General features: G+C 61.0%; 44 protein-coding genes, 2 tRNA genes and 2 pseudogenes. 21 read left to right on the top strand and 27 right to left on the bottom strand.

Features of this window, described 5'->3' with window-relative positions; translation table 11 throughout:
* From ACR0P8_RS01480 to rph, 10 genes and pseudogenes are all read right to left on the bottom strand, one after another.
* Positions 1–88, bottom strand: a pseudogene (locus ACR0P8_RS01480) (50S ribosomal protein L19); the annotation flags it as partial.
* Between the two features lie 389 nt (positions 89–477).
* Positions 478–2,175 carry a glucose-6-phosphate isomerase gene (gene pgi / locus ACR0P8_RS01475; protein ID WP_432622998.1) on the bottom strand — a complete coding sequence of 566 codons (1,698 nt, stop codon included), beginning with the start codon at positions 2,173–2,175 and terminating at the stop codon, positions 478–480.
* Positions 2,176–2,414: 239 nt separating this feature from the next.
* On the bottom strand, positions 2,415–3,770 hold the full coding sequence (locus tag ACR0P8_RS01470) for an acyltransferase family protein (protein ID WP_432622996.1): 1,356 nt from the start codon (positions 3,768–3,770) through the stop codon (positions 2,415–2,417).
* 29 nt (positions 3,771–3,799) lie between these two features.
* Positions 3,800–4,807, bottom strand: a complete 1,008-nt coding sequence (locus tag ACR0P8_RS01465) for an AEC family transporter (protein WP_432622994.1) — start codon at positions 4,805–4,807, stop codon at positions 3,800–3,802.
* Position 4,808: 1 nt separating this feature from the next.
* Positions 4,809–4,889 (bottom strand) — tRNA-Leu (locus ACR0P8_RS01460).
* Positions 4,890–4,993: 104 nt separating this feature from the next.
* Positions 4,994–5,069, bottom strand: a tRNA-Thr gene (locus ACR0P8_RS01455).
* A 115-nt stretch (positions 5,070–5,184) separates the two neighbouring features.
* Positions 5,185–6,465 carry an aminoacyltransferase gene (locus tag ACR0P8_RS01450; RefSeq protein ID WP_432622992.1) on the bottom strand — a complete coding sequence of 427 codons (1,281 nt, stop codon included), beginning with the start codon at positions 6,463–6,465 and terminating at the stop codon, positions 5,185–5,187.
* Positions 6,466–6,599: 134 nt separating this feature from the next.
* Entirely contained in the window at positions 6,600–7,874 is a 1,275-nt protein-coding gene (locus tag ACR0P8_RS01445; RefSeq protein WP_432622990.1) for an aminoacyltransferase, read from the bottom strand.
* 176 nt (positions 7,875–8,050) lie between these two features.
* Entirely contained in the window at positions 8,051–8,725 is a 675-nt protein-coding gene (locus ACR0P8_RS01440; RefSeq protein ID WP_432622988.1) for a non-canonical purine NTP pyrophosphatase, read from the bottom strand.
* Positions 8,726–8,827: 102 nt separating this feature from the next.
* Entirely contained in the window at positions 8,828–9,592 is a 765-nt protein-coding gene (gene rph, locus ACR0P8_RS01435; protein WP_217063132.1) for a ribonuclease PH, read from the bottom strand.
* A 203-nt stretch (positions 9,593–9,795) separates the two neighbouring features.
* Here rph and ACR0P8_RS01430 point away from each other — a divergent pair, with 203 nt between their 5' ends.
* Positions 9,796–11,118: a nicotinate phosphoribosyltransferase gene (locus ACR0P8_RS01430; RefSeq protein WP_432622985.1), complete on the top strand. Its 1,323-nt coding sequence runs from the start codon at positions 9,796–9,798 to the stop codon at positions 11,116–11,118.
* A gap of 127 nt (positions 11,119–11,245) precedes the next feature.
* On the opposite strand, the gene ACR0P8_RS01425 is transcribed toward ACR0P8_RS01430, so the two are convergent.
* Positions 11,246–12,253 (bottom strand): aldo/keto reductase, encoded by a 1,008-nt coding sequence (locus ACR0P8_RS01425; RefSeq protein WP_432622983.1) that lies wholly within the window; start codon positions 12,251–12,253, stop codon positions 11,246–11,248.
* Positions 12,254–12,404: 151 nt separating this feature from the next.
* Here ACR0P8_RS01425 and ACR0P8_RS01420 point away from each other — a divergent pair, with 151 nt between their 5' ends.
* Positions 12,405–12,830 carry a MerR family transcriptional regulator gene (locus tag ACR0P8_RS01420; protein WP_432622981.1) on the top strand — a complete coding sequence of 142 codons (426 nt, stop codon included), beginning with the start codon at positions 12,405–12,407 and terminating at the stop codon, positions 12,828–12,830.
* A gap of 75 nt (positions 12,831–12,905) precedes the next feature.
* Here ACR0P8_RS01420 and ACR0P8_RS01415 read toward each other — a convergent pair whose 3' ends face one another.
* Complete coding sequence (locus tag ACR0P8_RS01415) at positions 12,906–13,223, bottom strand: DUF3039 domain-containing protein (RefSeq protein ID WP_432622979.1); 318 nt, start codon at positions 13,221–13,223, stop codon at positions 12,906–12,908.
* A gap of 147 nt (positions 13,224–13,370) precedes the next feature.
* Between ACR0P8_RS01415 and coaD the strand changes: the two genes are divergently transcribed.
* The 7 genes from coaD to ilvN all read left to right on the top strand — a co-directional run bounded on the left by coaD (position 13,371) and on the right by ilvN (position 19,532).
* Positions 13,371–13,865 (top strand): pantetheine-phosphate adenylyltransferase, encoded by a 495-nt coding sequence (gene coaD / locus ACR0P8_RS01410; RefSeq protein WP_432622977.1) that lies wholly within the window; start codon positions 13,371–13,373, stop codon positions 13,863–13,865.
* Positions 13,862–14,701, top strand: coding sequence for a cell division protein (locus ACR0P8_RS01405; protein ID WP_432622975.1), 840 nt, complete (start codon positions 13,862–13,864; stop codon positions 14,699–14,701). The genes coaD and ACR0P8_RS01405 overlap by 4 nt, the downstream gene beginning before the upstream one ends.
* Positions 14,702–14,749: 48 nt before the next feature.
* The gene (locus ACR0P8_RS01400; RefSeq protein WP_432622973.1) at positions 14,750–15,364 is read left to right on the top strand and encodes a YceD family protein; all 615 of its coding nucleotides are present in this window, start codon (positions 14,750–14,752) and stop codon (positions 15,362–15,364) included.
* Positions 15,365–15,491: 127 nt separating this feature from the next.
* Positions 15,492–15,686: a 50S ribosomal protein L32 gene (gene rpmF, locus ACR0P8_RS01395; protein ID WP_026646978.1), complete on the top strand. Its 195-nt coding sequence runs from the start codon at positions 15,492–15,494 to the stop codon at positions 15,684–15,686.
* Positions 15,687–16,064: 378 nt separating this feature from the next.
* Entirely contained in the window at positions 16,065–16,847 is a 783-nt protein-coding gene (rnc, locus tag ACR0P8_RS01390; RefSeq protein WP_432623003.1) for a ribonuclease III, read from the top strand.
* A 237-nt stretch (positions 16,848–17,084) separates the two neighbouring features.
* Positions 17,085–18,947 carry an acetolactate synthase large subunit gene (locus ACR0P8_RS01385; protein WP_432622970.1) on the top strand — a complete coding sequence of 621 codons (1,863 nt, stop codon included), beginning with the start codon at positions 17,085–17,087 and terminating at the stop codon, positions 18,945–18,947.
* Positions 18,948–18,977: 30 nt separating this feature from the next.
* The gene (gene ilvN / locus ACR0P8_RS01380) at positions 18,978–19,532 is read left to right on the top strand and encodes an acetolactate synthase small subunit (RefSeq protein WP_033499342.1); all 555 of its coding nucleotides are present in this window, start codon (positions 18,978–18,980) and stop codon (positions 19,530–19,532) included.
* Positions 19,533–19,618: 86 nt separating this feature from the next.
* On the opposite strand, the gene ACR0P8_RS01375 is transcribed toward ilvN, so the two are convergent.
* A complete protein-coding gene (locus tag ACR0P8_RS01375) occupies positions 19,619–20,878 on the bottom strand; it encodes an MFS transporter (RefSeq protein ID WP_432622967.1) in 1,260 nt (419 codons plus the stop codon).
* A gap of 102 nt (positions 20,879–20,980) precedes the next feature.
* A complete protein-coding gene (locus tag ACR0P8_RS01370) occupies positions 20,981–21,592 on the bottom strand; it encodes an ArsR/SmtB family transcription factor (RefSeq protein WP_432622965.1) in 612 nt (203 codons plus the stop codon).
* Between the two features lie 158 nt (positions 21,593–21,750).
* On the opposite strand from ACR0P8_RS01370, the gene ACR0P8_RS01365 reads away from it, so the two are divergent.
* A complete protein-coding gene (locus tag ACR0P8_RS01365; RefSeq protein WP_432622963.1) occupies positions 21,751–22,380 on the top strand; it encodes a response regulator transcription factor in 630 nt (209 codons plus the stop codon).
* 2 nt (positions 22,381–22,382) lie between these two features.
* Positions 22,383–23,534, top strand: a complete 1,152-nt coding sequence (locus tag ACR0P8_RS01360) for a sensor histidine kinase (protein ID WP_432622961.1) — start codon at positions 22,383–22,385, stop codon at positions 23,532–23,534.
* A 14-nt stretch (positions 23,535–23,548) separates the two neighbouring features.
* On the opposite strand, the gene ACR0P8_RS01355 is transcribed toward ACR0P8_RS01360, so the two are convergent.
* Entirely contained in the window at positions 23,549–24,088 is a 540-nt protein-coding gene (locus tag ACR0P8_RS01355) for a hypothetical protein (protein WP_432622959.1), read from the bottom strand.
* Between the two features lie 184 nt (positions 24,089–24,272).
* Here ACR0P8_RS01355 and ACR0P8_RS01350 point away from each other — a divergent pair, with 184 nt between their 5' ends.
* The 3 genes from ACR0P8_RS01350 to ACR0P8_RS01340 all read left to right on the top strand — a co-directional run bounded on the left by ACR0P8_RS01350 (position 24,273) and on the right by ACR0P8_RS01340 (position 25,811).
* On the top strand, positions 24,273–25,109 hold the full coding sequence (locus tag ACR0P8_RS01350) for a hypothetical protein (protein ID WP_432622957.1): 837 nt from the start codon (positions 24,273–24,275) through the stop codon (positions 25,107–25,109).
* A 130-nt stretch (positions 25,110–25,239) separates the two neighbouring features.
* Entirely contained in the window at positions 25,240–25,512 is a 273-nt protein-coding gene (locus ACR0P8_RS01345; protein WP_432622955.1) for a type II toxin-antitoxin system RelB/DinJ family antitoxin, read from the top strand.
* Positions 25,512–25,811, top strand: coding sequence for a type II toxin-antitoxin system RelE/ParE family toxin (locus ACR0P8_RS01340; RefSeq protein ID WP_432622953.1), 300 nt, complete (start codon positions 25,512–25,514; stop codon positions 25,809–25,811). The genes ACR0P8_RS01345 and ACR0P8_RS01340 overlap by 1 nt, the downstream gene beginning before the upstream one ends.
* Positions 25,812–25,960: 149 nt before the next feature.
* On the opposite strand, the gene ACR0P8_RS01335 is transcribed toward ACR0P8_RS01340, so the two are convergent.
* The 4 genes from ACR0P8_RS01335 to ACR0P8_RS01320 all read right to left on the bottom strand — a co-directional run bounded on the left by ACR0P8_RS01335 (position 25,961) and on the right by ACR0P8_RS01320 (position 32,049).
* Positions 25,961–28,150, bottom strand: coding sequence for an ABC-F family ATP-binding cassette domain-containing protein (locus tag ACR0P8_RS01335; RefSeq protein ID WP_432622951.1), 2,190 nt, complete (start codon positions 28,148–28,150; stop codon positions 25,961–25,963).
* A 522-nt stretch (positions 28,151–28,672) separates the two neighbouring features.
* Complete coding sequence (locus tag ACR0P8_RS01330; RefSeq protein WP_432622948.1) at positions 28,673–30,004, bottom strand: amidohydrolase family protein; 1,332 nt, start codon at positions 30,002–30,004, stop codon at positions 28,673–28,675.
* Between the two features lie 191 nt (positions 30,005–30,195).
* Entirely contained in the window at positions 30,196–31,230 is a 1,035-nt protein-coding gene (locus ACR0P8_RS01325) for an adenosine deaminase (protein ID WP_432622946.1), read from the bottom strand.
* Between the two features lie 93 nt (positions 31,231–31,323).
* Positions 31,324–32,049, bottom strand: a complete 726-nt coding sequence (locus ACR0P8_RS01320) for a type 1 glutamine amidotransferase (RefSeq protein ID WP_026646985.1) — start codon at positions 32,047–32,049, stop codon at positions 31,324–31,326.
* 100 nt (positions 32,050–32,149) lie between these two features.
* Here ACR0P8_RS01320 and cysS point away from each other — a divergent pair, with 100 nt between their 5' ends.
* Both cysS and ffh read left to right on the top strand, forming a co-directional pair.
* Positions 32,150–33,796 (top strand): cysteine--tRNA ligase, encoded by a 1,647-nt coding sequence (gene cysS / locus ACR0P8_RS01315; RefSeq protein WP_432622944.1) that lies wholly within the window; start codon positions 32,150–32,152, stop codon positions 33,794–33,796.
* Positions 33,797–34,016: 220 nt separating this feature from the next.
* On the top strand, positions 34,017–35,663 hold the full coding sequence (gene ffh / locus ACR0P8_RS01310; protein ID WP_432622942.1) for a signal recognition particle protein: 1,647 nt from the start codon (positions 34,017–34,019) through the stop codon (positions 35,661–35,663).
* Positions 35,664–35,768: 105 nt separating this feature from the next.
* On the opposite strand, the gene ACR0P8_RS01305 is transcribed toward ffh, so the two are convergent.
* Entirely contained in the window at positions 35,769–36,803 is a 1,035-nt protein-coding gene (locus ACR0P8_RS01305) for an endonuclease/exonuclease/phosphatase family protein (protein ID WP_432622940.1), read from the bottom strand.
* Positions 36,804–37,127: 324 nt separating this feature from the next.
* Here ACR0P8_RS01305 and rpsP point away from each other — a divergent pair, with 324 nt between their 5' ends.
* The 4 genes from rpsP to trmD all read left to right on the top strand — a co-directional run bounded on the left by rpsP (position 37,128) and on the right by trmD (position 39,431).
* A complete protein-coding gene (gene rpsP / locus ACR0P8_RS01300; protein ID WP_011742735.1) occupies positions 37,128–37,577 on the top strand; it encodes a 30S ribosomal protein S16 in 450 nt (149 codons plus the stop codon).
* A gap of 2 nt (positions 37,578–37,579) precedes the next feature.
* Positions 37,580–37,813: an RNA-binding protein gene (locus ACR0P8_RS01295; protein WP_152234576.1), complete on the top strand. Its 234-nt coding sequence runs from the start codon at positions 37,580–37,582 to the stop codon at positions 37,811–37,813.
* A 21-nt stretch (positions 37,814–37,834) separates the two neighbouring features.
* Positions 37,835–38,422, top strand: a complete 588-nt coding sequence (gene rimM, locus ACR0P8_RS01290; protein ID WP_432622937.1) for a ribosome maturation factor RimM — start codon at positions 37,835–37,837, stop codon at positions 38,420–38,422.
* Positions 38,423–38,534: 112 nt separating this feature from the next.
* Positions 38,535–39,431 carry a tRNA (guanosine(37)-N1)-methyltransferase TrmD gene (gene trmD / locus ACR0P8_RS01285; protein ID WP_432622935.1) on the top strand — a complete coding sequence of 299 codons (897 nt, stop codon included), beginning with the start codon at positions 38,535–38,537 and terminating at the stop codon, positions 39,429–39,431.
* A 39-nt stretch (positions 39,432–39,470) separates the two neighbouring features.
* Here trmD and rsmD read toward each other — a convergent pair whose 3' ends face one another.
* From rsmD to ACR0P8_RS01265, 4 genes are all read right to left on the bottom strand, one after another.
* The gene (gene rsmD / locus ACR0P8_RS01280) at positions 39,471–40,085 is read right to left on the bottom strand and encodes a 16S rRNA (guanine(966)-N(2))-methyltransferase RsmD (RefSeq protein ID WP_432622933.1); all 615 of its coding nucleotides are present in this window, start codon (positions 40,083–40,085) and stop codon (positions 39,471–39,473) included.
* Positions 40,086–40,096: 11 nt separating this feature from the next.
* Positions 40,097–42,766 carry an ATP-dependent DNA helicase RecG gene (locus ACR0P8_RS01275; protein ID WP_432622931.1) on the bottom strand — a complete coding sequence of 890 codons (2,670 nt, stop codon included), beginning with the start codon at positions 42,764–42,766 and terminating at the stop codon, positions 40,097–40,099.
* A gap of 179 nt (positions 42,767–42,945) precedes the next feature.
* Entirely contained in the window at positions 42,946–43,140 is a 195-nt protein-coding gene (rpmB, locus tag ACR0P8_RS01270) for a 50S ribosomal protein L28 (RefSeq protein ID WP_003807649.1), read from the bottom strand.
* A 167-nt stretch (positions 43,141–43,307) separates the two neighbouring features.
* Positions 43,308–45,272: a tetratricopeptide repeat protein gene (locus ACR0P8_RS01265; protein ID WP_432622927.1), complete on the bottom strand. Its 1,965-nt coding sequence runs from the start codon at positions 45,270–45,272 to the stop codon at positions 43,308–43,310.
* A 429-nt stretch (positions 45,273–45,701) separates the two neighbouring features.
* Here ACR0P8_RS01265 and ACR0P8_RS01260 point away from each other — a divergent pair, with 429 nt between their 5' ends.
* Positions 45,702–46,949, top strand: a complete 1,248-nt coding sequence (locus tag ACR0P8_RS01260; RefSeq protein ID WP_432623000.1) for an MFS transporter — start codon at positions 45,702–45,704, stop codon at positions 46,947–46,949.
* A gap of 164 nt (positions 46,950–47,113) precedes the next feature.
* On the opposite strand, the gene ACR0P8_RS01255 is transcribed toward ACR0P8_RS01260, so the two are convergent.
* The 3 genes and pseudogenes from ACR0P8_RS01255 to ACR0P8_RS01245 all read right to left on the bottom strand — a co-directional run.
* Positions 47,114–47,509 carry a type II toxin-antitoxin system PemK/MazF family toxin gene (locus tag ACR0P8_RS01255; RefSeq protein ID WP_432622925.1) on the bottom strand — a complete coding sequence of 132 codons (396 nt, stop codon included), beginning with the start codon at positions 47,507–47,509 and terminating at the stop codon, positions 47,114–47,116.
* Positions 47,496–47,771 carry a hypothetical protein gene (locus ACR0P8_RS01250; protein WP_432622923.1) on the bottom strand — a complete coding sequence of 92 codons (276 nt, stop codon included), beginning with the start codon at positions 47,769–47,771 and terminating at the stop codon, positions 47,496–47,498. The genes ACR0P8_RS01255 and ACR0P8_RS01250 overlap by 14 nt, the downstream gene beginning before the upstream one ends.
* 202 nt (positions 47,772–47,973) lie before the next feature.
* Positions 47,974–48,779: pseudogene (locus ACR0P8_RS01245) on the bottom strand (hypothetical protein); the annotation flags it as partial.

Below are 48,779 nucleotides of genomic sequence, written 5' to 3'. Positions count from 1 at the left end.
CTTCAACGGTGTCGCCAGGACGGAAAGCCGGGATTTCCTCGGCCGGCTTCATGTGCTTGGCGTCAAATGCCTCAATAGCGTTAACCATTGTGTTTCCTCGAGTCGCCGCCGCATATCAGCGCACAGGTAAGGGCTTCGTACAGCGTTCTTGCGATCGCCGTCTCGGCCTGTTCTTTCGCTCCGCAGGTCTGCCTGCGAAGGGTTGCCGATCCGCCGGAAATATTGCGATTGAAGCACGGCCGAAGTTGCCTGCGGTCGTTCCGGCTGGACCTAGAGAAAAACGGGATTATGCGGCGTCCCGCTTTCCGGCACAGCAATAATCAAAAATACCCCATCCGCAAGACACGGATGGGGTAGATCATGCACGCGCTAGACGTTGCGTTCCGATGGGGAAATCAGAACTCACGGCATGGACGGTCGCCAGACCGTCCATCAGATAACACCGTGCGACGCGCGCAACCGTGAGTTCTAATGAAATCAGAACTCCCTATTCGCGCGGTAGAACTTGATCAGGGACTGGGTGGAGGCGTCCTGGGCGGCCAGAGCGTCATCGTCCTTGGAGATGGCCGGGGTGATCTGCTTGGCAAGCTGCTTGCCGAGCTCGACGCCCCACTGGTCGTAGGAGTCCAGGCCCCACACGGTGCCCTCGACGAAGGTGATGTGCTCGTACAGGGCGATGAGCTCGCCGAGCGAGAACGGGGTCAGAGCCACACCGAAGATGGAGGTGGTCGGACGGTTGCCGGTGAACACGCGGGCCGGGACGATCTCCTCCGGGGTGCCCTCAGCGCGCACCTCATCGGCGGTCTTGCCGAAGGCCAGAGCCTTGGTCTGCGCAAGGTAGTTGCCCAGGAACAGCTCGTGCACGTCCTGGTCGCCGTCCTTGGTCGGGTTCGGGGTGTTCACGAACGCGATGAAGTCGGCCGGGATGAGCTGGGTGCCCTGGTGGATCAGCTGGTAGAAGGCGTGCTGGCCGTTGGTGCCCGGCTCGCCCCAGAAGATCTCGCCGGTCTCGGAGGTGACCGGGGTGCCGTCCCAACGCACGGACTTGCCGTTGGACTCCATGGTCAGCTGCTGCAGGTAAGCCGGGAAGCGGTGCAGGTACTGGTCGTACGGCAGCACGGCGTGAGAGGCGGCCTTGAAGAAGTTGCGGTACCACACGTTCAGCATGCCGAGCAGCACGACGACGTTCTTCTCGAACGGGGTGTTGGCGAAGTATTCGTCGATCTCGTGGAAGCCGTGCAGGAACTCCTCGAAGCGGGCCGGGCCGAAGACCACGGCGAGGGAGGTGCCGACGGCGGAGTCGACGGAGTAACGGCCGCCGACCCAGTTCCAGAAGCCGAAGGCGTTGGACGGATCGATACCGAACTCGGCGACCTTCTCCAGGTTGGTGGAGACAGCGACGAAGTGCTTCTTGATGGCTTCGGCGTTCTTCTCGTCGGAACCGTCGATGGCGCCCTTGGCCTTGAGCTCCTCGAGCAGCCAGGTACGGGCTTCACGGGCGTTGGTCAGGGTCTCCAGGGTGGTGAAGGTCTTGGAGACGATGATGAACAGCGTGGTCTCCGGGTCGAGGCCCTTGGTCTTCTCGGCCAGATCGTTCGGGTCGATGTTGGAGATGTAACGGGCGGAGATGCCGGCGTCCGCGTACGGCTTCAGAGCCTCGTACACCATGACGGGACCCAGGTCGGAACCACCGATGCCGATGTTGACCACGGTTTCGATCTTCTTGCCGGTCACGCCGGTCCACTCGCCAGAACGAACCTTGTCGGCGAAGGCGTAGATGCGGTCGAGGACCTCACGCACGTCCTTGACGGTGTCCTGGCCATCGACGATGAACTTGCCCTCGTCCTCGACCGGGCGGCGCAGCGCGGTGTGCAGCACGGCGCGATCCTCGGTGTTGTTGATGTGCACGCCGGTGTACATGGCCTTGGTGCGCTCGTCGAGCTTGACGGCCTTGGCCAGGTCGGCGAACAGCTGCAGGGTTTCCGGCTTGATCAGGTTCTTGGACAGATCGAAGTGCAGGTCGCCGGCGTCGAAGCTCAGCTTCTCGACGCGCTCGGCGTCATCGGCGAACCACTGCTTGAGGCTGATGCCCTCGGACTGCAGCTCGTCGTAGTGCTTCTGCAGAGCGGCCCACTCCGGGGTCTTGGTGGCGTCAACGGGAGGATTGATGGCCATATCGGTTAGGTCCTTTCATCATCACTGTGAAGCGGGACGCGGCGGTGGAATCTCGTTCGATTTCCAACGTCGCGAGCCGTTTTCTTCACATCACAAGATACTCACAAAAGCCGACAGAACAACACAAAAATGTTTCCTCAGTTAACACATTCGCTCGGAAGCGCGGCATACCGCGGTTCCGACCACCTTTCGATGGCGACATGCCGTTTCACGGCGATTACTGAAATCGTATGCAACGTTCAGCGGGAAAGCTTCAGCGCACGTAGCAGCGGCTGCCGTATGCAACGATCGCATACACAGACCACGACCACGAAACCGATGGAGAAGACTATGCCGACCGCGAACCAGGCCAGCAGCCAGCCGAAGCGTGCGACAGGAGCGCCCGCCAAAGCCGCGTCGGCGAGCGCCGGCGCCATCGCCCGATCGCACAGCGGCTTCCACAATTCGCCGGCAAGCGATTGCACCACGTAGAAGCCGAGGATGCCGGAAGCGAGAGCCTGCACGGCGGGGCGGAATGGCGATCGCGCGGCCGAAGCGTGCCTCGCCTCGGCATGTGCGACGGCGATCATCAGCGAACAGACGGCCAACACGAACGAGAACGCGGATGTCGACTTGAACGACAGGCGGTACATCAGTGAATAGTCGCCCTTGGCCACGGCCCATGCGACGACCACGGACAGCACGGCGAGCACCGCGACGAGCATCCACGCCCAGACGCCGGCGCGCATCCATAGCGGCCTGCCGGATTTTCCACGACCGGCTTCACGACCACGACCGGCTTCACGGCCATAACCGGCACCTCCACGACCATCGCCGGTAACGGTCCCACGCGCACGTCGCATCACATAACCAACCAATCCGGCCAGCACGAACGAGACTGCATAGCTCAACGCGCCCATCCATTTACGCCAGTCGAACAGGGCGAACGAGCCCGTGGAGGTGAACGCCACGTAAGCGTTGAGCACGTAGACCAGCACCGTCACGACGGTTGCCAATGCAATCAGCACGGCGGCGTTCCATCGCGCGATACGGGCCAGCAGCCAGGCGACGAACGGCGCGAACGCCACCACGAGCGTGTAGACCCAGACGAATTCGAGACCGAGCAGGAACCATTCCTTCCATCCGGCGGAGGCGACGGGCATGACGAAACGGTCGACGGCAAGCATGATCAGCGTGTAGAACGCCACCGTGGCCAGGACCTGCGCCACGCGGCGCACGGTGGCTCCAGCCTGCCGCCGCCAATAACCCGTCTCGAGCGAATCTCGCATCATGCGGGGAAGGAGGAAATATCCGGAGATCATGAAGAAGGCATGATTGCCCCACGCGCCCACGAATTTGATCATCATGACCAGCCAGACGGCCCACAGCGAGCCGGTCACCGCGCTGATGGGCGTATTCGGGTCGATCGGCCGTGGACCGTATCCCAGCACGCCTTCGAACGCGGGAAGGAACGTGTGGAAGATGGCGATGCCGACGATGGCCAGCAATCGCAGCATTTCAACGGCGAAGATACGGGGCGATTTCGACCGGGTCCGTGCCGGCGTCCGTCCCTTCCACGGCATCCGTCCTTCAGGCTGGGGCACAGGTTGGGGCATATGTTCCATTGGCTTCATTGGCATACCGGTTAGGCTATCGCAGCGATCAGGAAATGCGCTGCGGTCATCATGATCAGGCCGATGATCGCGGAAACGGACAACGAGAAGCCGGCAAGCTTCGCGTTGCCAAGCACTTCGTCGGTGAACAGCGTGGAGAACACGGCGATCGGCGCGAGGCAGCACATCACCACCGCCTCACGCACGTCGGCGCCGAACGGCAGCACAAGCCAGGCGCACAGCGCGAATATCAGGCCGAACGGCAATCGCAGGCCGATGATTTTCAGCAGCTTCGCCACATCGTCGCGGCCTGCGGGCAGATCCATGAGCATGCCGACCATCAGCATGGCGATGAACGAGTTGGCGTTGGCGAGCGGCGCAACGAACGTGGCCACGGCACTGGGAATCTTCACGTCGGCGAGCATCAGCACGATCATGACCAGGTAGGTGTCGAACGGCACCGAGCCGAAGAATCCCTTCGCCACATTGCGCAACAACGCGTGACGGGCGAGCCTGCGGGCGTCCTTGTCCTTGGGTTTCGCGTACGGCAACACCGGAGCGTTCCCTTGGTACTGCTCGCCCAGCGTCTTGCCTGGCTGAATATGCAGAAGGGTCTGCGTCATGACGTTCGTGCCGGCCGCCACCATCACGCAGTTGCCGATGTCGAACATGGCCGCCGGAACGATGGCGGCGGTGCCGAGGAACGCCTGTACCACGGGAAAGCAGAAGCAGCCGATGTTGAAGCCGGAACCGTTGAGCATGGTGAACGCGCGTTCCTGCACCGGTTTGTGTCGCGTGATGAGGAAGATGAGCACGGGCGGAATAAACGCCACCACGAAACCGAAGACGGAGATCCACAGCATGCTGGAATCGTGGGGATTCGTGGCGAACGAGTAGATGATCGCGCAGGGAAGGACCAAGTCGAACAGTGCTACCTGCAGGATTCGATAGTCGCGGTTTTTGAATTTGCCGGCACGTTTGAACAGATAACCGGTGAGGATGATGGCCAACAGCGCAATCGGCTGAATAAGCGTGGACATGTGCGCGAGATGGGACTTGAACCCACACGTCAAAGACACAGGAACCTAAATCCTGCGCGTCTACCAATTCCGCCACTCGCGCGCTATTCTTCATCGTGCATACCGCATGACGGAGCTGTAGCCCCGACCGAAACCACAATCCCGGCCGATATGCAAAACCCTAGATGCCTGACGCATCTAGGGCGATGGAGCCACTTGACAGAATCGAACTGTCGACCTGCTCATTACGAGTGAGCCGCTCTACCGACTGAGCTAAAGTGGCGTGCTGCCCGGCAAGCATATGCCGCCTGCGCACAAGACAACAAGCATAGCGGAAAAACCGGACGAGCACAAATCGAGCACGTCGGCCGTCGCGTGACGGCCACGTGACGGCCGTGTCAGTGCCGCAGGAGGTGCGCCAGACGCTTCAGGTCGTATCGGAAGCCATCAACCGGCAATGTGAATTCGCCCGGCAGCTCCTCGACGTATCCGTTGAAGCCCTGCTTGAATTCCAACACACCGCGGCCGGCCGAATTCGGATCATCGAAAATACCATCGATGCCGTAGAAGTTGTACCGGTTCACACCACGTTCCAGGCAACGGGACATCATCTCATGCTGCAGTGCGGTGGGCGCATAGAATTTCGCGTACCGCTCATCGGAGCCGCTGGAGAAGTAGACCAACTCGCGTTCATGCCACATGAACAGGCCCACGGCCGCGGGCACCACCTCACCGTCCCGTTCGATGCGGAGATGGGCGTCCTCGATGCGTTTGCGTGCGGCAAGCACGTTCTTCTCCGCATTGTTCAGCTTCTTCCGCACGTCATCCGGATATTTCGTAGTTTCGAGCGATGCCGCGAACTTCGCCCGATCCTTTTCGAATTTATCAAGCTTGGTCTGCCAATTGTTCAGATACTCATCAAGATGCACCTCGGCCACCATGAATTCGGCGGCGTCCCCGAACGCGTCGAACAGACGCTCGAAATACTCCACATCACGGTTGGCGAAATGCTGCTTGATGCTGCTCATCTCGCAAATGTCGTGAAACGTCCCCAGTTCATCGCGCTTCAGTCTGCGCACCTTCACTCCGCTGTTGCGCGCGATCTTCACATTGCGTCGCGTGTTTTTCGCATACGAGGCGAGCAACTGGTCCGCCGTGTCGAAACCGCTAAGGTCCTTGACGTAATTCCACCGGTTCACAATCGACGCGTATCCACGCGTGAATCCCGCATGACGCCATCCCAAAGAAACGTACGCGTCGATCAAGGCGTTATCCGGATTCTCCGTCGGCTCGCCATCGGAATCATGCAGCCGATAGACTTGCGCGGGCCAGCATGTGACGCTGATCGCGCCACGCTTGTGCGCCGCGGCACGCAAGGCGACCGTCAACGCGGTCAGCTGCTCTTTGTTGGCCGCATCGCATAGCGGGCCAAGCCAAATCGAGCCCTCAAGTCCGAACCGGCCTTTCGTATATGCCACCATCGCACCGGCCACCGGCGCCCCATGCTCATCGGTCAATCCCAGGAACTGCGTGTCCGCACCATCGGAAGCGGCCAGACGGGCCATCGCCGAAGTCTGCTGGAATCCGCCGAACGCGCTGTTCGCGGACAATTCGTCAAACTGCTTCCCCGTCAATTCGCGGACGGACCAACCGGCACTCATCTTTTCCTCGTGCTGCATGTCATACCTCTGCTTCGTCTACATACGTAACCAAAGACGCGAGTATAAACATTCACCCGGGAAAAACGCTGGACGAAAGCCATGTTTTAGCTATATTCCAGATATGTTTCACATAACGGCGGTGCGACCATCCGTCAACGCCTGAGCAGACGGCGCAGGGCCGTCTTGACACGGTAGACCACCGGACGCACGGGCAGCACGAACTCGCCTGCCAGCTCCTCCACGTACCCATTGAAGCCCTGCTTGAACTCCAGCACGCCACGGCCCTCGTCATCGGGATCATCGAAGACGCCATCGATGCCGTAGAAGTTGTAGCGGTTCACGCCACGTTCCAGGCACAGGTGCAGCATCGCGTAATGCTGGATCAGCGCGGATGCGTAGAACGGCTTGTATTCCTCGACGCTGCCGGAGAACAGGTAGATGGTTTCACGGGGATGTTCCACGAACAACGAGGCTGCGGCGGGCAGGATATCGCCCTTGCGCGCCAGCGTCTCGGCTTCGGCAAGACGTTTTTCGGCAGCGGCCAAGTTGCGGCTTTCCTCGCCCAGCTGCCTGACCAGCCTGGTGGTCTCGCGTTCGGCGATCTTCGCCTTCAGCGCATCGACCTTCGCTTTCAGAGAGTCGACCTTCGATTCCATGTCGGCCTTGTATTCGGCGATATGGATCTCCGCCACCATGAAATGGGCGCTGCTGCCGTACGCCTTCTTGAACCGATGGAAGTATTCCTCGCCGCGATATTCGAAGCTGCGCCGTTCGGCCGTGGCCTGTTCGATGTCGGCGAAGACCTTCAGCTCGCTGTCGTCCAGTTCGCGCACATGCACGCCCATGGACGCGGCACGTTTCACACTCCATTGCGTGCGCTTGTCATACGACTTGAGCAGCGCGCGCTCGTCGGCGATGCCGTCCAGATCCTTGACGTAGCGCCAGCGCGGAACCGCGGTGTATCCGATGGTGAATCCGCCGTGTTCGAAACCGCACGCGGTGAGGTTCTTCACGATGGCGTTGTCGGGCGCTCCTCCCTGTTCGTCGGGAATCGGCTTGCCTTCGCTGTCACGCAGACGATACGGCTTTTCCGGTGTGATCTCAAGCTGCGCCGCCTTGTTCTTCCTGGCGCGCTGCCTCAACTGTCCGATGAAAAACGTGGTCAGTTCGGCGTCTTCGAAGTCACATAGCGGCCCATCATGGACCGTACAGAACGTGGACACCCTGCTGCGATGCGTTTCCAGCAGCGCGGCGGCGACAAGCCCGCCGTTCTCTCGCACGCCGAGGTATTCGACCTGCACACCCTGCTCGGCGCGCAGCCGGCCGGCCGCCGAAGTCTGCTGGAAGTTGCCGTCCGGATGTCTGCCGGAGAAATCATCGAATTCCTCTTCCGTGAGAGTCTCCAGAGTGAACGAACGCGTACCCATCAATTCTCCATCCATATCATTGACGAACATTGCCGATCATTGCCGATTCCGCGGATCATGCAAATCGCGCGAATCGTGTCTGCCGTGCGCCGGAACAGCATGAGGCGGCCATATCTCGGTCCTCCGCATCGCCATATGCCGTTATTACACGGCTATCTGCATACGCACATACACGGCTATTTGACCAGCGATTCGATCGCACCTACCAGCGCGCGCAACGCCTTGCCGCGGTGGGAGATCGCGTTCTTCTCGTCGGGCTTCATCTCGGCGGATGTGAGCTTCACGCCGGCTTCGATTGCCCGTTGCGGCTGGTCGTCCGGCACGAACAGCGGATCGTAGCCAAAGCCGTTGGCGCCACGTGGGGCACGCAGCAGCACGCCCGGCATCTCGCCGACCTGCACGGTTTCGCTGGCGATGCCGTACGGCTTTTCGCCGTTTTCCGCCTGACGCTCACCCGGCACGACCAAGGCGGCGGCGCAGCGGAACCGCGCGGTGCGCTTGGCATCCGGAATGTCGGCCATCTGCTTGAGCAGCAGCGCGTTGTTGGCTTGGTCGTTGCCATGTTCGCCGGCCCAACGCGCGGACAGGATGCCCGGCGCGTTGCCCATCACGTCCACGATCAGGCCGGAATCGTCCGCGATCGCGGGGCATCCGGTACGTTCGGCCACATCGCGCGCCTTGATCAGCGCGTTCTCCTGGAAGGTCACGCCGTCCTCCACCGGATCGGGCAGGCCGAGCGAGCCTGCGGAGACCAGCTGGACGTCGGCGGCATCCGCTCCGAGCCGCTCCTCGAGAATGCGGCGGATCTCCACCAGCTTGCCTTCGTTATGCGTGGCGACGATGATCTTCATGCCTTGCGATTCCTTCCGTCGTTTCCTTCGTACGATCCGTAAGTTCCGTACGTTTCCTTTTCCGCTTTTCCGCTTTTGATTCCGCCGTTCCCGGCAGCCGGCTCAGTCGAGCGCGAGCGCGGCGCGCTGGGCGGCCTGCAGCTCCCTGTTGCCCTTTTCGGCCAGGTCGAGCAGGGTGTTGAGCTCGGCGCGGTTGAACGGACGATGCTCGGCGGTGCCTTGGATTTCGATGAAATCGCCGGAACCGGTCATGGCCACGTTCATGTCGGTCATGGCCTGGCTGTCCTCGATGTACGGCAGGTCCAGCATCGGCTTGCCGTCGATCACGCCGACGGAAACGGCGGAGACCCAGTCCTTGAGCACGCGGTCCGCGGACTTGATGCGCTTGTTCCGCTCGGCCCAATGCATCGCGTCGACAAGCGCCACGTACGCGCCGGTGATCGACGCGGTGCGGGTGCCGCCATCGGCCTGCAGCACGTCGCAGTCGATCTGCACCTGGTTCTCGCCGAGCGCCTTCATATCGACGACGCCACGCAGGCAGCGGCCGATCAGACGGCTGATCTCATGCGTGCGTCCTCCGATCTTGCCACGCACCGACTCGCGATCCGTACGGTCGGCGGTGGCGCGCGGCAGCATCGCATATTCCGCGGTGACCCAGCCCAGACCGGAGTCCTTGCGCCAGCGCGGCACGCCCGTGGTGAAGGTGGCCGTGCACATCACGCGCGTGTTGCCGCATTCGATGAGCACCGAGCCTTCCGGAACGTCCGTGAAATGACGGGTGATGCGCACCGGACGCAACTCGTCCACCTTGCGTCCGTCCGCACGCACCACCGTCTGATCGCCCAACATGTCCTTGATCGCTACCATTGCCTTACCGCACTTCGCTTTCCTATCGTTCGCGATGTCATACCGACCAATCGCTCGTCTTTCCAGCAACCGAGACTATCACCAGCCACGCACGCCGTGCCCCCGGCACCGCCTGCACGTATGATGGAACGCGAACCGGCGCCCGGCACCGCTGGCCACACGACCGCGGACGGCCTCGCCAAAAGTCAAGAAAGGCTTTGGAAATGCTGGATTACTCACCCGCACTCATGACCGATATGTACGAATACACCATGCTTGACGCATGTCTGAAGGACGGCACCGCCAACCGCAAGTGCGTATTCGAGATCTTCACCCGGCACCTGCCGCTGGGCCGCCACTACGGCGTGGCCGCCGGGCAGGGGCGCATCCTCGACGCGCTCGAGAAGTTCCACCTCGACGACAACGACCTGAAATTCCTCGCCGACCGCAAGGTGGTGAGCCCGGAAACCATCAAATGGCTTGAGAACTTCCACTTCTCCGGCTCCATCAAGGGCTACCGCGAAGGCGAGATGTTCTTCCCGAATTCGCCGATCCTGCAGGTCGAGGGAACGTTCGGCGAGTGCACGCTGCTGGAAACGCTGCTACTGAGCATCCTGAACTACGATTCCGCCGTCGCGTCCGCCGCATCCCGCATGGTCAGCGCGGCGAAGGACCGTCCGTGCATGGACATGGGCGGCCGACGCACCAACGAATGGGCCGCCGTGGCCGCCGCGCGCGCCGCCGTGGTGGGCGGATTCAAAGGCACCGCCAACCTGCTGGCCGCGCAGATGTACGGTCTGAAAGCCATCGGCACAGCCGCGCACTGCTTCACGCTGGTGCATGACGATGAGAGAAGCGCGTTCGAATCGCAGATCGCGGCGCTTGGCAAGAACACCACGCTGCTGGTGGACACCTACAACATCGAGGAAGCGGTGAAGACCGCCGTCGAAGTGGCCGGCCCCGAACTGGGTGGCGTGCGCATCGATTCCGGCGACCTCGCCTCCCTCGCGCAGCGCGTGCGCAACCAGCTCGACGCGCTCGGCGCCACCAACACGAAGATCACCGTCACCAACGACCTCGACGAATACGCGCTGGCCGCCCTGCAGACCGCTCCGGTCGATTCCTACGGCGTGGGCACCATGCTCGTCACCGGCTCGGGCGCGCCGACCTGCGCGATGGTATACAAGCTCACCGAGCGCGAGAACTCCGCCGGTGAAATGCAGCCGGTCGCCAAGAAGTCGAAGGACAAGGCCACCGTTCCGGGACGCAAGCTCGCCTTCCGCTCCTACGAATACTCGCTGGCAGACTGCGAGCACGTCATCTCCGGCTCCGAGGACAAGCTGGCCGCATACCAGCCGGAGGACGGCTGGAAGGACCTGCTGGTCGACTACGTGACCGACGGCGAGAACCACAGCGAATACCAAGGCCACGACGCAATCGTCAACGCGCACGACTACCGCGCGAAGGCGCTCGCAGAACTGCCGATCGGCGCGCAAAGCCTGATGAAGGGCGATCCGGTCATCCCAACCGAAGTCACCGTGCTCTGACGACCGACGACGGTTCATCGAAGCATCGCAAATGGCGGCGGCCCGGAGCGTTTCCGGGCCGCCGCCATTTCATATGTCATATGCGTTATATGCGCGTGCACGCAAAATCGTCCGCACGATCACCCGACTACAGCGAGATCTCGTCGATGCGGCGCAGCTCCTCCTCACTGAACGAAGTGTTCTTGAGTGCGCCGATGTTATCGAGCAGCTGCTGCGGACGGGAGGCGCCGACCAGCACCGATGTGACCATGCCATCATGCAGCAGCCAGGCCAATGCCATTTCGGCCAGGGTCTGGCCACGTTCCGCCGCCAGATCATTCAATTCGCGAATCTGTCGGAGTTTCTCCGGCGTCAGCGCGCTTTTCTGCAGGAATCGTCCGTCATGCGCGATTCTGCTGTCCGCGGGAACGCCGTCCAGATACCTGTTGGTCAGCAGTCCCTGGTCGAGAGGGGAAAAGGTGATCAGTCCCTTGCCAATCCGATGCGCGGTCTCCTTGAGCCCATTGCGCTCCACGGTGCGGTCGAAGATGTTGTACCGGTTCTGATTGATGACGAACGGCACATGCAGTTCGTCAAGAATGGCGGTGGCTTTTTCGAGCGTCGGACCATCGTAATTGGACAGGCCCACGTACAGAGCCTTGCCGCTACTGACCGCAGTGGCGAGCGCCCCCATGGTCTCTTCGAGCGGGGTGGATGGGTCCATATGGTGGTGGTAGAAGATGTCGACGTAGTCGAGTCCAAGCCGCCCGAGGCTTTGGTCGAGCGAGGCGAGCAGGTATTTGCGGCTGCCGAGATCCCCGTATGGACCGTTCCACATCTCGTAGCCGGCTTTGGTGCTGATGATGAGCTCGTCGCGGTGGTGTTGGAAATATTCACGCAGGAGTCTGCCACAGTTCTTTTCGGCCGATCCCGGTTCGGGACCGTAGTTGTTGGCCAGGTCGAAATGTGTGATGCCGTTGTCAAACGCGGTGAACACGATTCGGCGCATGGTGTCGTATGGGGTGATGTCGCCGAAGTTGTGCCAGAAGCCGAGGGAAATCGCCGGCAGCTTAAGTCCGCTTGTTCCCGCGTGGTTGTAGGTCATGTCATCGTATCGGGTTGGCGACGGCGTGTAGACGGTGGTCGGCTCGAGCATGGTTCCTCCTTGAAACAAGTTGCTTCCGATTGTTGGTTCCATCGTGACACTTCAAGTACACTTGAACGCAAATCGTGGCGCTACACGAGTCAATGCACGCGGCGGGCATGCCGCATGCATGCAAACATTGGCAGGAAGACAAGGTGCGTACATGGCAACATATTCCATTCGCGAGCTGGCTGACCGATTCGGCGTGCAGCCCTCGACCCTGCGGTATTACGAGGACCAAGAACTGCTGACGGACGTCGACCGCGACGATGCGGGACGCCGAATCTACTCCGATCACCATGTCGACCGGCTTAAGGCAATCTCCTGCTTCAAACATGCAGGCATGAGCCTCGACGAGCTCAAACGGTTCTTCGCCTACGAAAGCGACGAACGCGCGCACATCACACAGATGGTGGAGCTACTGGAGCACCGACGCGATGCAATCGTCGAGCAACGGGCCACCTTGGAAGATGCCTACATGCACGTGCTACGCAAACTGCACCTGTACAGGGACATCCAAAGCAGCATCGAACACGGCACGCCATATCCGGACTGGGCCGATTACGCCGACAAGGACTTCAGGCCCTGATCCGAATGCCTATATCCCCGGAGTCGCTTAGAACGTCAATTCCATAAACCTCGGGAAACCGCCACAGACCCGCTATCAGAAGGACGAGTTCATCATCTCGTCGTAGATACGCTTGCAGTCCGGGCACACCGGATACTGGGTGGGATCATGCTTCGGCACCCACACCTTGCCGCACAACGCCACGACCGGACGACCGGTGCGACGGGATTCCGCGATACGGTCGCGCGACACGTAATGTGCGAAACGGTCCGCGTCGCCGTTGCCGCCGTCATCGAGCTTCGTCTCCTCTTCAGGACGTTCCAGAACGGCGGTGCCGGTGCCCGCGTCCGGATTGGACAACGGCGAAACCGGATCGTCGGAGCCGAACAAGCCATCAAAAATCGCAAATGCCATAGCGATACTCCTCATACATCCTCATAAACTGCCGCCACCGCGGCCACAACCGCCTCCCATCATAGCCGAGCCGCATTGCGACGGGGCCGGCAACATGCATGGGACGACGTTGCCGACTTCTCAACCAATCGCGGTACGCTTGAGGCTATGACAATTGCAGTTTGCCCCGGGTCCTACGACCCAGTGACCGCCGGCCACCTGGACGTGATCGAACGTTGCGCGCGCTTTTTCGACGAAGTGCATGTGGTGGTGGCCGTGAACGCGGCGAAGACGCCGATGTTCTCCGAAGAAACCCGCGTCGATATCATCCGGAAGGCGCTTGAAAAGCGCGATTGCGACAATGTGAAGGTGGATTCGACCACAGGTCTGATCACCGATTACTGCACGAAGGTGGGCGCGACGGTCATCGTCAAGGGCCTTCGGCAGAACGGCGATTACGAGGCCGAGCTGGGCATGGCGCTGGTCAATCGCAAGCTCGCCGGCGTGGAGACGCTGTTTCTGCCCGCGGCCCCGGACCTGGAGCACATCTCCAGTTCCATCGTCAAGGACGTGGCACGGCACGGGGGTGACGTGACGGGCATGGTGCCCGATTGCGTGATTCCGTTGCTCACAGAGGCGCTTACAAACGAAAAGAAGGCATGATGACTGAAGAGATCAACGATTCCAAGCCGCTTGCGGACGGCGACGACGTCACGTCGCAGCAGCCGGTCGCCGCTGCCGCCGATTACTCCGCAGCAGCGCACGGCGGCGATGCCACTTCCGCAGCCACGACCGGCGCGGTATCGGCCGATATGGCTTCAACACGCGATTCCAATGATTCCAACGCTTCCGACAAGCCGGCAAAGCCGTCGATCTCCATGTCGGACCTGCCCGACCTGCGCACCACGTTCGATCCGAACGCACCACTCGGCGACACCGACGACCGCAGCCGTGACGAATTCACCACCGTCTACGACATCATCGACAGCATGGAGAACGAGCTGGATGAGGCCAAGCCAATCCTGTTCTCGCCCAGCTCGGTGCGCGTGGACCGCGAATCGTTCATCGGCAAGCTCGACCAGCTCAAGAAGATGCTGCCGGTGCAGCTGGAACGCGCCTCCGCGTTGATGCGCGAATCGGAACGCCGGTTGGAAAGCGCGCAGACACAGGCGAACGCAATCGTGGCATCCGCGCAGTCGCGCGCGGCCGACGCCGTACGCGAAGCAAACGAGCAGGCGCAGTTCCTCGCCGGACAGGAGAACGTGACGGAAATCGCCCGGCAGAAGGCGCGCGCCATCCTCGACCAGGCGCAGTCGAAGGCCGACAAGCTCACGCAGAACGCCGACAAGTACTGCATCACCATGATGGAATCGCTGCAGCAGCAGATCGACAAGATCGGCAACGGCGTACAGGCCGGATTGAACGTGCTGTACGATCGCCAGCGCGAGGCCGGCACGCATCTGGAGCATCTCGACGCGGACGATTATCCGAAGGACTGAACGAAAAGCACCCAACCGTGCAACCAGGAAGGAATGAAAGACCGAACTATGGCACGTACTGAAGATTCCCCGTGGGCCGTTTCCGTGGCGCAAGTGGCCTCGCGACCCGGGCAAAGCAAGGAGATCGACTCCGTATTCCCCGCTCCGAGCGGCATCGGCGACGAGATCATCGGCGTGGACGAGGGCGCGGACGTGTCCGTGGTCGGCTCGTTCGATTCGATTGTCGACGGCCTGATCCTCAACGCTCGCGTCAGCGCCCCCGTGCATGCCGAATGCACGCGTTGCCTGAAGCCGATCCAACGCGATTGGACGGTGAACGTCACCTCCTTCTTCCCGTACGAGGACAAGTCCGCGGCGAACAAGGGCGGCAAAACCGGCAAGAACGGCAAGGACGAGGAAGTGGACATCATCGCCGGCGAGGACGAGGCGGAGGACACCTATCCACTGCTCGACGGCGGCTCCTGGGCCGATCTTGAGGCGATGCTGCGCGACACACTGGTAGAGGAGCTGCCACTGCAGCCGCTGTGCAAGCCGGATTGCAAGGGCCTGTGCTCGCAGTGCGGCGAAGACCTCAACGAGCACCCCGACCACCATCACGACGTGACCGACATCCGTTTCGCCGCACTGGAAGGGCTGAAAGCCAAGCTGGAAGGCAAGGAATAAGCGGAAACAAGCGGAAGACGGCGGGCCTGCCGCGACCTCCCATCATCCAAACGGAAGTTTGTACGGAGCCCACGTTAAGATACTGAACGCTTAAGCTCAATCGTTCGAACGAAATAGAGGAAACACAATGGCACTGCCTAAGTACAAGACCTCGCGCGCGAATACCCATTCCCGCCGCGCAAACTGGAAGGCCAAGGCCGCCCAGACCGTTACCTGCCCGAACTGCGGCGCTCCGACGCTGCCGCACATGGCATGCCCGAGCTGCGGTTCCTTCCGCGGCCGCGTGTACCGTGAGGCCATCCGCTCCATCCACACCAAGTGAGTGGTTGCCGGATAACGGTATAGAAGCATGGAAACCCTGCCATCGACGGGTGGCAGGGTTTCTTTTATTATTGCAAGTGATATGCGGTCGGAGCTTCCGATCGCATACGCGACCGACGCGCGTTGCTTGCGTAGCAATACCGCCAGATTCCGCTGGCGTCTTGCCATGTGCGCAACGGCCACGGTCGAGGACGATGCGGCAGGCCCGTTCCGCCGCATGATGCATGACATTATGCATGGCATAACGCATAAATGGTAAGGATTTTTCATGGCCAAGAACAACAATCAGGACAACAGTCAGGCCCAGCCGACCGGCCAGACTGACCAGACCGACGCGAGCAAAGGCCGCATCGGCACCTCCATCACCCCCGAAGGCGAAATGACCGCCAATGTGCTGCTCGAGGCGCTCGGCACCACACTCGAACCGGAACTGCTCGTCGAGGCGCTCACCCACCGGTCCTTCTCACACGAGCATGAGGGCGCCAAGAACTACGAACGTCTCGAATTCCTCGGCGACGCGGTGCTCGAACTGGTCTCCACGGAAACGCTGTACAAAACGCATCCCGACATGAACGAGGGCCAGCTGGCCAAGATGCGCGCGAAAGCCGTGTCCGAGGAATCGCTGAGCAAAATCGCCCGTGAGAAGCTGCATGTCGGACCGTACATCCTGCTCGGGCACGGCGAAGCGGAGCAGGGCGGAGCCGACAAAAGCTCGATTCTGTGCGACATCGTCGAATCGCTGATCGGCGCCACGTTCATCCAGCATGGCATCGACGAGGCGCGCCGCGTGGTGCATCATCTCGTCGACGATACGCTGGCGGAGGTCGCCACCGAAGGCCCTGCGCTCGATTGGAAGACGTCGCTGACCGTCAAGGCGCACGACATGGGACTGTCGGAACCGTACTACCGAACTTCGGTGGCGGGACCGGAATACGCGCTGGAATTCACGGCGCGCGCCATGCTCGGCGACGAGGTCATCGGCATCGGCACCGGCAGCAGCAAACGCAAGGCGCAGCTGGCGGCCGCGGAAGCGGGATGGAAGGCGCTTGACGGCCGCAAAGACGGCGCGAACGCAACGCACGGCAAATCACATAAATCGCACCACAAATCGCATCACAAGGCAAAGGAATCGGCGACCGATCCGTCGCAAAACAGCCGGTGAAGACGATCGCCCTGCAACGGCCCTACCTCAGCCGTACGGGACGCGCCAGAATGTGGGACTTTCCGGCAAGCCGTCCTGTCAGCCGCTAGCATAGACTGATTACTAGCGGGGACGCGATGCGCGATATGCCACAAGCAATTGCGCGACGTTCCATTCGGGGTTTTGGACAGCGCATGAACTACGCGCCGGTCGAAACCCCTATTGAGGTATTTTCCACGAACGAGCATGAGAGGGAACATGGTGTTACCTACGCCTCTGCAGGCATTCAGCGGCATGCCAAAGGCATCCGCCACCACTGAAAAGCAGACCATCGTCGACGGCGAGAAGATGACTGGCGCCGAAGCGCTGGTCCGTTCGCTGGAGGATCTGGGCGTCAAGGACGTCTTCGGCGTTCCGGGCGGCGCGATTCTGCCCGTCTATGACTCCATCAAGGACGATACGAAGTTCCGCTTCGTCCTGATGCGCCACGAGCAGGCCGCCGGACATGCGGCCGAGGGCTATGCGCTGACCACCGGACAGGTGGGCGTGTGCATCGTCACCTCCGGCCCGGGCGCCACGAACATGATTACCCCGATCGCCGACGCGAACATGGATTCCATTCCGATGGTCGTCATCACCGGCCAGGTCGGCGTGAACGCCATCGGCACGGATGCCTTCCAGGAGGCCGATATCGTTGGCGCCACCTATCCGGTGGTCAAGCATTCGTACCTCGTCACCCGCGCGCAGGATATTCCGCGCGTGCTGGCCGAGGCGCATTACATCGCACGTTCCGGCCGTCCGGGACCGGTGGTGGTGGACGTCACCAAGACCGCGCAGACCGGTGAGATGTATTATTCCTGGCCGCAGCGCATGATTCTGCCGGGATACAATCCGACCACCAAGGCGCACGGCCGTGTGCTGTCCGACGCGGCGAAGCTGTTCGAGCAGTCGTATCGTCCGGTGCTGTACGTCGGCGGCGGCGCGGTGCGTTCCGACGCGGGCGAGCTTGTCAAGGAGCTGGCCGATGTGACCGGCGCTCCGATCGTCACCACCCTGCCGGCGCGTGGCATTGTGCCGGATTCCGATCCGAAGGTGCTTGGCATGCTCGGCATGCATGGCACGATTGCGGCGACCGGCGCCGTGCAGCGTTGCGATCTGCTGGTCGCGATCGGCGCACGCTTCGACGACCGTGTCACCGGCAAGCTCGACGCGTTCGCGCCGGGCGCGCGCGTGATCCACATCGACATCGATCCGGCGGAAATCGGCAAGAACCGTCAGCCGGATGTGCCGATCGTCGGCGATGTGGCCACCGTGCTCAAGGACCTCATTCCGGAGATCAAGCGCGAGCAGGCCGTGCACGGCAAGCCCGACACCAGCCATTGGTGGGACGTCATCAACAAGTGGGTCGAGGAATATCCGATCACGTGGGACGAACCGACCGACGGCAGCCTTGCCCCGCAGTGGGTCGTCAAGCAGCTGTCCGACATGGCCGATCCGGACACCATCTGGGTTTCCGGCGTGGGTCAGCATCAGATGTGGGCCACCCAGATCATCGAATTCAACAAGCCCCACTCCTGGCTGTCCTCCGGCGGCCTCGGCACGATGGGCTTCGGCCTGCCGGCAGCCATCGGCGCCCGCGTCGGCTCCGCCCGCGAATTCGACAACAAGAAGCCGGTGTGGCTCATCGACGGCGACGGCTCCTTCCAGATGACCTCCGAAGAGCTGGCGGCTGCGTTCCTCGACCACACTCCGGTGAAGATCGCGCTGCTCAACAACTCCGTGTACGGCATGGTCCGTCAGTGGCAGACCCTGTTCTACGATCACCACTATTCCGCGACGAACCTGCTGGACGGCGAGAACACGCCGGACATCGTGGATGTGCCGGACTTCGTGAAGCTTGCCGAGGCATACGGCTGCGTCGGCATGCGCGCGTTCACCAAGGACGAAGCCATCGAATGCATCAAGAAGGCCAACGAAATCAACGACCGTCCGGTGCTGATCGATTTCCGCGTGTGGAAGGATGCCATGGTGTGGCCGATGGTCGCAGCCGGCGATTCCAACGACAACGTCACGTACAAGCCGGGCGTGAAGCCTCTGCAGCGCGCTGGCGAGAACGACTGAACGAGTAGCGTAAGGAAGGAAATTTCGATCATGGCAAATTATCCTGCATCCCAGCCGGGTTCCAAGCGTCACACGCTGTCCGTGCTCGTCGAGAACCGTCCGGGCGTGCTGGCCCGCATCGCCGGCCTGTTCGCCCGCCGCGCGTTCAACATCAATTCGCTGTCCGTCTCCCCCACCGAGCGTCCGGACATCTCCCGTGTCACCGTCACCGCCGAAGTGGAGGAAGTGCCGCTCGAGCAGATCATCAAGCAGCTCAACAAGCTGCTGCACGTGCTGAAGATCGTGGACCTCGATCCGGAAACCACTGTGGAGCGCGAGCTGGTGCTCATCAAGGTGGCCGCCGACGAATCCAACCGTTCCGATGTGCTGGAGATCGTGCGTCTGTTCCGCGTGCGTGTGGTGGACGTGAACCCTGAGTCGCTGACCATCGAGGCCACCGGCGCCGAAGGCAAGATCGACGCGCTGCTCGGCCTGCTGGAGCATTACGGCATCATCGAGCTGGTCCGCTCTGGTGCGGTCGCCGTGACCCGCGGCCCGAAGGCGCTAAGCGAGAAGGTGCTCGGCTCCGAGATCACCGGTCGCTGAACGGCCTGAGCAATCTGCCTGATTTACGGCAAGCGGTGTCCCACGACTCGTCTCGTGGGGCACCGCTTTTCATTTGCTTCGATATCTCACCGCAATATCGTATGCTCCCATTGCGCCGCCTTGGGGATGTCGCGAATGGAACGGGAGCACATCACCAGCACGGCGCTTGCCACGAGAATGGCGAGGAACACCAGCATCGTGCCGTGGAATCCGAGGACCGGAAGCAAGGTGCCGGCCACTGCGCTGCAGAACATCGAGAGCACCTGGGCCGGAACCGTCAATGTGACAGTGATGCGCCCTTGCATGTTCGTGGGCGATTTGGCGAAGATGAAGCCAAGCAGCATCGCGTTAATCAGCGGGAACGGCAGACCGACGAACGAATTGGCAACCAGCATAACCCAGTAATTGTCGGTCAAGGCCATCGGCAAGACGCACAGGCAGATGAACAGACAGACGAGGCACACGGTTGGACCGACCGGAACCTTATCACTGATTTTGCCGGCCAGTAACGATCCCACAAACATCATCAGCGATATGCCACCACTGATGAATCCGATGGAGGTCGCATTGGTCCCGCACGACATCAGATGCAGCTGAATGGCATATTGGATGCCATTGACGCCGAAATTAAGCAATGCCGCCACGACGAGCACGACCACCAGCGTTTTCCTGTGCAACGACCATGACCAGCCTTCCAGGAAATCGCGGAAGAAACCACCTTTCGCCGCATCGCCATCCGTTTCCCCGATACGCCTGTTATCCGAATCATGTTCGCGAATGCCGGTGGCGGCAACGCCGGCCACGGCGTACATACATGCTGACACCAGGAATGGCAGCCATGGTGCGACGCCGTACAGGAATCCTCCGATGGGGCTTCCCGCCATGGTGATGGTCGCGTCACGTCCCTCGTTGAGGCTTCGCGCCTTGGGATAATAGCGGATATCGATGATTGAGCGAAGCATCGCATCCGTGGCGCTCCCGAGAAATCCGTTAACGCCGGATGCAAGCACCGCAATCAGCAGCAACACGGGAAACGATAATGCGTTGCACAGCAGTAGCACCGCTACCGCGCCCCAAGCCAAAACGCCGACGACGGCGTTTGACACGATAAGTCGTTTGCGGTCATGCCTGTCGACGAAAGTGCCTCCGAATACGCTCGCAACCTGTTGCGCGATCATCGACGCCGTTCCAAGCCAGCCGGCGGCGACGGTAGAGCCGGACACCGCATATCCGAGCAGACTGATCGCCAATGTATGCAGTGCCAACCCGGCTGCCGATGCCGTATCCGCAGTGAACCACGGGATGTACCCTGTGGATTGCCAGAATGATTTCGTCGTTCGGTTCATGCTTGCTCCACTTGTCCCACTTGTTCCTTATTCCACCCATGCTTCCGTATTGCTATGTATTTATGGGCTATGCGACCATGGGCAAAAGTCCCTACCGACGTTTTACGAAAACCATCTGAAGGCCTGCAGAATCAGCGCAACGGGTTCGACGCCCGGCTCATTATCACCATGCACGCCTGCCTTGATCTGCCAGCGACGCACGACCTCATTGAGCTCTTCAAGCATCGAGCTCATCTCCTCTGCGGTCAAGCGCAGCACATGATCATCGCTGGTGCATGCATCGGCCCATTCCCGAGGCAATTCCGGCAGCTTGTCCAGAAAACGCTCATAGGCCATCTCGTAGGAGAGTGCCGCAGAACGTCGGAACATATCCATGGCCTTTGCATTGTCCGCACCGTTTTTCTCCCCGGAACCCTCCAGACGAATGGCGCTTTGGCAAGCCTTCCACCAGCTTTTTCTTCGATCGCCATCGGGAGACTTCACCTTCTCCACGAGTCCAGCAGCTGCAAGCTGCCCCAAGTGATAGCTGATGGCGCCAGGAGCCTCACCAAGCTGCTCACTGATGCTTCCTACAGTCTGCTCGCCATTCACCCGCAATGTTCCAAGGATCCTCATACGAATCGGACTTGCCATGATCCGAAGAGTATCAGCATTGGTTACAGTTACTGCGGCATCTTCAGGCAGCCGTGCTTCGTCTGGGATGGTATCGGTCATTGCAGGAGACTCCTTTCCGTCGCCTCCCATTATATACAAATTATTTGTACAATATATTTTTTGAACTCAATCGCAATACATGCCGCCGTCAACGCTATGATTTCCTTGCAGCAACAAAGCGTCTATTCTGGAGCGAGAAGCAGACTAATGGGGGCATTATGCACACGCTTGCCAATGATCCGACCTTAGGGATAGTGGACAATGATCCGTTGGTCGCGAGCGCAATCCGGAGCTTATTGGTCGAAACATGCGCACCAATACAGATTCTATGGACCGCCACTTCAGCCGAACAAGCACTTGATGCCATGAGGGACTCTTCGCAAAGACCGCAGGCCATGCTCACCGATATCGCAATGCCTGGAATGGACGGTGCGGAATTGGCACGTCATGTCAAGGAACAATATCCGGATATCGCCATCATCGGCATCAGCGCCTTTTTGGACAGCGAAAACGAAAAAGCGCACGGAGCACCATGGTCCGATGCGTTCTATGCGATTATTCCAAAAGAAATTCCCACGATTCAACTGGTCCGAATCATCGGAAAAGCCATTGGGAATGGCGAAGTTGCGTCATGGACGGGAAAGAGCACGGAATCCATGCGACTTTCCGGCAAGGAATTGCAGATCATTGCCAGCTATGCAAACGGATTCACTACTTCCGCCATCGCCCGGCAACTCAACGTCAGCGAAGCATCGGTGAAGACATATGCGCGGCGAGCTTTCGAGAAACTTCATGCCCACAGTCGCGCCGAAGCTGTTGCGACGTGCGTGAGAAACGGCTGGATATAACGATGAAGCTGCCACAGCAAATAACGTCATTGGCGAAGACCGCACACAAGCCTTACCTGGCGGGATCCATTATCTGCATTTGCTTTTTCCTGCTCGAACTGACCGCTTGGACAGACATGTCCCTCTGGTCATGGCTATATTTGGTACCTTATTGCATTGCTCTGTTGCTATTACCCTGGTTCCCTGTGCCGGCAAGTATGGCGATCCTTGCAACGCACATAGCGTGCGCGCTAATCCCGGCTATCTGCGACGGCCCTTCGACCTTATACGGCACATGGCTTGCATGCGGAATACTTGCGTTTGAAGTCAGACGATTTACATTTGCCATCGCAGGACCGATACTTTGCGCTCTGGCGCTTCCTTTGGGCTATTGGACAGGCGGCATCGACTACAATTCGAGCATCCCTGTGCTCGCATGCTCCTATATCGGAGCCTTTTTCGTCGGCTTTGCCATACGGTGGAAGATACAGACAGAGCAACGGAAGGCCGACCTGGCGATTGCGCAAGAACAAGTGCGACGACAACAGGAACGGCTCAGGGAGACTCACATACTGCATGATTCCATTGCAGGGTCTATGACCTATGCGATTCTGCTGTGTCGCAAGGAAGAATCCGTGAAAAGCAATGATGCTTTGGCACAAATCGAACAGGTACTTACGCAGGCATTGCATGAGCTTCGCACTCAGATCATCAGTCCCATGGCCAACGATCTTGAGACAGGTAATGAGACAGATAGGAGGCGTGCTCTCGATCTTTTCCAGCAACGCATCGAGAGCCAATGCGATAGGCTCAGAACTCTAGGTTTTACCGGAATGCCGATAATCCGTGGGGATTTGAACGCAATAGACAAAGCGGAGCTGCCGTTGCTGCAAACAGCCTGCACCGAAATACTCAACAACATCGCAAAACATGGAAAACCAGGCCCTTTTGCCTTTATTCTCTCGGTGGAAGCAGGATCGGCGGAATCAGGCGAGGCTCACATCTTCGCATCGAATCCGTACAGCGCCGCGATGGATAGCGAATCGAAGAACCACTATGGAATCGCCCTCATACAAAAATTCGTGCGGCAACGTAACGGAACAATGACCATAAATTCAGAAAATGAAGAATGGTCATTGTCCCTGACGATTCCGCTAACCCACCAAGCAAATTAAGCCAGCCGCCAACGTTATTCCTGACGATTCTCCTTTACTTCATATACGGAGACAACGAGATCCGTGTTGTCGATATTGATGATGGACAATGATGTCGCGCCAGGGAAGCTCTCCGCCGGAAGAGAGACCGTCTCTATTCCATTGGGCGTACAGGCTTCCCTCGTGGTCAGAGTGTGCGGCTGCCCATCTTTGTAGAGGACGAGTGAGTAAGGAGCCTGTTCCTTCTGCTTGCACATGGAAACGACATAGTACATATTGTTTTCGTCGACCTTTTTGGAAAACGGAACAGTGCCATCGCCGTGCACGGATTTCGCGCCCAACTTGTTTATCAGAACCAATTTGTCCGAGTCATTGAGATCGTCGACGGCGACACGGTCCAGAGCGTCCACAGTAAACGCTTTATACGCTTGCTCAGCAGCATCATCGTTTTTACTGCTGCTCTGAACAGCGTTACCATCAGAGGTTTCATGTGCGGGATTCGCACATCCGACGCATGAACACAGCAATAAAACGGACAACAGACAGCCGAGACTTCTTCGCGTCATTTGATTCATGAGACACCTCCATTGGTTTCTCCAGCGGGAACAACTGCATCTTCCCGTAAAAATGAGAATATGACATCGAACCATACGACACCACACCTCGCTGTCGCACGAATGGCTAACATACATCCAAAAGCACTAGACTGGACACGGGTTTGTGGAAGAGTTTTATGTGCAGTTGGGGGAATGTGACGAGATGACGATTGATTCCATCCATGCGATTGCGGCGCTATGCATCGGCATCGTGCTCATCGCGCTGCCTTGGTTTCTTCCACGAAATTCAGGGGCCTACGTACGGTGCGCGCAATGCCTTAAGTATCATCAGGCATGCAGTTCCCTCTGCCCCGCGTGCCTTACACCCGATTCCACCGCATCCGGCACGCCGCGATATGCGCATATCCTCGCTACACGCACGCGAGGTATGCATATTCAGTTTCTGCTTGCAATCGGCGAACTGCTTATCTGCGTGACGCAATGTGCGTTGTCCTGTCTGATCATCAAAGGCATCATCGGCAACGCCGGTCTGCCAACGGCTTACGGCATTAATCAGAACATCAAATTAGCGTTCGTTCTTATGCTCGTTCCGACTGTCGCCTGCTGGTACGCGTTCATCGGTTCCGGACTACGAGGGGGACAAAGCTATTCGCCCACACGCCCGATGGTATTCCGCCGCGGAACGCCGTCCGTCGTCAAGGAACTGCTTTCCGGTCTCTCATTTGCGATTGCGCAATCGGTCTTGCTGTGGTTCGTAATCCGCCCCATGCTGTCCGTCGACGACGCATCGGCATTCATGCTAAAAGATTGCATGCCTCTGCTTGCATATGGCATCGGGACCGTCTGCTGCGTTATCTTATTCGCGATTTCCTGCTGCGTGGCGCCTTGCACATTCGGCGCGTTCCGGCACGTACCGCGTGGAGGATACAGCATCAACCCGGCGAACGGCGCTATCGAGGCTTCGCACGAATCCTCAGAATTCAGCGTTACCAGCGTATTGGAACTACTGCAGGCATTGCTCGACGATTGCCTTCGCTAGGCAAGCTGGCGCGCAACGCGGTTAATCAGCTGTCGGCTAATCAGCTGTCAGCCTTGGATGGAATCACTTTCCTTGGTAAAATGTACGTACAATATCTAGCGTTTGTACATACAAGTGAATGAGGTTTCTGATGAGTGCATCGACGTTGACCATACGAATGGATGACGATCTCAAGCGTTCAGCCGCCGACGTGGCCGAATATTACGGCCTGGATCTCTCGTCGGTGGTGCGCGCGGTGTTCAAGCAGATGGTGAACACCGGGCGCATCCCATTAACCTTCGCTCCCGAAGAACCCAATGACGAGAGCCGGAGCGCCGCCGCCGAATCGGACAGCTTCATGGCGTCGGGCAAAGCGGGGCGTTTTACCAACGGACATGACCTGCTCGAGGCGGCGATGCGCTGATGGGTCGACTGACCGCCGACTTCGCAAAGGCCTTCAGCCGTGATTTGAAAAAGAACGCCAAGCGGCGTAACTGGAACCTGGCCGAGCTTGAAAAAGTCATCGATCTGGTGGTGGAGAACACCCCGGAAACACTGGATGAGCTGCGCCGCCGCCACAACATGCACACCCTGTCCGGCAATTGGCGTGGACGGTACGAATGCCATGTCGCCAACGCCGGGGACTGGCTGGTGATCTGGTCATCGAACGGCACAGTCGCGTTCTTCGAACGCACCGGCAGCCACGACGAATTATTCCGTTAAACTGACGCTGAGCGAACCGCCAGCGTCAGTTTCGTATATTCCATACCGCCAAACCGACGCCTACAGGCCTCTCACCGTCGGTTTGGCATGCTCTGTTCCGCGAAACCGACGGCGAGGGGTGGCTCAGCGTCGGTCTGGTGGAATGGGAGCTATTCGAGTTGTTCGGAGAGCTCCATCCATTCCATTTCGAGGGATTCGGACTCGTCCGTGACGGCCTGCAGCTGCTCGTTGAGCTTGTTCAACCCCTCGTAATCGCTCGGATCGTGCGCTGCCATCTGCGATTCCAGATCGGTCTTCTGCTCCTCCAGCTTGCCCAGCTTGCGTTCGATTGCGGCGACGCGCTTGGATGCCTCATGGAACGCCTTGCCGGTGAGCTTTGGCGTGGATTCGGCCGAACCGGCGTCGGCGGCATTCGATTCGGCATCGCTGGAAGAACCGGCGGAATCAGCGGAACCAGCCGCAGCGGCATCGCCAGCATCGCCACTCTTCCGTCCCTTGCCATTCTTGCCGGCCTTCTCATCCGCGAACGGGTCCTTGCCATTCTTGATGGCCTCGGTCATATCGAGATAATCCTGCACGCCACCGGGCAGATGGCGAATCTTGCCGCCGATCAGCGCGAACTGCTGGTCGGTGACGCGTTCAAGCAGGTAGCGGTCGTGGGAGACGACGATCAGCGTGCCCGGCCAGGTGTCGAGCAGATCCTCCATGACGGCGAGCATGTCGGTGTCGAGGTCGTTGCCGGGCTCGTCCATGATGAGCACGTTCGGCTCGTCGAGCAGGATGAGCAGCAACTGCATGCGGCGCTTCTGGCCGCCAGAGAGGTCCTTGATCGGCGTCATGAGCTGCGCGGATTCGAAGCCGAGGCGCTCCATCATCTGCCCCGGCGTGGTCTCCTTGCCGTCCACGATGTAGCTCGGCTTGTAGCGGCTGAGCACTTCCTTGATCTTGTACTTGCCGAGTTTCTCCAGCTCGTCGAGGCGTTGCGAGAGCACTGCGAACTTCACGGTCTTGCCGATGTTCACATGGCCTGCGGTCGGGGTGATTGTGCCGTCAAGGATCTTCAGCAGGGTCGATTTGCCGGCACCGTTCGCGCCGACGATGCCGAAACGGTCGCCGGGGCCAATCAGCCAGGTCACATCGTCAAGGATCTTGCGGCCGGTGACGGTGACCTTCCGCGCTGCGGATGTGACTTCGGGAGCGGTGTCTGCAGCGTCATCGCTCGAATCCTGCGCATGCTCCTCGGCCTGTGCGGCCTGTTCGGCGGCTTGTCGCGCCTCGGGCACGCCGGCGTCCACCAATCGCGGATCGGTCAGATCGTCTACGGCCACCTCAACGGAACCATGCGCCTGCGGTTCGGCATACATGGCCGGCACCACGTCCACGCGGGAGGCCGACGCCTCCATCTCCGCCACATCCGGGTCGATATCCGCCTCGCCCTGCGCGTGCTCGAAAATCTGCGTCACATCAATCAGATCGACCACCTGCTTGCCCAGACGGGAAGTGGCCATCTGCTTCAGCTCCAAGGTGTTGCGCACCGGTGGCACGTCGGCGATGAGCTCGCGCGCCGCCTTGACGTGGAACTTCTGCTTGGTGGAACGCGCGCGGGCGCCGCGGGTGAGCCATGCGAGTTCCTTGCGGGCTAGGTTGCGGCGCTTGGTCTCGCGCACATCGGTCTGACGGTCGCGCTCCACGCGCTGCAGCATGTATGCGGAATAGCCGCCCTCGAACGGGTCGATCACACCATCGTGGACCTCCCACATCGATTCGCACACCTCGTCAAGGAACCAGCGGTCGTGGGTGACGAGCAGCAGCGCGCCCTGACCGGAAGGCCAACGATTCTTCAAGTGTTCGGCGAGCCAGTGGATGGTCACCACATCCAAGTGGTTGGTGGGCTCGTCCAGCGCAAGGATATCCCAATCCTTGAGCAGCAGACGTGCCAGGTCGGCGCGACGGCGCTGACCACCGGACAGGGAGCCGATCTTCGCATCCAGACTGATGCCGCCGAGCAGTGCCTCCACAATCTCGCGCGACCTGGTCTCGGCCGCCCACTCGTAGTCCTCGCGCCCCTCGAGCGCGGCCTCGCGCACGGTGGCGTTGTCGTCAAGCGGATCACGCTGGTCGAGCATGCCGAACGTCAGTCCATTGCGCATGGTCACGCGCCCGGAATCCGGCTCCTGCGTGCCTTTGAACAGGTGCAGCAGCGTGGATTTGCCATCGCCGTTCTTGCCGACGATGCCGATGCGGTCGCCCTCGAAGACGCCCTGCGTCACATCGGTGAAGATGTTCTTGGTAGCGAAGGCGAGCGATACGTGTTCAAGTCCCAAATCATAAGTCGGCATAAAGCACCAATGTAGCGCGTCGGCGGAACACCGCCACCGCGCCGGCTCTTCGAGTCCGCCTGTTCGCCACACGCGCCCGACCCGTACTTGGCCCGCCTGCCCGCTTTGATGGCGGTGCCGTACCCGTCCGTCATGCGCCCGGCTCGCACCCATGACTTCGAAACCGAATACGGTGTGTGGTGGCCTGTTCGCCACACGTCCGACCGTTTGCCCCAAAATGAGATATGCAAGATGCCAGAGTGGATTCCGTAGGCGGTTTTCCGCTTCCGTAGGTGGTTGTCTTCAGATACCACGCAAGGAAAAGCCTGAAACCAAGCCTTTCTGCAACCCGATTACTTGCCCCAACCACCTACGGAGTCAAAGAACCACCTACGGAAAGCGCTCAGACGCCGATCAACAGCACTCGGCCACATCCAAACGCGTTCAAGCAAACGCGTTCAAGACATTAACTTCCCGCACATGACCGCAGCCATTCACGCCTCGTTAGCGCCACGGCCCGCGCCCGGCCACGAAATCCCGCGCCTATTCGGCGAAGGGGCGGGGAATCTCGCGCCCGGCCACGTACCGGTGGCTGATGTTCGCCGGCGTGCCCGTGTAGATAAACTGCTCCACGCGTTCCGCAACGCTCAGCTCCCACGGCGAGGTCATCGGCTCTACCACCAGCGCGTCGAACGCGTATCCGGGTTCGAACGACCCTGCGGGTGCCTGCCCCGTGGCCGCGGCCAGGAACCTGCCCGGCTCCTTGGTTGCCATATGGAACGCTTCCGGCAGACGCAATGCCGTCTCGTCGGCGTATTGGGTCTGCCGCAACTTCGACACCGCGACCGCGGCGGCGATATGACGATTCATGTCGGGCACGTGCCCGGCGTCCACGTCGCTGGCGATGGTGACGCGCAGCCCCTGCTCCAGGTAGCGCCGCGCCGGCATGATGCCGCTGGTCAGATTGGCGTTGGACTGCGGGCAGTGCGCCACGGTCACATCGTGGCGGCGCAACGTGTCGATTTCCTCGTCGTCCAAGTAGATGCAGTGAGCCATGATCGTTTTGCCGTCCCGCAACAGCCCGTACTGTTCGTACACGTCCGTGTACGACGCGCATTCGGGGTGCAGTTCGCGCACCCATGCGACCTCGCCGCGATTCTCCGACAGATGCGATTGCACCGGCAGATCGTATCGTTGCGCGATGTCGGCGAGTCCGCGCATGAGTTCGGGCGTGGTGGATGGCACGAAACGCGGCGTGACGATGTAGCCGATGTCGGGTGTCTCGCTGCGCATCGTTTCGATGACTGCAACGGTGTTGTCCAGGGATTCCTCAGTGCTTTCGCTCAGTTCCTCAGAACCGTTGCGGTCCATGTTGACCTTGCCAATGATCGGTCGGAGTCCCGATTCCTGCGCAAGTCGGGCGAGCGTCAGCGTGGCTTCGCGGTGCAGGGTCGCGAACGCGCTGAAACGCAGGGTTCCCGCCTCCCACATGCGTTGGATGAAGCGCTGGTACCAGATCCGCGCATAATCGGAGCTGGCGAATCGCGCTTCGGCGGGGAACGTGTAGGTTTCCAGCCATGGAAGCAGTTCCTTGTCGAGGCCAAGCCCGGCGGTCGGGTATTGCGGGGCGTGGATGTGCAGGTCGTTGAACCCCGGAATCACCAGCGCATCGCCGAAGTCGGTTCTGGGCGCGTTCCGCCAATGGGCCGGCACGTCGGCCATGGACTCGTAACATCCTGAAACGATGCCATTCTCCACCGCGACGACACCGCGTCTGATGCCCACCAGGCGTTGCGGCGAGGGGGTGAAGGCGATGTCGCCGACATACAACATTCGATTATCCGGGCGCCGCCCGGTCTGTGCGTTCATACGCATATGTTTCTCCTCCCGCGCACGCCGCCCACGCAGGTGCCCGCGCATATTGCGTGGCACCGCGCGAACGTGCCGCTTATTCCGTCTGTTCCATGTTGCGGTTTGTCTTCGCACTCCCCGTCACAGATACGCTCCGACAAAAACCGCACTGGCCAGCATTCGCATTATGCCGCCCTGCATAAACCCGGCGAAGGTCATGCCAGCAGATCGGCGTACTCCGTCTTCCACCGGTCCAGCTCGGTGCGCATAGCCGCCTTGCCCTCCTCCGGCGCGAAGCACGCTTCGATCGAGTTGCCTGCGATGGTGGCGAGCGCCGTCATCGACAGCCCGGCTTCAGCGAGGGCCATGTAGTTGCATGCTATGTATCCGCCGAAATACGCAGGATCGTCGGAATTGACGGTGACGCGTACTCCGGCGTCCAACAGCTGGCGGATCGGCACTTTGGCCACGTCGTCGACCACTTGCAGTCGCAGGTTCGACAGCGGGCACACGGTGAGCCCGATACCCTCCGCAGCCACACGTTCCACCAGCGCAGGGTCGTCGACAATGCGCACGCCATGGTCAATGCGTTCGACGTGCAGCACGTCCAGCGCCTGCCGGATGTATTCCGACGGGCCTTCCTCGCCGGCATGGGCGACGAGATGCAGGCCCATGTCCGCCGCACGCTCGTATACCTGTTCGAACAGTTCGGGCGGATAGCCGACTTCCGCGGAGTCCAGACCGATCGCCAGCAGTTCGTTGGCGCGGGGTGCCGCGGCGCCGAGCAAGGCCTGTGCCGATTCGACCGGCAGGTCGCGCACGACGCTGAGGATCAGCGCGGCGTCGATGCCGTATGCGTCGCGGCCTCGCGCGATGCCGTCCTGCAGGCCATCAAGCACAAGGTTGTAGTCGAGTCCGTTGTTCATATGCACCTGCGGGTCGAAGAAGATCTCCGCGCGGCGCACCCCGTCCTTGTGCGCGTGCGTGAGGTAGGCGAACATCAGGTCGGCGAAATCCTCGCGAGTGCGCAGCACGCCCATGAGCTGGTAGTACAGGTCGAGGAAGGATTGCAGATTGGCGAAATGGTAGCGGGAACGCAGGTCGTCAAGTCCGTTGAACGGCAGCGTGACGCCGTTGCGCTCCGCCAATCGCAGGGCGAGTTCCGGTTCCAGCGTGCCTTCGATGTGCAGGTGGAGTTCGGTTTTGGGTAGTTCCTGAAGGGCTTGCGATATACGGGTGCTGATGGCCATGGTGTTCCTCCTTGTACACGGACGGCGGCAAGACCGTTACGGCCTGATGCCGCCGATTATATGGCTTTTTGAAAATCCCGGGAATATCAACGATTACCGCAGTGTGGCGGCATGGGTGTTGCAACGGGCGGCGAATCCCGAAAACACTTGGTCGGCGAGGGGCTGCAGACGTGGGTTGCATTCGGCGAAGTCCTCGCGCAGTTTGGATTTGGACCCGCCCGCGGCCTTCAGGTCCTTGACCATGCTGGGCTCGTCCAGCCATTCCTCCAGCAGGGTGGGTGTGACTTCGAGATGGAACTGCAGTCCAAGCGCTGAACCGAAGCGGAACGCCTGGTTTTTGGTGGCGGCGGATCGTGCGAGCGGCTGCGCGCCTTCGGGCAGCGAGACCACGTCGTTATGCCAGTGCAGCACGTTGATGGTTTTGTCCCACATGGAGAAGTAGTCGTGCTTGTCGATGCGTTTGATGGGAGCGAATCCGATCTCCGGCTCCTTGCCGGATTTGAGCTTCGCTCCAAGTGCCGTGGCGATGATCTGATGGCCCAGACACACTCCCAGCACCGGCTTGTTTACTGCGATGGCGGCGCGCGCCAGCTTAGCTTCGGCCTTCAGTCCCGGGTATTCGTCGAAATCCAGCGCGCCCATCGGTCCGCCCATGATCACCACGCCGGCGACCTCGTTGAAATTCGGCAGTTCCGGTTTCTTCGTCTTGGCTACATTCACCACCTGGTATGGCAGCTCCATGTCATCCAGACTGTCGAGGATGCGCCCCGGCTTCTCCCACGGAACATGTTGCAAAATCAACACTTTCGGCTTAGTCATAATCCCTATTGTGGCACGACCCACGTAAACGGCAAACGTTTGACGTGCGAGCACCGGCCGCACACGCACCTTGTCTGGTTTGATGCCTACTCTAGGAGCCATGGCAAACACTCAGGAACCGCAGGATTTCAACGCTTCCGTCATGCCGAGCACGCTTGTCTCGGCGCAAGTGGCCAAGGCCGCTGCAGGACTGAAGCTGTACGATACGGCCTCGCACGCCGTCAGCACGTTCACCCCGATCAAACCAGGCGAAGTGGGCATGTACGTCTGCGGCGCGACGGTGCAGTCGTCGCCGCACATCGGCCATATCCGCGCCGCCGTGGCGTTCGACATCGTGCGCCGCTGGTTCCTCAAGCTCGGCTATCAGGTCACGTTCGTACGCAACGTGACCGATATCGACGACAAGATTCTTGACAAGGCCGCCGCCGCAGGCCAGCAGTGGTGGGCCCGCGCGTACTACTACGAACGCGAGTTCAGCCAGGCCTACGCCGACCTGGGCGTGCTGCCGCCCACCGTCGAGCCGCGTGCCACCGGCCATATGAGCGACATGATCGACATGATTCAACGCATCATCGATAACGGCCACGCCTACGTGGTGCGTGACGAGAACGGTGAACCGACCGGCAATGTGTACTTCGATGTGGCCTCTTGGCCGCATTACGGCGAGCTGACGCACCAGAAGCAGACCGCCGTCGAGGATGAGGCTTCCAAGGTGACCGATGCGATGGGTCCGTCCGTCGACAACGCGGGTGATGACAAGTACAATCCCGTCGATCCGGCCGACGCTTCCCCCGACAAGCATGATCCGCGCGATTTCGCGCTGTGGAAGGCGCCAAAGGATTCCGATCCGCTCGACGCGCGTTGGAACACCCCGTTCGGCACCGGCCGTCCGGGCTGGCATATCGAATGCTCCGCGATGAGCCACCGTTATCTGAAGGATGGTTTCGACATCCATGGCGGCGGGCTTGATCTGCGATTCCCCCACCATGAGAACGAGATGGCCCAGACCCGTGCCGCCGGCTATGATTCGGCCGCGCGTTGGATGCATTCGGCTTGGGTGACCGCCAAGGGTGAGAAGATGTCGAAGTCGCTGGGCAACGGCCTGTCTGTGCCGGCCGTGCTGGCGAACAATTCCGCCTGGGTGGTGCGCTATGCACTGGGCGGTGTGCAGTACCGCTCGATGCTGGAATGGTCCGATCAGACGCTCGCCGAGGCGCAGTCCGCCTATGAGCGCGTCTCGAACTTCATCGAGCGTGCGGGCATCGCCATCGGCGAACAGCCCAGCCGTGCCGAGGTCGTTTCCGTTTCCGCCGATGCGCTGCCGACCGACTTCGTCGCCGCGATGAACGATGACATCAACGTGTCCGGTGCGACCGCTGCGATTTTCACCGCCATCCGTTCCGGCAACACGCTGCTGTCGAAGCTGGCCGACCGTGCCGATTCCGACGCGGCCAAGGCCGAGGTGCGTGAGGTGCTGCTCAACGTTCGCGCGATGCTCGACACGTTGGGCCTGGACCCGCTGGCGGAACCGTGGGCGAACGGCGGCGCCGCTGGCGGCGAGGCCGGAGAGGGAGAATCCGCAGAGCATGATGCGCTCGACGCGCTGATCTCCGAACAGCTTACGGCACGTGCCGAGGCCCGCAAGGCCAAGGACTTCGCCAAGGCCGACGCAATTCGCGACGCGCTGAACGCGGCCGGCATCGCCATCGAGGACGGCCCCCAGGGCTCCACTTGGTCGCTGAAGTGATGTAACTGCGCGCTTTGCGCCGAAGACACACCGAAATGGTGGTCTTTGCGGACGGAATCCACCCTGATTTCATCCGTAAAGACCACCATTTCGTCGTTTTCACCTGAAAGCACCGCACAACTTCATCCGAGGAAGCACCGCACGGCGTCAACAATTGGACCGCGCCCCGAACGTGCCATGCCCCGATATTTCCCACACGACGGCTAGACTGAGGAACATTATGGCAGCATTTAGTTCTTTGACAGATAGGCTCTCGAATGCCTTCAAGCATCTGAAGAGCAAGGGCAAGCTTTCCGAGGCTGATATCGACGGCACCATCCGCGAGATCCGCCGCGCGCTGCTCGACGCCGATGTGGCGCTCGACGTGGTGCGTTCCTTCACCGGCCGTATCCGTGAGCGCGCGCTCGGCACCGAGGTTTCCGAAGCGCTCAATCCGGCCCAGCAAGTGGTGAAAATCGTCAACGAGGAGCTCACCGCAGTGCTCGGCGCGGGTGTAGACCGCCCGCTGAACTTCGCGAAGAATCCGCCGACGATCATCATGCTCGCGGGTCTTCAGGGTGCCGGCAAGACCACGTTGGCTGGCAAGCTGGGCTACTGGCTGAAAGATTCCGGCCACACCCCGCTGTTGGTCGCGGCCGATCTGCAGCGTCCGAACGCGGTGACGCAGCTTCAGGTGGTCGGCGAGCGCGCGGGCGTGCCGGTGTACGCGCCGGAGAAGGGCGTGCAGTCCGATGGCGGCGAAGCGGTCGTCTCCCCCGGCCAGACCACCGGTGATCCGGTGAAGGTGGCCCGTGATGCCGTCGAGCTTGCCAAGCAGAAGCTGTATGACACGGTCATCATTGATACCGCAGGCCGTCTCGGCGTTGACGAGGAGCTGATGAAGCAGGCCCGCGACATCCGCGACGCCGTGCAGCCGAATGAGATCCTGTTCGTCATCGACGCGATGATCGGCCAGGATGCCGTACAGACCGCCAAGGCTTTCGATGAGGGCGTTGATTTCACCGGCGTTGTACTGTCCAAGCTGGATGGCGACGCCCGCGGCGGCGCCGCGCTGTCCGTGGCGTCCGTGACCGGTAAGCCGATCCTGTTCGCCTCCACCGGCGAGGGTCTGAAGGATTTCGAGGTCTTCCATCCGGACCGTATGGCCTCCCGCATCCTCGACATGGGCGACATCCTCACCCTTATCGAACAGGCGCAGAAGCAGTTCGACGAGGAGGAGGCCCGCAAGGCCGCCGTCAAGATCTCCGATGGCTCCTTCGGGCTTGACGATTTCCTCGACCAGCTTCAGCAGGTGCGCAAGCTTGGTCCGATGAAGAACCTGCTCGGCATGATTCCGGGCATGGCGGCCCACCGCAAGGAGCTTGAGCAGTTCGATGAGAAGGAAATCGACCGCACGGAGGCCATCATCCGTTCGATGACTCCGGCCGAGCGTCGCGATCCGAGCATCATCGACGGTTCCCGCCGCGCGCGTATCGCCTACGGTTCCGGCGTCACCGTCTCGCAGGTCAACGGGCTGCTGCAGCGTTTCGAGCAGGCCGCGAAGATGATGCGTCGCATGAGCAACAAGGCCGGCGCTGGTATCCCCGGTTTCGGCGGTCCGGCCATGGGCGGCGGCAAAGGCAAGGGCAAAGGCAAGAAGAACAAGAAGAAGGGCGGCAAGTCCGGCAATCCGATGAAGCGCGAGGCCGAGGAGAAGGCATTGCGCGATAAGCTCGCCGGCAAGAATTCCGGTGGCTCTTCCAGCGGTTCCGCGTTCGCCAAGAAACCGCAGAATCCGGCGCTTCCCGCCGGTTTGCAGGATATGATGGGCGATTCTGGCGAGCTGCCGCCGAACTTCGGTGGCGGATTGTCGGGTCTGCTGCACTAAGCCGCGCATACAAGCACATACGAAACGAAGCCGCCGATGTCGGAAATCAACTTCCGGCATCGGCGGCTTCGTTTATTCGCACGGCGTTTCGGCAGCGCGTCAACGTCATTTCAACGTCAACGTGGCGGCCAGCGCGAGATGGTCGGTGCCGTTGACCGTGAAGGAGCGCACGTCGGACGCGTCCAGTCCCGCGGTGAACAGCACATGGTCGAGGATGAGACGCGGCCACGGAATCCACGACGGGAACGTGGCACGGCGGCCCTTCGCCTCATCGAGCGCGGCGTCCTTGAATCCGGCGGCCAGCAGTCCGCGGAAGCTCGGATGGTCGGTGCCGGAGTTGAGGTCACCCAGGATCACGGTGATATCGCCCTTCTTCTGCGACGTGGCCAACTCGCCCAGACCGAGGATGCCGGCCGACCAATCGCGGCAGCCGCGCATCGGCGACTTCGGATGCGCGGAAACGAACGTGATGCCACGCATCGAATCGATCGGGAAGCATACGCCCGGTACGTCGGCGGCGGGGATTTCCACGGTGACCGGCGAGGTGTCGCTCGGCTCCACACGAATCCAGACGCCGTTGAATCCGCCATTGTCCGTCTCTTTGTTCTCACCCAGCTGGCGGTACGGCAGCAGGTCGGACAGGCCGGCCTCGTCCAGAGCCGCGACCAGATCGTCCGTCAATTCCTGCAGTGCGAGCACGGCGATGTCGCGTTCCTTGACGGCGCTGACGATCGCGGCCGCGTTGGCACGCCCATATCGGCAGTTGAGCGTCATCACGCGGAAACGGCCATGTTTCGCGGCTTCCGCAGCGGTCGACACGTGTGTTTCACGGGATGTTCCACGCTTTTCGGCGATTTTGTCGGCCACCATCTGCGCCGTGTTGATGGACGTGAGATTGTTGTTCCAGTACGCGATTTTGCGCAGCAGGGAAGCGACGCATGCGATGGCCGCGACGACGGCGAGCGCGGTGTCGTGCATCGCAAGACCGGCGATGGCGATCGCCAGCGTGGGAATCCACAGCAACGGCGTCAACGCGATCAGATACGGCAACGGCAGATGGCCGTCCCAGCCGACCGGCATTTCGCTCAATGCGATCCACACAACGCATACCAGCAACACGATCCACAGCGCAATAGCCATGCAAACCCCCTTGGCGCGGCCGTGAGCAGCCGCGCGAAAACATCGCCAACAACCGCCCTAGCATAGTGGCTTCGTCCGATGCCGGCACATCGGGTAGCCAAACCCGCCCAAACACCTCACGAATGCCCAATGCCCCGGCATCCTTGGAACCGCGCCGGCGCGACCGCAGCCGCCGCGCGTCCATACCCCACGGTTATAATTAGCCAGTTATTCGCGCGCGCGAGGCCCTCTACCAATCGCGTGACGCGAGGAACACGTGGGTTTCGGATTCCGTGCCCCACACAGAACACGAAACACACACCCCTAGTTACAAGGAGAGCCATTTTGGCAACCAAGATTCGTCTGAAGCGCATGGGTAAGAAGTTCTACGCGTTCTACCGCGTGGTGATCATGGATTCCCGTACCAAGCGCGATGGCCGCGCCATCGAGGAGATCGGTACCTACAACCCGAACACCCAGCCTTCGACCATCAACATCAACTCTGAGCGCGCTCAGTACTGGCTCGGCGTTGGCGCTCAGCCGACCGAGCAGGTGCTGAACCTGCTGAAGATCACCGGCGACTGGCAGAAGTTCAAGGGTCTCGACGGTGCCGAAGGCACCCTGAAGACCGTTGAGGCTGGCCCGGATGCCGCCGCTCGCGTCGAGGCCGTTGAGGCTCAGGCCCAGAAGCTGAAGGCCGCCAAGTCCGAAGCTGACGCCAAGGCCAAGGCTGAGGCCGAAGCCGCCGCCACCGAGGAAGCTCCGGCTGAAGAGCCGGCTGCGGAAGCCGAGTGACCATGCTCGCCCAGGCTGTGGAACATCTGATCAAGAACATCGTCGATTTTCCCGATGATGTTTCGGTGAAGTCCCATGAGAATCCGCGCGGCGAGCTTATTCGCGTGCGCGTGAACCCCGAGGACATCGGCCGCGTCATCGGCCGTAGCGGACGCACGGCGAATGCGATTCGCACCGTGGTTCAGGCCTTGGCCGACCACAAGGTGCGCGTCGACATCATGGACGTGCGCAGGTGAGATCCTAGCGTGGTGCGTGATATGCATTCCGACGACCCTCAACAGCTTGAGCTGCTGAGGGTCTGTCGTATCGGGCGTGCGCAGGGGCTCAAGGGCGAGGTCACCGTGCAGATCTTCACGGACGAACCGGAATACCGGTTCGCTCCCGGTGCTGTGTTGTATACGAAGGACGGCGAGGAAGAGTACGTGGTGGAAAGCTCCCGTACCTTCAAGAACCGTTGGATCATCAAATTCGAGGGCATCGACGACCGCGATGCGTCCGAGGCCGCCAATGGCGTGGTGCTGTATGGCGAGGCGGACGATCCGGAGGAGATGCTTGAGGCGGACGAGTGGTACCCGAAGGACCTGATCGGTCTTGAGGCACGCCTTGCCGAAAGCAATACGCTGGGACTCGAGCCCGGCACCGTGGTCGGCAAGGTGGTGGATGTGATCGAAGTGGCCCAATGGCTGCTCAAGATCCGTCTGGCCAATCCCGTCAAGGACGCCGATGGCGTGGTGGTCGAGAACAGCGCGCTCGTGCCGTTCGTGGACGAGCTTGTGCCGGACATCGACCTCGAGGGCGGATATCTGACCCTCGATCCGCCGGGCGGGCTCATTCCAGGGCTCTGACCCCGTCGCTTTCCAAAGGCGCTGGCTTCGTGCCAGCGCCTTTTCGCATATACGGACGCATCAGCTCCGCTTGACAGGCGTCTTGGCAGGCATGCCGGTATTGTGGAACATTATGAAGATCGATATCGTGTCCGTGTTCCCGGAATATTTCGAAGTGCTGAATCTGAGTCTGCTTGGCAAGGCACAGGAGAAAGGCCTCGTCGAAGTCACCGCGCACAATCTGCGCGACTGGACGCACGATGTGCACCATTCCGTCGATGATACCCCCGTCGGCGGCGGCGCGGGCATGGTGATGAAGCCCGAGGTGTGGGGCGAATGCCTTGACGAGCTGCTGCATCTCGAACCGGCCACAATCGCATCCGATGCCAATGAAGACGATGACGGGGCCCCGTCTTCCGAGTCCCAAACCTCCGCGGATGGCGCGGCGGGCGAAGCCGACAGAGCAGAAACCGCCGCTCCCGGTCCGGTGCTGATCTTCCCGAACCCGTCCGCTCCCCTATTCACACAGCAGGACGCGACGGAGCTGAGCCACGCCGACCATCTGCTGTTCGGCTGCGGACGGTACGAGGGCTACGACGCGCGCATTCCGCGGTATTACCGCGCGCAGGGCGTTGACGTGCGCGAATATTCGATCGGCGATTACGTGCTTAACGGCGGCGAAGTGGCCGTGTCCGTCATGCTGGAGGCCATCACCCGCCTGCTGCCCGGATTCATGGGCAATGCCGCGTCGATCGTGGAGGAATCCTACACGGGCGAGAACGCGCTGCTGGAGCACCGCCAGTATACGAAGCCGGCTGATTGGCGCGGCATCAAGGTTCCGGACGTGCTGCTGTCCGGCAACCATGCGAAGGTCGACCGTTTCCGCCGCGACGAGGCGCTGGCCAAAACCGACGAGCTGCGTCCGGACCTCATCGGAGCCCTCGACTGCACGAAGCTCGACAAGGCGGATCGCAAGACGCTTATGGCTTTGGGATGGGAAGTCTCCGGCGAACATCCGCGTCGGCACTGATTGCCTCTTTTGGGCGCCAGACAGCGGCGGAAATGAGGATCAGAGGCCTTCCTCAGCGGAGCCATCAGCCGCGCCAGAGGCAACGGGTTCGATGTAGTAGACGGCGGTTTCGCCGTAATCGCGGCGATCGGAGATGGCCCAGCCTTCCGGGGCGGTCGGCTCGGCGGAACGCGTGGAGCGTTCCAGCATGATCACGGTGCCGCTGCCGGTCAGCTCGCGAGCCGCCAGATCGGCCAGCAACTGATTGCATGCCTCGGTTTCGAACGCGTACGGCGGATCGATGAAGATCACGTCGAACGGAGCCACTGCGGAGGCGGAGGCCGCGTATTTCTCCGCGCGGGCCTTGATCACTCGGGCGCTCATGCCCTGCTCCCATGCACGATTGCGCTTCAGCGCCGTCAGCGTCTGTGCGATCAGCGTCGCGGCCGGAGCGGCCGATTCCACCGCCACGAGTTCGCGCGCGCCACGGCTCAACGCCTCGATGCCCAACGCCCCGGTTCCGGCGAACAGGTCGAGCACGCGCGCGTCGTCCAGCACTCCCCATGAATCGAGGTGCGAGAAGATCGCCTCCTTGGTACGGTCGGTGGTGGGTCTGGTGCCCGACTTCGGCGTGGTCAACGCCACGCCTTTGAATCGTCCTGAAATCACGCGCATATCGTCACAGCCTAGTTGCTGGTCAGGAACGTCTCGTTGCCGCGCGTGAAGTCCAGCACCGCGCCCGCAAGCTGCACGTAATCCAGCAGGACGGAATCCTCCGCCACCAATTTCAGGGCCTCGGCTCTAGCATCCTCGATGATCTTCACATCCTTGACCACGCGCAGCAGCTTCAAGCCCGACTTTCCGCCGGATTGCGCGTCGCCGAGCACGTCGCCCGCGCCACGGAACTCAAGATCGGCCTGTGCGATTTCCGCGCCGTCCAACGTACCGGAAATCACTTCGAGTCTCTTCGCCGCGTCGCTGCCTTCCGGTGCGCGCGAAATCAGGAACGCGCCCGATTCGGTGCCGCCACGGCCCACACGTCCGCGCAGCTGGTGCAGCTGCGACAATCCATACCTGTCGGCGTCGAAAATCACCATGCAACTGGCCTTCGCCACGTCCACGCCGACTTCGATGACGGTGGTGGCCACCAGAACCGGTGTCTTTCCGGATTCGAAATCGGCCATGACCTGCGTCTTCGTCGCGTCGTCGTCGCGTCCGGTCAGCGTGGCTATGCGAATGCCGGCGAACTGCGGCAGCGATCGCAATCGTTCCGCGATTTCCGCGACGGCGTGCAATGGCGGCCTTTGCTCGCGCTGCGCGTCGTCCTCGCCCAGATCATACATGTCGTCGAATGCGGAACCCACTTCCGCATCCTCCGCGCCAGACGCCGTATCCGCGTCCTCGGAATCCGCGTCGATGCGCGGACAGACCACGTAGGCACGCTCCCCCGCGTCGATACGATGGCGGATCAGGCCGAACATCTCCGCCATGAGCGAGCCGTTCTCCTCCGGCACGATGAAGGTGCGGATCGGCTTGCGGCCGCCCGGCAGCTCGGCGAGCCAGGAGATGTCAAGGTCGCCGAACCAGGTCATGGCGGCGGTGCGCGGAATCGGCGTGGCCGTCATGACCAGCAGATGCGGGGCCGTGGTTCCTTTGCCGTTCAACGATTCGCGCTGCTCCACGCCGAAGCGGTGCTGTTCGTCGATCACCGCCAGCGCGAGGTTCGGCGCTTGGAAGGTCTTGGAGAATGCGGCATGCGTGGCCACCACGATGCACGGTTTGCCGGAGGCGGCCGCGGCGAGCACGCGCCGGCGGACGGCGAGTCTCATGCCGCCAGTGAGCAGCAGCACCGGGATGTCTTCTTCCGATTGGTCCGTCTGCCGATTGGCCGGTTGTCCACCATCCGGCGACGTCGTTCCGCCATCCGCGCCGACTTGTCCACCTTTGTCCACAGTGCCATTGTGGGTTGTTTTTTCGTCGGATTCCCCGGATTGCGCGGCATCGTGCATACGCTCGACCATGCCGCGGATGCTTTCGTAATGCTGTTCGGCCAGCACCTGCGTCGGCGCCACCAGCACCGCCTGCTTGCCGGAACCGACGGCCTGCATCATCGCCGCGACCGCCACCACGGTCTTGCCGGAACCGACCTCGCCCTGCAGCAGACGCTGCATGGGGTAATCGCGTGCCATGTCCGAGGAGATGTCGTCGATGACCCGCTGCTGCCCGTCCGTCAGCGTGAACGGCAACGACGCCACGAAATCGTCCTTCAGACGAGTGTCGGCGCAGACCGTCGCCTTGGCCTTGCGCGACGAATCGCGCGACTGCACCAGCGCCGTCTGACAGACGAGCGCCTCCTCGTAACGCAACGTCCTCAACGCTTCGTCGAATCGCCGACGGTCCTGCGGATCGTGGATCGCCATGAACGCCTCAGCGCGGTGCATCAGCCCATGTTCCGCACGGAACCGTTCCGGCATGATGTCCGGAACCGCGACAGCCAGCGCTTCGGTCCGGGCTTCGCGATCGGCCTGTGGAAGGTCGGATTCCCCGTTTTGCGCGTCAGGTGCCCCATCCTGCTGCATGGCACGGGCCGCCTGGGCGGCCGCGTACTCGTCGCCACACAGCGCATCCATGCATTTTTCAATCGATTCGTGAATGTGTTCGCTGGAAATCCGCGAATTCGCATGATATACGGGCCGGGGGCGACACACGTGGCGCAACGCCTCCGGAATCGATTCCGCATCGTATTTCAGACTGCCCGTGTGGACGTTCGGCGCGGCGAAATTCCCCGCGAAACCCGCCGTTCCATTGCTTCCGTCGACTCCGCTGCTTTCACCGAAGCCGGTTCCGTCGATTTCGCCGAAGCCGTCGTCCCATTCCGCACGCTCGTCCTCCGTACGCTCGGCAGCCGGATCCACGGTCAGCAGGTCGGGATGCGTGAATTGCAGGCGATCGTTGTATACGCTCGGCTCCCCCGCGACCACCAGCAGCGCGCCCGGACGCAGCTTACGCTGGATCCAATCGACATACGATTTCCGGTAGGAGAAGAACACCAGCGACGCCACGGAAGCGCTCTGCCGCCTGCTTTGCGCGAAATCGCCATCGTCCACGTCGGCGATCAGACGGAATCCGCGCCGGGCCATCGGAAATACGCGCACGTCCCGCACATGCGCGGCGAACGCCATCTTCTCCCCGATTTTCGCTTCGCGCAGCGCCTTCGCCGGCACGGGGTCGGTGACGCGGAACGGATAGTAGGTCAGCGCGTCGCCGACCGACACCACACCCAGCGATTTCAACGCACCGACTCTGCGACGGTTGCTTTCGATAGAAGAAATCGGGGTTTCCAGTGTGGTGCTCATAACACTCCATTGTGTCACGACGGGATGATTGTGCGGCGGGCGGAATTCCCCACCATTGTGAGGCATGCAGAAAACAGAGGCACGGGCAACAGGGGCACAAACAACAGCACCACCGCAGATAAAGCAAAACCCCGGCGGCCGAATCGGCTTACCGGGGTTTCAAGCTGTTATTTCGCGATTCACGCTTCAACGCGCTGGACCTTGCCAGCCTTGATGCACTTCACGCAGACGCGAACGCGAACGTTCTCGCCGTCGATGGTGGTGCGAACCGGCTGCAGGTTCGGGCGGAAGGTGCGCTTATTGCGAATATGTGAGTGCGAAACGGTGAAACCGGTCTGCGGTCCCTTGCCGCACACTGCGCAACGAGCTGCCATAATGGACTCCCTATGATTACTATTGACTTGCAAGTCTGCGCGTTCGATGTCACACAGCGAAGTGCATGGCAGAACACACAACTTCTCAACTATACAACCAGCCCCGGCCAATCGCAAAACCTGTGGATGGAAATCGTATGTGATTCCCCATATTCCGCCGTTTTGCGTCAGTCAACATCGTCCTTCCACTCCACGCCGTAGCGCAGGCTGGCGGACATCGAGGCGACCACGTCTCCACCGCCGCGCATGCCCAGCACCCAAGCCGCGTCATACGCGAGCAGTGGAAAACCGGCGTCGGTCAGCCCTATGGCGGCCCGTGCCAGCACGTTCAGCACAGTATCCGACGGAGCCACGGGCACATTGCCAGCACGTAACGCGGCATGGGCTTCGGCGGGGGTCATATCCGGCGAAGCCAGTCCCATCTGCTGGCTCAACTCGTAGGCCTCATCCTTCGCGGAATGGCGGAACGGCGTGCCTCCACCCACCATCATCGCATAGCAGGCGAGCGCCTCGGGCAGTCGTCCGATCCTCCACAGCGCGTATCCGAGCCGGTAGTACAGCACTTCGCAATCGACCGGCGTCACAGCCAGCTTCAGCGCCTCGACGAGCGTGTCCGCGGTTTTGCCGAAATCCCCGTTCCTCCCGTATACCTGCGAAAGCCCTTCGCGGAGCTGCACACAGGTCGGTCCGAGGTCGACGCAGGTCCTGCTTTCCCGTTCGGCCCGTTCGAAATCGCCATTATCCAGTGCAAGCTCGCCGAGGTTCCGGTGCACGTCGACGATTGCGTCCGGTATTTTCCAGTATCGGGTCCGCTCGTCGCCGTCGAGCAGAGAGACCATCATGCGACTGGCCGGGCGGTTGCAATACAGCGGTTTCTCGCCGTTGGAACCGGTTTTCGCCTCAACTGCCTCGCCGAGTTGCGCCAGGGCCGTCTCGAGTTGCAGTTCGGCGACCATCGGCGAGTCCTTGTTTTCCTCGACGATGGCGTCGATGTCGGCGGCGGAGATGGGAACATCCCCTTCGTGCATGACGTCGAGCTCGCATGCGCGGTCCGCACGCAGCAGCCCACGCAACGGTTCCGGCAATTCACGCCGATCCTGCCATACGGGAGTACGGTTTTCCAGGAACACCGCCGGCATGGCGAGCGGTTCGATCGGCGTCAGCGCACGACTGGTGTCGAAATGGCCCGAATAACGCACCGGACGCAGAATATTGAGCAGGGCAAGCGGATCCACGTCCAACGGCACGGCGTCGCAATCGCCCTTCTTCATGGCAGGCAACGCACCCATCATGAACGGCACGCGATCGAAACCCATGGAGATCACGGGGACGCCGTCCGCGTCGCCCACGCAGCCGGTCAGATCGACCTGCGTGAGCCGCACGCTGGACGAGAACGCGCCCCATGCCAGCAGACCGGCCAATCGCACGGCATATGCGGAGACGAAACCGTCGCGATACTGCGGAGCGACCGGCATGACCGACGGCTTCGGAATGCCGTAGCGCACCACCATCACGCCGGTCCGCGCATCCACGTCGAACCGATAGGACAGGCGGAACGGCAGTTCGAGGCCTTCGCAGACGTTGGCGAAGCGGGTGCCGATGTCCCAGTTTCCGCCGCGCGCGGCTTCCACACCGCATAAGGTGCGGAATTCGTTCTCGCCTTCCTGCAATTCGTCGATATCTCGGATCTCCCCGGATACGTTGCGCAGGAATTGTTGCGATTTCGCCAGATAGTAGCGTTCGTCAATCTGCGCGACCGGCACGCCTTCCGCCAGCGCCTCGTGCGCTTCGTCGTCGGCGTAGTCGATGCGGTTGAGCACCGATTCGACCATCTGCAGCACGTCACGTTGCTCTTCGGTGAGCTCGCCGCCGTCGCAGCGGATCCAGAAACGCGTCGAAGTGCTCAGCCTGATCACTTCGAGATCATTTTCGGCAGCGATATCGCGGATGCGTTGCGCTCCGGCCTCAACCAGCAGTTGGGCTGCGAAACGCTCGAATGGCGTGGCCTGTTCGGCGTTGTTAGTGGTGCCGCGGTAGATAATCATGTCGATCACGTCCGGCAGCGGCTGCTCCAATACCGCCCGTAGCATCCGCACGTTCGCGTCAAGGGAGTTCGGGACCTGCGCACCCATGGGTAGGGCTCCTTGTCATATGGCGTCCGCAGGGCGGACTTTGCCATGCGATCGCGATTCGGGAAAAGAACCATCACGGTTCCACAGCAGCCGACAGCGGCATCTGCGGAACCGGATATCAGTCTTATCCTACTCGGATGGGCCATGCCATGAAGGTTCCGTCTCACGGAACAACCTGTGGCGGGCAATGATCCGCATAGACGGAAATGGCGCGGAAACTCATTTATTTCGTATTTTTTCCACACGTTAACTTGTTCATACGATGTTCATGTCGGGCGGCATCCATGACCACAGCGCGCCCATACGATGGCATATGGAATAAGATGAGCCATAGGATTGACATTGAGCCGAAAAGAGTCAACATTGACCGATACAGCCCCCGAATCGCACGCGACCGCAACAGCACAAACCGCCGCGACTTCCAAGAAAATGACGTCCCGTGAGAAGAAGTGGATCGTCTACGACGTCGGCAATTCCGCGTTCGTGCTGCTGTCCACCGCCGTAGTGCCGATCTACACGAATTCGCTGCTCAAGGCCGCGGGCGAGACGAACATCGTGTCCACCTGGGGCTACGCGCAGACCATCGCGTCGCTCGTCATCGCCGTGCTCATGCCGCTGCTCGGCTCCATCGCGGACGTGCAGGGCATGAAGATCAAGTTCTTCACCGGCTTCTTCCTGACCGGCGTGGTCATGTGCTGCGCGATGGCGCTGCCGCTCGGCTGGCTCGCGTTCCTCATCGTGTGCGTCCTGGCCACCATCGGCCTCAACGGCTCGCTCACCTTCTATGACTCCATGCTGGTGGACACCACCAGCAACGAGCGCATGGACCGCATCTCCTCGCACGGCTACGCGTGGGGCTATATCGGTTCCACCGTGCCGTTCATCGTGTGCATCGCGCTGATCTTCGGCGGTCCGGCGCTGTTCGGCTGGTCGACCGTGGCCTGCACGCGCGCCTCGTTCGTCATCACCGCCGCATGGTGGGTGGCCTTCACCATCCCGCTGCTCACCAGCTACAAGCAGGTGCATTACCGTGCCACCGCGTCCCAGACCGGCGAGGCCATCCGCGGCACGTTCGCGGAACTCGGCTCCACATTCCGCGCGATCCGCAAGAACAAGCCGCTGTGGATGTTCATGATCGCGTTCTTCTTCTACATCGACGCCGTCAACACCGTCATCTCCATGAGCACGTCGTACGGCACGCAGCTGGGCATCGACTCCACGCAGCTGGTCGTGGCGCTGCTCGTCACGCAGTTCGTGGCGTTCCCGAGCGCCATCGTCTACGGCAAGCTGGCCGGCCGCTTCGGCGCGAAAACCATGATCACCGTCGCGGTGGTGGCGTACATGTGCATCGTCTTCTTCGCCGCGTTCTTCCTGCGTTCCGCATTCGAATTCTGGATTCTGGCGATTCTCGTCGGCATGTTCCAAGGCGGCATCCAGGCGCTGTCCCGCTCGTACTACGGCAAGATCATTCCGAAGAAGCACGCCAACGAATACTACGGTTTCTACGACATCTTCGGCAAGACGGCTTCGATCATCGGCACTTTCCTGGTCGCCACGACCACGTCGATCACCGGCAACGCGTCGCTCGGCGTGCTGTCGATCGCGATCCTGCTGGCCGCCGCCCTCGTCTTCCTGCTCCTGCAAAAAGATCCGACCACGGAATCGGCGCGTGGATGACCTGCGACGAAACCAATGGCATTGCAAGGTCAATTCACAACGATAAAAGCTCAGCGCATTCCGTATCATTGGGCAGCGGGATTACCGGGATATCTAGCTTACGATGATTCACCTGCAATCCCGTCCGCCCAAAATATCATTACACCGGCCTCAAGCACTTTCACTCATCGCTCATCGCTGAGCCAAATGAACTCCTCGGGCTTGAGCTGCGGCAAAGCCTCGGCGATGGCCTCGATATCCACCGAATCCAGCCGGCCGTAATATCCAATGAGCTTGGACTTGCGAAATCTCACTAGCTGTCGGCATCTGGCCGTCGTCTCATGTTCGAGCCCAGCCTCTTGCCATTGACTGATACGGACTGCGCCATGTTCCCTATCACTCCACGTCGGGTTACTGGTGCATTTGATACCGACGCCCGTCTCCCCGTCACCGGAAAGACGGATGATTACCATCGGACGTTCCTTACGGCGTCCATCATGCTCCTCGAAATACACCAGAGCGCGCACCACATCGAAACGACGAAGGTGCTTCGGCACAGACTTGGGTTCAGGCGTCGTCATCGTCCCATGCCTTAGGGAGCATCATCGCGCCATCATCGGCGTACTCGGGATCGTACACCAAGGCATCCGGAATATCGAACACAGGACCGTCAGCATCACGCCCGACAACGGTAACGCCCTTGACCTGAGGTGCGAACGAATTGATATAAGCCCCCAGCGCCTCGTCAATACTCATTCCCTTAAACCGGGCGAACACACTGAACGCCGCCAATGCATCCCTGTCCACGGCGAATGGTTTCGGGTCAATAGTCACAGTCGTCATAACAGCATTCACCTCGCTTTCATCTACTGTCGATTATATCGGCAAGTCTCTAAGCACCATCTCGCTCCGAGATAGCATGAATCCCGGCAAAAACCATGCAAAACACCTACGAAAATCAAAGCGCGACTGGATATGACAGAGGGTAGGCAGCCAGCGGCTGCCTACCCTCGTCAGTCAATGGTTCGAAAACCGATTAGCCGTTTCAGCGGCGAGACCTCATGACCTTGAGACCAGCACCGAGCACAGCCAGAAGCACCAGCACGCCAGCGACGGCGGCCACAGACGCACCGGTCAGCGCCAGACCAGCCTTCTTGCCGTCCGCGGCGGTCTTGTTGTCGCCCGACGGCTTGGCCGATCCGTTGTTGCCGTTGTTCGTCTTGTTCGGCTTGGCCGGCTTCGCATTGGAGGCGTCAGCCTTCTTCAATGCGGCCTGGGCATCCGTCAGACCCTTCACGGCGGCATCCACCTCAGCCTGCGAGGCGTCCTGCTTGCCGGCGACAGCCTTCGCATCGGCCAGCGCCTTGGAAAACGCGGTCCACGAGGCGGAGGTGAAGTCCTTCTCGGCCAGCTTGCCGGCGGATTCGATCGCGGCGGTCAGCTTGGACTTGTCGACGGTCTGCGCGGGGGCATCGCCCACCGTCACCGCAGTCAACGCCTGCACGGCGCCATTATCGTCCTGCACGCTGATTCTGTGATCACCGGCGGGCAGGTCGGATGGAATCACGGCGTCGAAGTAGTACTTGCCGGTGGACTGCTCCTTCTGGACCCTCACGAACGGAGCCCCGTCCGGGCTGGTCAGCGCACGCGGCTCGGAGTAGATGTACGCGTTCCAGAACAGGCTGTTCGCATCGGCCTTGGCCTTCGCATCAGCCTTCAGGTTGTCGACGTACACGCGGGCCGTCTGTCCCGGCTGCACCTTGCCGCCGGCGACGCTCAGCTTCGTTTCGGTTTCGGAAGGCAGCAGTTCGGCCGACGTTGCCGCGGGTTCGGCCTTTGTCGTGAAATCGG

It is taken from the genome of Bifidobacterium sp., from assembly GCF_050874245.1.
GTDB lineage: Bacteria > Actinomycetota > Actinomycetes > Actinomycetales > Bifidobacteriaceae > Bifidobacterium.
The sequence above is the reverse complement of the archived record's forward strand: the minus strand, read 5'-3'. Positions and strand labels throughout refer to the sequence as shown.

What these genes read in the sequence shown, in the direction of transcription:
- pgi (WP_432622998.1), bottom strand. Translation starts at nt 2,175, where the DNA reads ATGGCCATCAATCCTCCCGTTGACGCCACCAAGACCCCGGAGTGGGCC.
- ACR0P8_RS01470 (WP_432622996.1), bottom strand. Translation starts at nt 3,770, where the DNA reads ATGCCCCAACCTGTGCCCCAGCCTGAAGGACGGATGCCGTGGAAGGGA.
- ACR0P8_RS01465 (WP_432622994.1), bottom strand. Translation starts at nt 4,807, where the DNA reads ATGTCCACGCTTATTCAGCCGATTGCGCTGTTGGCCATCATCCTCACC.
- ACR0P8_RS01450 (WP_432622992.1), bottom strand. Translation starts at nt 6,465, where the DNA reads ATGCAGCACGAGGAAAAGATGAGTGCCGGTTGGTCCGTCCGCGAATTG.
- ACR0P8_RS01445 (WP_432622990.1), bottom strand. Translation starts at nt 7,874, where the DNA reads ATGGGTACGCGTTCGTTCACTCTGGAGACTCTCACGGAAGAGGAATTC.
- ACR0P8_RS01440 (WP_432622988.1), bottom strand. Translation starts at nt 8,725, where the DNA reads ATGAAGATCATCGTCGCCACGCATAACGAAGGCAAGCTGGTGGAGATC.
- rph (WP_217063132.1), bottom strand. Translation starts at nt 9,592, where the DNA reads ATGGTAGCGATCAAGGACATGTTGGGCGATCAGACGGTGGTGCGTGCG.
- ACR0P8_RS01430 (WP_432622985.1), top strand. Translation starts at nt 9,796, where the DNA reads ATGCTGGATTACTCACCCGCACTCATGACCGATATGTACGAATACACC.
- ACR0P8_RS01425 (WP_432622983.1), bottom strand. Translation starts at nt 12,253, where the DNA reads ATGCTCGAGCCGACCACCGTCTACACGCCGTCGCCAACCCGATACGAT.
- ACR0P8_RS01420 (WP_432622981.1), top strand. Translation starts at nt 12,405, where the DNA reads ATGGCAACATATTCCATTCGCGAGCTGGCTGACCGATTCGGCGTGCAG.
- ACR0P8_RS01415 (WP_432622979.1), bottom strand. Translation starts at nt 13,223, where the DNA reads ATGGCATTTGCGATTTTTGATGGCTTGTTCGGCTCCGACGATCCGGTT.
- coaD (WP_432622977.1), top strand. Translation starts at nt 13,371, where the DNA reads ATGACAATTGCAGTTTGCCCCGGGTCCTACGACCCAGTGACCGCCGGC.
- ACR0P8_RS01405 (WP_432622975.1), top strand. Translation starts at nt 13,862, where the DNA reads ATGATGACTGAAGAGATCAACGATTCCAAGCCGCTTGCGGACGGCGAC.
- ACR0P8_RS01400 (WP_432622973.1), top strand. Translation starts at nt 14,750, where the DNA reads ATGGCACGTACTGAAGATTCCCCGTGGGCCGTTTCCGTGGCGCAAGTG.
- rpmF (WP_026646978.1), top strand. Translation starts at nt 15,492, where the DNA reads ATGGCACTGCCTAAGTACAAGACCTCGCGCGCGAATACCCATTCCCGC.
- rnc (WP_432623003.1), top strand. Translation starts at nt 16,065, where the DNA reads ATGACCGCCAATGTGCTGCTCGAGGCGCTCGGCACCACACTCGAACCG.
- ACR0P8_RS01385 (WP_432622970.1), top strand. Translation starts at nt 17,085, where the DNA reads ATGGTGTTACCTACGCCTCTGCAGGCATTCAGCGGCATGCCAAAGGCA.
- ilvN (WP_033499342.1), top strand. Translation starts at nt 18,978, where the DNA reads ATGGCAAATTATCCTGCATCCCAGCCGGGTTCCAAGCGTCACACGCTG.
- ACR0P8_RS01375 (WP_432622967.1), bottom strand. Translation starts at nt 20,878, where the DNA reads ATGAACCGAACGACGAAATCATTCTGGCAATCCACAGGGTACATCCCG.
- ACR0P8_RS01370 (WP_432622965.1), bottom strand. Translation starts at nt 21,592, where the DNA reads ATGACCGATACCATCCCAGACGAAGCACGGCTGCCTGAAGATGCCGCA.
- ACR0P8_RS01365 (WP_432622963.1), top strand. Translation starts at nt 21,751, where the DNA reads ATGCACACGCTTGCCAATGATCCGACCTTAGGGATAGTGGACAATGAT.
- ACR0P8_RS01360 (WP_432622961.1), top strand. Translation starts at nt 22,383, where the DNA reads ATGAAGCTGCCACAGCAAATAACGTCATTGGCGAAGACCGCACACAAG.
- ACR0P8_RS01355 (WP_432622959.1), bottom strand. Translation starts at nt 24,088, where the DNA reads ATGAATCAAATGACGCGAAGAAGTCTCGGCTGTCTGTTGTCCGTTTTA.
- ACR0P8_RS01350 (WP_432622957.1), top strand. Translation starts at nt 24,273, where the DNA reads ATGACGATTGATTCCATCCATGCGATTGCGGCGCTATGCATCGGCATC.
- ACR0P8_RS01345 (WP_432622955.1), top strand. Translation starts at nt 25,240, where the DNA reads ATGAGTGCATCGACGTTGACCATACGAATGGATGACGATCTCAAGCGT.
- ACR0P8_RS01340 (WP_432622953.1), top strand. Translation starts at nt 25,512, where the DNA reads ATGGGTCGACTGACCGCCGACTTCGCAAAGGCCTTCAGCCGTGATTTG.
- ACR0P8_RS01335 (WP_432622951.1), bottom strand. Translation starts at nt 28,150, where the DNA reads ATGCCGACTTATGATTTGGGACTTGAACACGTATCGCTCGCCTTCGCT.
- ACR0P8_RS01330 (WP_432622948.1), bottom strand. Translation starts at nt 30,004, where the DNA reads ATGCGTATGAACGCACAGACCGGGCGGCGCCCGGATAATCGAATGTTG.
- ACR0P8_RS01325 (WP_432622946.1), bottom strand. Translation starts at nt 31,230, where the DNA reads ATGGCCATCAGCACCCGTATATCGCAAGCCCTTCAGGAACTACCCAAA.
- ACR0P8_RS01320 (WP_026646985.1), bottom strand. Translation starts at nt 32,049, where the DNA reads ATGACTAAGCCGAAAGTGTTGATTTTGCAACATGTTCCGTGGGAGAAG.
- cysS (WP_432622944.1), top strand. Translation starts at nt 32,150, where the DNA reads ATGGCAAACACTCAGGAACCGCAGGATTTCAACGCTTCCGTCATGCCG.
- ffh (WP_432622942.1), top strand. Translation starts at nt 34,017, where the DNA reads ATGGCAGCATTTAGTTCTTTGACAGATAGGCTCTCGAATGCCTTCAAG.
- ACR0P8_RS01305 (WP_432622940.1), bottom strand. Translation starts at nt 36,803, where the DNA reads ATGGCTATTGCGCTGTGGATCGTGTTGCTGGTATGCGTTGTGTGGATC.
- ACR0P8_RS01295 (WP_152234576.1), top strand. Translation starts at nt 37,580, where the DNA reads ATGCTCGCCCAGGCTGTGGAACATCTGATCAAGAACATCGTCGATTTT.
- rimM (WP_432622937.1), top strand. Translation starts at nt 37,835, where the DNA reads ATGCATTCCGACGACCCTCAACAGCTTGAGCTGCTGAGGGTCTGTCGT.
- trmD (WP_432622935.1), top strand. Translation starts at nt 38,535, where the DNA reads ATGAAGATCGATATCGTGTCCGTGTTCCCGGAATATTTCGAAGTGCTG.
- rsmD (WP_432622933.1), bottom strand. Translation starts at nt 40,085, where the DNA reads ATGCGCGTGATTTCAGGACGATTCAAAGGCGTGGCGTTGACCACGCCG.
- ACR0P8_RS01275 (WP_432622931.1), bottom strand. Translation starts at nt 42,766, where the DNA reads ATGAGCACCACACTGGAAACCCCGATTTCTTCTATCGAAAGCAACCGT.
- rpmB (WP_003807649.1), bottom strand. Translation starts at nt 43,140, where the DNA reads ATGGCAGCTCGTTGCGCAGTGTGCGGCAAGGGACCGCAGACCGGTTTC.
- ACR0P8_RS01265 (WP_432622927.1), bottom strand. Translation starts at nt 45,272, where the DNA reads ATGGGTGCGCAGGTCCCGAACTCCCTTGACGCGAACGTGCGGATGCTA.
- ACR0P8_RS01260 (WP_432623000.1), top strand. Translation starts at nt 45,702, where the DNA reads ATGACGTCCCGTGAGAAGAAGTGGATCGTCTACGACGTCGGCAATTCC.
- ACR0P8_RS01255 (WP_432622925.1), bottom strand. Translation starts at nt 47,509, where the DNA reads ATGACGACGCCTGAACCCAAGTCTGTGCCGAAGCACCTTCGTCGTTTC.
- ACR0P8_RS01250 (WP_432622923.1), bottom strand. Translation starts at nt 47,771, where the DNA reads ATGACGACTGTGACTATTGACCCGAAACCATTCGCCGTGGACAGGGAT.